This window comes from Cerasicoccus maritimus, from assembly GCA_031296935.1.
In the GTDB taxonomy this organism is placed as follows: Bacteria; Verrucomicrobiota; Verrucomicrobiia; order Opitutales; family Cerasicoccaceae; genus Cerasicoccus; species Cerasicoccus maritimus.
Genome location: JAVDPD010000029.1, coordinates 1 through 57,671 on the forward strand (window position 1 = coordinate 1; position 57,671 = coordinate 57,671).

A 57,671-nucleotide genomic window follows, 5' to 3' on the forward strand; every position below is an offset into this window, starting at 1 on the left:
GTTCGGTACTGCGACGTCCTTTTTTCATATGATTTTTCGATATATATGACCGAAAATATTCTCACTAGCAATGGACCAGTTTAAGGGGGCCCTGCCAGCGCCTACCTCTTGAAAGAGAGCGAGGCGCTAGCGGCGCTGTAAGAGGTTAGGTGAGTCGCCTTGTTCGAATTCTTGCTTTCCTATTTAAAATTTTCCTTAAGCCATGCGACCGCCAGCCTGCAGCTTTCCGCTTTCAAATGGAAGTCATTCTCGTCGCAATCAAAATATTCCTTGTCTAAGGCTTTTAATTCCTGATCCAGTTCCTCGCTATCGGAGTCCGACAAAGATATTTCGTGAACTGAACCACGACTAAACTCAAAGCCATATCGGCGATAGGTCGATAAGATTTTCTCTAACATCTTTAGGTCGTCTACAGAGCCCACCTTCTTTAACGCATCTGCAAAGTTACAAACCTCGTCCGGATCTTCAATAAAACCTGCAGAACTGACATAGCTAGGAAAACTGGTGTAGAACTCATAGATATGGTTAATGAATTCAAGGCCGCCAGTAGTCTCTGTTTCGTTAACCACTCTTTCGAGGATGTAAACAGCCTCTGTCTCACTTGTAAGAATATCCCTGATGGATTCTGATACTTCTTTCATTTACCGAACGCTGAGGTCAGACGACGGCGGCGCTAGCCGACGTTGTCTGAACTGACTTGTTAGCGTAATTTAAATTCTTCTTTTGTCTGAAAGGTTAGTTTGAACTTCCGTGCCTGAATTCTCCATACGGCCCAATCTTTGTTTTTGTGAAATCCTCCGATTTCATAACATCCATTTTTCACATCTTCTGTTTGAATCTCGTCGATTGGGATTGAGTCGTCAGGAAAGGGAAGTGCCTCCTTTGTGTCTTTCCATAATTCTTTTTCGTTTTTGGTGACTCCAATGCATTCGAAAACACAATCTTTAATGATCCATTCTTTTCCTTCGGATTCTAAAAGTGGTGGGCCATACGCTCCAGAATCGATAGTCATGCGAATGTAGTCAGGCTTTTCCTCGATAGATTCGAGAGAGCCATCGTGAAAACTCACGTGATTGAGATCCTGAAGAGTCAGTTCCATCTTTTCTTCGCTAACGTCAGAGGTCAGACACGGAGGGACCCGCGAGGGTCCCGGAGTTGTCTGCACCGACTTGTTCGATTTTACTTCAGCTTCTTCCGATATGCCACGAATGCCAACGAAAAGCCTCCCAATAACAAAGCATAAACGTGTGGCTCAGGGACCGGAGATGCATTAATCTCCAAGGTAGCAATACCTCCACCAGCATCTGTCCAATTCGGAAAAGAAATATCGGTTTTCACAAAGCTCTGATTTCCTATCGACCATCCATCGCCTAAGAAATCTGTCTCCCCTAACGAGTTGACATTCTGCCATTCATAATGTGAAGGATCTGGAGAAGATGATACATCGGCTTGAACAACTATCCAATAGGTTGTGCTCGGATCTAAACTAGATGAAAGGCCTGTAAAAAATGCACTGCCAGGCGATGCAGGATCACCAGAAAATAGCGATAATGTATCAATTGGAGCAAACGAATCGCCAGGTAGACCAGCTACATCTTCAAAAACTTCAATGAACATTGGCCCAGGTGTACCTGTCGCTCCAAACTCGAACTTTAAAGACATGCCTTCGAGTAAATAGCCACCACTATTACTTCCAGTAGTAAAAGAATGACTCCACTCAACGTTCTCTCCGAAGTTCTTTCCGATTACCAAAGAACCACCAGGTGCTGCAAAATGGTGATTGCTAACTGCAATTACCGCGTCAAGGGATGAGCACAAACTCAATCCCGCCAAGAATGATAATATTTTTAGTGAGGTTTTTTTCATAAAATTTTTCATCGAACGATGAAGGTATATGCGAAAAAACGCCACGTTTTTTCGTCATATATCCTGACTGGTTATGCTTTTCTCACAAGACAACCGGGATACCATCTGGGGGTAGATCATTCTTCCACCCGAATAACTTTGTTCCAGCCGCATACCATTCAAAGATTTCGTGAAAGAAGCCCTTTCTCTGAATTCTGATTTCGACTGCAACCCAACAAAGATCTCTAATAACGTCGTCAGTTAAGCTAAGTGCAATCGCATCGCCAACGCCTGTATCATCTGGATATCTTTCAAGGTATCCCTCAAGACCTGCCCATACGCTCTGAGTCGACCCCGCGCTGACCGATTCGAATATTTGTGAGATTTCTTCGTCGGAGATCAGCGACAATGCATATTCTTCTAGCTTCTTTGATTGATCGGCCCAGAAAAACCGACTTTTGGAGTTCCAACCGTCCCAATATCCATCATAAGCCTCTGAGAGGTCTGACGCTACCATAACTCCACTTCTCACTTTTCCGGTCTGTTCGAACCATGGAAGCGCTATGAAACGCTCTACGGCAGAGGCAGCGATTTCTTCTGATTCTTTACTTTGCATAACGTTGAGGGTATGTGGCGAAAATGCGCCAGCATTTTTCGTCACATATCCCGATTTGTTATGATTCCCATGCGTAGTCTGTTACGTGCCCGTCGCGTAGGTGAACTGATGCGAATCTAATTGAATTATTTGGCTTGGTAAGGTCAAAGATCATGCAAATGCTCTCATCCTCTGCCCAGACTTCGCTAATTCGGAGTAGGCTCCTCTCAATCCTTCTTCCATATTCGCTACTTAAAAGTTCTTGCATAGCTACTCTTTGCATTTGCTCGAAATTTCTATCCACCAGTGACATCTGTTCCCGATCACGACTCGAGGGTGATATGCCCAGCCCACTAAAGTAGAAGGATTGGCCTGCGTACGTGAGGAGCTTCTTCCACGAATTCCGATCTTCAAATACAGTGTAATATCCAATTTCAGGATCGTAGGCTTGCCGCTCGATTGATTTTTTCACGAATGGCTCTTCTCCTTCATAACGTCGAAGGTATATGCGAAAATGCGCCAGCATTTTACGTCATATATCCTGACTTGTTCGGTTTTTAAGTCTTTGCTCTAAATCATTATCGGTCAATTCATCAAGAGTGCATAGGTCATAGATGTCCATGCTCCCCTGGTCATAGAGGACAAATAAAGGAGAATACTTCTCTCCGCCAGCTTCATTCCAGCAATCAGAAGCCCATTGGAACAAATACTCTTCAGCATCCTCATGGACACCTTCATCAAGGTCTTCATCGGACCACTCCCATAACTCATCTGTAAATCGACTCAGTGGTGATGGGTAACAAGTATCAATAGACATATCCAAGGTCATCCATGCCATGGCAAAAGGAATAAGACTTCGGCCATCATTAACATAGTAAAGTCCAGCATATTCAGCGTCATCAGGAAGAGGCAGCTGGATGATTTCGAAGCATGCAGACACGAAGTCACTTTTGTGCCTTGATAGATTTAGCTTATATTTTTCGAGTCTGCTCATTTCCTACCGAACAGTATTTTTTAAGCGACGAAAACGTTCATTGAACAAGATCGTGCTGATGGGAAGTGGGCGTGGCGGGGAGTGAAGTGAATGGAGGTAGTAATGATGCGGGATGTGTCATGATTAAATGGGCAAGGTTAGGCTTAGTGGCGGTAAAGTACTTTACACTCGTTTAGGTCAAAGTTGGCAAGGCTATTTCGTTTTCAAGTTATGCACATTGAAGTGTGGATAAGTTTTTAGGTGAATTTATTGACAATTGAACGAGCGGTCAGTTTGTATGTGTTCATGCAAATGGTCGTATTCAAGAACTGGACCAGCGCGTTGCAACGTTCAGGGCTGCCGGTGCGGCGTCAGCAATCTTATACGATTACTATTCGCTGGTATCTGGGCTATCTGGCCTCGCGGAGAGAGGCTGCGAGCGTAACCAGCGCCCGTGAGTTTATGCAAATGGCCGTTGCCTCAAAACAGCCACATGGGTGGCTGGAGGAGTGTTGGAAGGATGCGCTGCGGTGGTTTTTCAGCAACGCGCCGATACGCAAAGAGGCGGGGCAGGCGCGGTCGTTGATGGGGGTCGAGGCGGGCCCGAGCAATGTTAACCACAACGATGCAAGCCCTCAAGGTGAAGGAATTAGAAAGCGGCGGGATGCCGCTTCGCCTCTCAGCTGGGCGCAGGCCGAAGAGCGGATGGTTGCGGCAATGCGGCGTGAGGGAAAATCTTACCGCACGGAGCAAACCTATGGCCATTGGGTGCATCGTTTTCGACGTTTTGTTTCGGCGCGGCGGGCTGCATTGGCGGGAAAGCCTGGCGAGTCGGTGCAGGCTTTTTTAGATGCGCTGGCGACGCAGGATAGGGTTTCCGTGGCCACGCAGCGGCAGGCGCTCAATGCGGTGGTTTACTTTTTTCGGGCAGGCTTGCAGCGTGAGTTGGGTGAGATCGGGGAGTTCCGGCGTGGTCGGGTGGCCAAGCGCGAACGTGAAGTGCTGGCGCAATCCGAGGTGAGTTGCTTGTTCGATCATTTGCCGGAAAAGTGGCAGTTGTTGGCCAAGTTGCAGTATGGCGCGGGCTTGCGCAAGGAAGAGCTGTTAACCCTGCGCGTGAAAGACATCCACTTTGAAGAGCGCCGGATTCTTGTTCGCCAGGGGAAGGGGGATAAGGACCGCTATGTCGCCTTGCCCGAAGTGTTGGTCGCGCCATTGCAGGCGCATTTGAAGCGTGTGCGCAGATTGCATCAACAGGACCGGGATTCGCAGGCGCCAGGCGTTTACTTGCCCAATGCATTGGATCGCAAATACCCGTGCGCGGGGCAGGAGTGGCGCTGGTTCTGGGCGTTCCCGGCAGCGCATGCGTCCACGGATCCACGGTCAGGCGTTGAGCGTCGGCATCACCAGCATGGCGCGTCGTATCAGCGGGCCTTGAAAGAGGCGGCAGAACTGGCGGGCATCACGAAGCGTGTCACCACTCATGTTTTACGGCACAGTTTCGCCACGCATTGCCTAGAGCGGGGAACGGACTTGCGGAGCCTGCAGGATGTTTTGGGGCACGCGAGTTTGGAGACCACGCAGGTCTATCTGCATTTGGTGCGTAAGCCGGGCCGAACCTTGCCCACGCCGCTGGCGGCCTGTGTGTCCAGCGACCTGCTGGAGAGGTAGATTGGCTGGAGGGCAACGCTTCGTCGTTGCCGCAACCTGTTGGCTGCTCTGCCTCCCCGAAAATCTGATTCCACCTAATGCGGCAACGACAAAGCGTTGCCCTCCAGTGGGCGCTGCCTGCCTTGGCAACTGAGAGTTCCTAAGCCAGGATTTGCCAGTTTCTGCTTGGGAATCTGGCTAGATTCTAACCGAGCGGCAGACTGAGGCTAACTGGGACTCTGCACGAGTCTAACCTAGCAACAGGCTGAGTCTAACCGAGCCTTAGCGTGAGTCTAGCCGAGATTCACTCGCTGGTTAGGTTAACTTCGCACTTATGCCCCGTGGTGGGTTGCTTGCTAGGTCAACGATTGCTAGCCGCAAAGCGTGTTGGACCTCAATCTGTCCGGAGGAAGAAGCAGGAGGGGGTCGAAGAAGCAGGAGGGGGCGAACGTAGATTTCAAATATTGACCACTGCCAATGCGTTGGAGAGGAGGTCAAGGGGGGCAGTTTCGAAGTGGATCTCTGCCACGAAAGCATCAACCCGCTTTTTGATGTTCGGTGATGTCACCAAGGGTGTTTTTCAATGCCACACCTGTGTTTTCAAAAAGAACCGCTGCTGTACTGGAGCAACAACAGTGGCTGTACTTGCTCGATAACCGATGCTGTACTCGGGAAAGAACCGAGCGGTTCTTTTCGAGTTTCCTACTAAGGCTTTTCGGAAACAACCGTATAGGCTTTGGCCAGTTTCCTACGTAGGCTTTTCCGAGTTTCCTACGTAGGCTTTTGCGGGGCGTGGCGCGCGGGTGCGGATGACGACCTTGTAGAGGATTATCCAAGATCCTGAGTCGCAGCTCAAAGCCCGGACTACTGCCTTGGAATGCCTCGCGCCGAAGAAGTCGGATACATGAGCTGGGCGAAGCCGGGGAACCGTTCGATCATGACGTTGGGCGCGGAGGAGCTCTTTGTGTTGCCAAGGTTTGAGAATGTCCGTGAGCGGTTGCATGGTCAGAAACTTCGCTTATGCGCGGCTGTTTTCGGCTTTGGTGATTAGCAATCTGGTGCGGGGTATTACGATTTTCGATAACTTGCCTCTGAGCTGCGTGATATTGGACAATCGGCCAGCTCGCAGAGTCGAGGCATGGGGCATGCTGCGAAATCGTCTCAACTAAATTTGCCATGAATACCGACTTTTATGACGAAGACCCGTCCTTTCCCGAGAATGAGAACAACGTAGCGCGCAAGCTGGATTACTTGGGGTATGCGCCGTGTCCGATTCGCGCGGAAATGCAGCGTCGCATGCATGCGTATTACAAGGCGCAGGCGCCCGAGTTTGGCGCGATTGACTGGTTTTCGCCGGCGGGTTGCTTCCATGGCGGCCGCGAAAATGATCCTTACGACACGACTTGGGAAACCGGTGCCGAGGACGACATGCCGGGCGTGATGAGTGATGGCGGCAGCAGCGATTTTTTCACCGAGCTGGGCCACAAGCGTTGGATTGAGTCAGGCGTCTACGGCGCGATCGAGAAGCCGGAAATTGCCATTCGCCCGGAGTTGGCCGAGGCGGACATCATCGATCCGCTGGGGGCGATGCACCTCTACGCGACTTTCCCCACCGTCATGCTGGTGGACCGCGAAAAGCTCGGCGACAAGCCGATGCCGAAGCGCTGGGAAGACCTTAGCAATCCTGTCTACGAGGGCGACATCACGCTCGCCGGGCACAGCGATGGCAAGCTGGCCGACAACACGCTCTTCAACACCTGGAAGCGCTACGGTGACGAGGGGCTCATCGGCCTGGGGCGCAATGTGCGTCAATTCTGGTCGCCCGCGAAAATCGTCAAGGCTGCCGGTGCGCGGCATCCGGAGGGCACATCGATTTACTGCCTGAATTACTTCTTTGCCAGCAGCCGTCGCCGCGCAGAAAAGGTGGAGCTCGTCTGGCCGGAAGAGGGCGCCTACTTCCAGCCGTTGATGGTCCTGGGCAAGCGTGGTCGCCGCCCGGTCAGCCAGTTGGCGATTGATTTTCTCTACGGCGAAAACTGGGCGAAGTATCTCGACTCCGTTGGCTTCCCGTGTGTCCGGACCTACGCGGGGCAAAAGCCGCTGCCGGGCAAGCTGGCGTGGACTGGTTGGGATTTCATTCGCGGCCACAATCTTGAGGAGCTGCGCACGCGGCTCAACGAGGTCTTCACCAATGCCCGTCCCGAAGTATGCAGCTGATCACGGTAGGCGGGCCGCCATCCTGCGGCAAGACGAGCGTCATCCTGAAGACGCTCCAGCACATCCGTGAGGACGGGGTGCGCGCGGGCGTGGTCAAGTTCGACTGCCTGAGCACGCAGGACATGGAAATATTTGAGGCGGCGGGTGTCCCCGTGCTGACTGGCATTTCCGCGAATTTTTGCCCCGACCACTACTTTGTCACCAACATCGAGGACTGCTTCGCCTGGGGGCAGCGCGAGGGGCTGGATTTATTGATCAGCGAAAGCGCAGGACTCTGCAATCGCTGCGCGCCGCACATCAAGGGGTTCCTCTCAGTGTGCGTGCTCGACAACTTGTCGGGTGTCAACACGCCGCGCAAAGTCGGCCCGATGCTGAAGACAGCCGACACCGTGATCGTCACCAAGGGCGACATCGTCAGCCAGGCCGAGCGCGAGGTGTTCGCCTACCGCATCCGCCAAGCCAACCCGAAGGCGCGCATCCATTTCGTCAATGGCATCACCGGCCAAGGCGCGTGGGAAGTCAGCCGGATGTGGAAAACCGCGGCTTCCGCCGAGACGCTTGAAGGCGGCCGCATGCGCTTCCCGGTGCCCACGGCGGTGTGCTCGTATTGCTTCGGCGAAACGCGCATCGGCGAGGAGCATCACCAAGGGACCGTGCGCAAAATCAACATTCCGGAGGCCAGCTAGTCATGCCCAGTTCAACGGAGGTCGATCGCTTTTCTTTTGCAGATTTGGAGTCGTTCAACGAGTTCCTGAAACTACAGCATCTGCCGTTGGCTGATGCATTACCCGCAAATTTGAGCGCCTACTGGGAAACGCTTTCCTGGGAAACTCAACAGGCGAGCGGCTTCACGCTGGAAGCGCTGCAAACGGCGATTTCGCAATTTCTCGAACGCGTGGAAATTGGAGAGGACGCGGCGATCCATTCGCTCGATGTCCTGCGCGGTCGTGACAAAGATGGCGCGCCGGAGCCGCATGATTTGCGTTTTGAGCCGGGAGATGTAGTCTGCCTCGTCGGGCCGACAGGCTCGGGAAAAAGCCGTTTTCTGGCCGACATTGAATGCCTGGCGCAAGGGGACACGCCGACGGGTCGCCGCATCTTGATCAACGGCCAGCCGCCGGCCAACGTCAGCCGTTTCAGTGGGGAAAGCGGGCTCGTGGCGCAGATCACGCAGAACATGAATTTCATCATGGACCTGACGGTTGCCGAGTTCCTGCACATGCACGCTGAAAGCCGGAACCTCGACAACGCCAGTGAGATTGTGGCGCGCGTGTTAGAGGAGGCGGTATCGATGGCGGGCGAGCCATTCGGGCCGGACAGCCAGATTACCCAGCTTAGTGGGGGGCAGTCGCGCTCGCTGATGATTGCCGACGCAGCCTTTCTCAGCCCGAAGCCCATCGTGCTGATCGACGAAATTGAAAATGCTGGCGTCGACCGCAATCGTGCGCTCAAGCTCTTCATCGAAAAGGGCAAGATCGTGCTTTTATCGACTCATGATCCGATCCTCGCGCTGAGCGGGCACAAGCGGATGGTTATTGCCAACGGCGCGGTCACGAAAGTAATTTTGCCCGATGACGCCGAACGCGCGGCCTGCGAGAAACTTCAGGCGATGGACGCCGTCATTGCGCAAGTCCGCGAATCCCTCCGCCGCGGCGAACGGATTGCGCTCTAGTAAAAGAAAAGGCCACGGACTGCTTAGTCCATGGCCTTTGGAGGAAAGTGGGTTGATTGCTGAGGCTTAGCTTTCGACGTTGAGTTTTTCGCTACGGATCAGGGCTTCAGCCATGCGCTTCCAGTAGGTGACGTTTTCCATCTCGGTCACGTTCTCCAGAATCTTCTGCGCGGCGTCGCGGTTGCCGGAGGCAAGTTCAAGCTGGGCGACTTCCAAGGCGGCTTCAGCGCGGATGGCGGCCAGGATTGCGGCGGAGTCCATCAGCGTGGTGAGGGTCGCCTTGCCAGCGTCGGTTTGGCCGGCCTTGATCTGCGACATGCCCACGCCGAGGCGGGCGCGGCCTACGATGACCGTGTCTTTGAGGGCGGGGACGGATTGTTGGTAGAGTCCGATCGCGGTTTCGAATTCGCCGGCGGTGTATTTGTCGTCCGCAGCCTTGAGGGTGGCGATGCCGCCGAGCGCGGTGTCGCTGTTGGCGGCACCGAAAGATTGAAGCTTTTCCGCGTCGCCGATGGCCAGGCTGTAATCTTCCTGGAGGTTGGCGACCTGGTTGGCCTGCATCATCTTCCAGGTGTTCACGCCGACCACGCCAAGGATGGCGATGACAATCGCGGCAATGATGGTGCCCTTGTTGTTCTGCCAATAGAGCCAGGCGCGGTCCTCGAGATCGGCCTCGGCAAAGGCGTCATCGATTTCCACGATGTTACGGTCGTCTCCCTCAGCTTTGGAGGCATGTGGGGCGGCGCGCTCAAGCTCCTCGCGGGAAAACCTGGGGTCTTCGGCGAGGCCATCCTGGCGCTGCTTCTTTTTCTTGGGCGGGCGATTCATGAAACGGAAAAACGGGCAGGTTGTAATTCCCTGCCCGCGTAGTCAAGCGAAAGCAATGGCCCGGGCCTTCTATTTAAGGCCAACGGGCATTCAGCTTTCAGTCATTTTGCCCCAACGGGGCTGCGCATCAATAGCCCAGGGTTGGCATGAGGCCGTAGAGCGGCTGAATGCCTACCCTGGGGATACGAATACGTGAATTGCCTATCCCAACGGGATTGCGTAAAACGACATCTTGCGCAGCCCCGTTGGGGCAGGGGAATCACCGGGCATCCAGTTCCCAGGGTAGCGCTTCCCGCAAGCGGTTCGCTTTAACCCTGGGCTATTGATGCGCAGCCCCGTTGGGGCAGAGTTAGCAGCAATCAAGATACGAAATGTATCCCTAACGACCTCCGGGGGGAGGGCCGCCGCGGAAACCACCACCGCCGAAACCACCAAAACCGCGACCTTCGCGGACTTGGAGCTCGCGAAACTGCTGTTTTTTGTCGTCGGAGTAGTCGGAATCGGCCAGATAGGCCTCAAATGCTTCACTGTCTTGCTCGCGTAACATGGGCAGGATCATGCTTTCCAGGCGCTCGCGACCTTGGTCATTACTGACCGAACTAGCCCAGGTGAGGGCGGCGGCGGGATCGTCCTGCGCAGCCTGCATTGAGAAGAGGCCCACGGCGCGGTCGAGCTCGGATGTCTGGGGCAAGGTGTTGAGCCAATTCGCGGCAGCCTCCATGTCGTAGCGGGTCCAGCTGGCGATGAGGGTGGTTGCAAGTCGCGCTTGATCAGTCGTTTCTGGGTCTTGTGCGCTGAGCCATTCGGCGGCGGCAGCAGGGTCGTCATTGGCCCAGGAGCGGAGCAGGGAGCGCTGTAAATCGCTGTAGCTGGCGTCGTCGGCCATGCTGTCCACGAATTGACGGGCGGCCTCAGGATCAGTGGACGCCCATTCGCCGATGATCTGCTCAAGGGCTTGGTTGCGGCTGGAGCCTTCGCTCATGGCAAGAGACATGGTCAGCGCTTGATCGATCTGGTTTTGCTCCACCATAGCGTTGATGACTTCACGCAGAGCGCCGTTTTTAATGCGGCGGTCGCTGGCAGTGGCGTCGGACATCGCCTGGACGTATTGGAAGGCGGATTCCGGGCTGCTTTGGGCGTAGCCTTTGACGATGTCGCGGAGGTAGTCGCCGTAAATGCGGGCTGAATAGTTGTCGCCATTGGTGTTGAGCCAGTTAATTGCAGAAACGGGGTCTTTGCTCGCCCAACCTTCGAGGACTTGGCCAATGCCGCGGGTGCGCATTTCGACGGAAGTCAGGCTGTTGGCATAGGTGAGGGCATTGGTCGGATCGAGTGCGCCCCATCGCTCCAGCATGGAGAAAACAAGCATGTTGCGCTCGCGACCAGCGGGCATCGCCAAGACTTCGTCCAGAGCGCTTTGTAACTCACTGGGGCTCATCGACATGGCGTCCACGGCGGCTTGCATCCAGGTGGCGCGGGTGAAGTCGCCATTGCGCAGGCCTTCGAAGCCGGCGCGGGTCTTGTCGGAGGCTTCGTCCTGTAACTCGGCCATAAGCTCGGCAGCCGCATCGGCGTCGACGGTAATGGTGGAGCCGTCCTTGGAAGCGGAGAGCTTTGGTGCGCTAGCCGCCGACTGGTTGGCTAGGGCGGGGGAAGTCAGGCCCCTGGAAGCAGACTGACCAACGAAATAAGCAGCTGCCAGGCTGGCTATCCAAAGCGCTGCGAAGATATACCACTTTGAATTCATACCAGTGGTAAAACCTAGGCTAGGGACTAAAGTTTCAGTCGCCGAGTGAAATCTTTACCGCGTGCGGCTATTTTTTCAGCAGATCGCCCGCATCATCGAGCACCTTCTTTTCCTCATCATTGAGGGATTGGAAGCCTTCGCGGTTGATTTTGTCCAGGATGCGGTCGACTTCCTTGCGAAGGTCTTTGCGATTGGTCAGGTTGACCTTGAATTTGCCGGTGGATGCCTGGGTGCGCTTCTTGGTCCACTTTGGGGGCTCGACGGAGACTTTCTTCGCAACGGATTCAAAGAGGGGCGCCGGGCGCTGGAGGACGCGGTAGAAAATATAGCCAGCCAGTGCGCCGCCCAAGTGAGCGGAGAAGGCGATGCCCGCTGCTTGCATAATCGGTTGATAGCCGAGCAGGTAGGCTAGTTCGATGAACAGGAAGCCAATGGCGTCGATGCCGACCACCACCCACAGCAGCGTGCGTGGGTTGAAGGAGACCGGAAGGATGAAAAACAGGAGCAGTGAGATCTGGCCATGAGGCCAGATGAGGCAGGCGGTCACCAGTAGGCCGGCGATGGCGGCGGAGAAGCCAATGACTGGCTGTCCGTAAAGTTGCTGCGGGCCAATCAGCGCGTGAATGCCCAGCCAAGTGACGCCCCCCAGGAAAATCGAGCCGAGGATCAGGTGGAGAAAGCGTTTCGGCTCTAGCTCTTTGGATAGCCAGCGACCGATGACAAAAAACAGTATACCGTTGATGAAGAAATGCTGTAGCCCGCCGTGCATGAGGCTGTAGGTGAAAATCGTCCAGACCTTGCCGTGGCTGACGTTGTCGACCGAGAGCGCCACCCAGTTGTAGAGGAAGGGCGCGGCGCGGAACCACACGCCGAGGATGTTTTGCAGCAGGAATGCGCCAATGAACACCCACAGGACCCACCAGAAGTAGTCCACGTGTCGAACCGGCGCACGATTGCGCATGTATGGTCGGTCATACAGCATCGTATAGCTAAGACTGTCCTTGTAAGGCCTTGTTCAAAATTATCTGTAGATTACGGGTGCGTCTGCGGACAAAACTATTATCGTAAAGTGCTATCTGGCAAGTGGAAGTGCGGTAATTTCAGCAGAGTTTGCACGCTGGCTTGTTCAAGCTTTGCCGCGGAGGCGTTTGAGCGTGATGCGTAGCTTGCGGAACGGCATGCTGAGGTAGAACTTGCGGATCTGCTCAAAGCGCGGGGTAGCGTTCTCTAAAGTGAAGTCGGTGAACCCGGCCGGGGCATACCAGTTGTTTGAGCCCATGCGGTTGATGAAGCGGTAGCCGCGCTTTTTGAGATAGCGGTGCAGGGAGAGATCCTCCATGTGGTCTTCAACCAGGATGAGCTTGGGCTGATATTTCTCCAGGTCGAAGCCCTCCAGAGCCGGGATCTCCATGCCCTCGATGTCGATGGACGCAAAGTCAACATGCTGGACGCCGGCTTCTTCGAGTGCGTCGTTGATCGTGCGCAGGGGGACATCCTCGTAGCGACAACCGTCGCCCTCGACACGCTCCATGACTACTTGGGACATGACGTCGCCGCCTTGTTCAGCGGGTGGGATCTTAATGTAAGCCCCGCCGACATTGTCCGGGCTGACCGCTCCGCAGCGAATGGCGCGACTCCCCGGGCGCTTGGCGACTAGCTCTTCGTAGCGCTGAGTTTGTGGTTCGATCAGCACACCGCTCCAGCCGCGTTTTTCGAGCAGATAAGTCTGGCTGAGGCGAATGGGCGCATTGGCGCCGACTTCCAGGAACACGCCGTCGCTGCGACGTTTAAAGTAGTCCCAAATGATGCGGTCTTCTCCCCATTGGGAGTAGGATTCATTGTCTGGGGGGGGCGCTTGTGTGTCGGTCGGCATAGTTGCAGAAGAGCAGGATCTTCGCAGTTTTATGCATGTCACAGTGTGGGTAAAGGCCAATCCATTCGGAGCCACCAGCTATTGTGGCTCAGCGTAGCTGATTCCGTTTTGGCGATTTGAGCACCTTTCATCTAAGTTGGCCGATCAGGCCGCAGTGAATTTTTTTGTGTTCAGCAAGGCGGCTTGAGCGCGGCAGGCTGGAAACCTGTGAGCGAAAAGCCAACGAAGCTGACGCGGAAAAGCGCTCGGTTAAGCTGTGCAAAGGATGGGGATCCTCTGTGCAGTTTGTTTTTGAAGTGCAATAAGTGATTTCTTAGATCGGCTCGATGGCGCTGAGCAGGCTTTCTAATGTGCCTTCAGCCAGCGCGACCACGGTGTCGGCGGCACCGTAATACATCTTGACCGTGCCATCCTCCTCAAGGAGGAAGCCGCCGGGGAAGATGACTGAGCCGCGAAAGCCTTCTATTTCGTAGGGAGCCTCGGCGCGCAGCAGAGGCTGTTTGCTGATGCCGATTACCCTGCTCGGGTCGTTGAGGTCGAGCAGCATTAGGCCGCTGACGTATTCCTTGCACCATGACTTGGGCTCCCAGCCTTGCAGCGGGTTTTCCTTGTCGATGTGCACGGCGTGGAAGGTGGTTAGCCAGCCCTTGTCGGTCTTCAGGGGAGGAGCGCCGGGGCCGATCTTACCATTGGTGAAGGGCACTTCTTCGGCACCGAGCACTAAGCGCGACTCGCCCCAATATTTGCCGTCCACCGACTCGCTGATCCAGATATCGAACATCTCTTGCCAGCCCTTGGAATAAATAGGGAAGGGGCGATCTAGGCGGTAGAGCTTGCCGTTGATACGCTCCGGGAACATCACCATGTTTCGGTTCTCCGGGAGGGACAGTGAGAGCAGCTCCCACTTGCGCAGGCATTTGCTGGAGCACTTGGCGATGCCGCCACGCACGCCATGGATCGTGTCGAAGGCAAAGCAGAAGTAGGCCTCGCCGTCGATCAGGGTGATGCGTGGATCGTAGATGCGGAAGATTTCCTTTTCGCCAAAGCGCTCGTGGTATTGATCCTTGAGCCACTCGCAGGCAATCTTCTGGTCGAAGACGGGCTCCGGATCGACGTCCCACTTGATGCCGTCCTGACTGCGGGCCAGACCGACGCGGGTCAAGCGGGCGTCCGGCGTGGCTTTGGGACCGGAGTCGGTGCGGAAGAGCATGACATATTCGCCGTCCCACTTGGCGATGCCGGCATTGAATACGGACATGCAATCCCAGGGGATATCTGATTCCTGCAGGATCGGGTTAGCGGCGCAGCGTTGAAGCAATGATGTTGGGGCCATGATATGAATGAGTTGAGGTTCTATTCTGCAGGATGGCCTACCTGTTCGAGGTGTCCACTCAGAGGTGTTGTTCGGGGCTGAGTAATTTAGTAAAAAGGTTGCGTATGCTGGATGCTCCCGAGGCAGAAGGCGCCTGAAGTCAGGGAACTTTATGTGTGACGCGATATTGCGCATTAAAGACAATGATATCTCAGATTGGACAAGTTATCACGCTTTCGCAAAGGCGGAAGGCGTTGATAAATTATCAGCAAACAATGTCTACCCAGCAAGCACTTCAAACTATCTATCCGGGCAGAGTTTGGCCCGATAATCGTGGCCAGCACATCCAAGCGCATGGTGGCGGTATTATTCGTCTCGACGGCGCTTGGTATTGGTTCGGCGAGGACCGATCGCAGGGCAACGACCCGGCAAAGCGCTACGTTTCGTGTTACTCATCGACGGACTTGGTCAACTGGATTTTTCGTAATCAGGTGCTCGCCACGTCCGCACCGGAACCGCTGGGCGAGAAGTGGGTGCTGGAGCGCCCGAAGGTCTTTCACAATGCGAAGACGGGGAAGTTCGTCATGTATTTCCACCTCGATGGAGAGGAGTATCCCGGTGCCCCTGAATACAGCGCTGCTCGCATTGGCATCGCAGTTTGTGACACCGTCGATGGCGACTACAAATACGTTAAGAGTTTCCGGCCATTCGGCATGGAGAGCCGCGACATTGGTCAGTTTATTGACGATGACGGCACGCCGTATTTGATCTTCGAGAGTCGTCCGACGGGCAGTTTTTCAATTGCGACGTTGACCGATGATTACATGGATGTGGCCGAGGAAATCTGCCGCATTGAAGCACCGTTGGAGGGCGGCGCAATCGTACAATACGAAGGCTTATATTATTGCATTGGTTCCCATCTAACGGGTTGGTTTCCGAACCCCAACAAGTATGCGACGGCGCCATCACTCGCCGGTCCGTGGTCTGAGTTTAAAGATTTTGCGCCTGAACAAACACTGACGTGGATGTCGCAGTCCAGCAACTTGATTAAGGTGGTGGGCAGCGAGGCAACGACCGTCATTTACGTGGGTGATCGCTGGCGCCCAGAAGAGCATTGGGATGGACGCTATCTCTGGATGCCGGTTAAGATAGGCGGTGGCAAATTTGAGCTGCCATCACCGACGACCTGGACGCTCGACATCGAAACCGGTCGCGCTAAAATCACTGGACCTAACTACTACTAGCCTCGTTGGTATTTCTCATTAACCTCTAAGCAAACCCAAATCGACCATTATGAAAATCGAACAAGTTGCTCTGATCACTTACACGATTCGTGATTTTATTCAAACGCCGGATGGCTTCCGCGAGAGCATGAAGAAGCTTGCCGACATCGGCTTCCAGGCAGTGCAAATTTCCGGCATGGCGCACGATGTTGTGGCGGAGGAAGAAATTGCTCAAGTCTGTGCGGACAACGGCCTAACCATCTGTGCGACGCACGAGCCTGCGCCGATGATCCTGGCCGAGCCAGAGAAGATCGTTGAGCGACTCAACAAGCTCGGCACGAAATACACCGCATATCCTTTTCCGACTGGCTACGACTTTACCAAGCCCGAGGCCCTGCCGGATCTGATTGCGAAGCTCGACAACGCGGGTCGCGTGCTCCGTGAAGCTGGCCAAGTGCTGACCTACCACAACCACGCGAACGAGTTTCTCAAGGTCAACGGCAAAACAGTCCTTCGCCACATCTACGACGAAACTGATCCTCAAAATGTGCAGGGAGAAATCGATACTTACTGGGTGCAGCTCGGTGGCGGTTGCCCAGCGAAGTGGTGCGAAAGCTTAAGCGGACGCCTGCCGCTGCTTCACATGAAGGACGTCGGCATTCACGAAGTGAACAAGCCTATCATGCACGAAATCGGCTACGGCAACCTCGACTTCAAGTCCATCGTCGCCGCCGCGGAAGCAGCAGGTTGCCAATGGTACATCATCGAGCAAGATGTCTGCCCCGGTGATCCCTTTGACTCGCTGAAGAAAAGCTTCGATTACATCAAGGAAAACTTGGTGGACTAAGAGGAAGCCAATCGATTTTGAAAGCGGAGCTCATTACGGGCTCCGCTTTTCTATTGGCGTTCCAGGAGAGCAACGTAGCCGCGGAATTCCTTGGCTGCCGGTAATTGCAAACTCTGCGATGCAAAGCTTGGGGTAGCCGTCGTCTGGTCGGCCATCGCTTGAGTAAGCTTCCAGTCATCTTGGATCGGCAATTCAACGGACAAGGCTTCTGTATTTATGCGTTCGTATTCGTGGATCACGACTAGTGCTTGCTGCCCGTCTTTGCTCACGCGGCAGATGCCAGACCAGCCGACGGGGTCGCGCCAGCATTGCGGAGCTTCGCCAAGGAAATGCGTTTTGCCTTCCTTGATGATTGGCGAAACTTTGCGATACAAAGCAACGGCCTCACGCACGGTGTCCATCTGTGCGTCGCTCAGTTCGTGCACCGCGCCGGACAAGCACATGCGGCCGTAGAAGGTGGCGGTCAGCGAATAGACGAGCCGCTCGGCGCTGTCGCTGGGGTGGAGCACTGCCCAGATCTGCGATTGGCGCGGCGGTAGTAGGTAGTGGAGCTGCCGGGCGACGATTGGAATGTTCGTCGACTCGTGTGCATCGGAGAACGAGCTCATCGAGGTCAGCGCCATCATCGACGGCTCAAGGCGATGCCCGCCAGAAGCGCAGTTCTCGATGACCAACTCGGGCACGTGCTCCTTGACGCGCTTGAACTGGCGGTAGATGCCTTCCACCTGCTGGCGGCAGCCTTCGCCCAGTGAATCCGGGTGATCGCAGCCCATGCCGATGTTGTCATTGTAATCGACCTTCAGGTAGCCGAAGCCACTGTCGCGCAAGAAGCGGATCAGCTTATGGTCGAGGTAGTCGATGACCCACGGGTCATTCAAATTCCAGAAGCGGCGCGAGCCAACGGTCAACACGCGGCCACGGCGGTGAAGCTGGTGCTCGGTTTGCGCAAAGGCCTGGGAGCCGGGGTTGCAGATTTCGAACTCGAACCACACGCCCGGGATGAAGCCCATCTCACGGATTGCTTCGCAGGTTGCTTGGATGCCGTGCGGGAACTTTTCGTTGTCGAGTATCCAGTCGCCGTTGGACTGCATCGTGGCTTCGGGCGGACGCTTGGCCCAGCCGTCGTCGATGACGATGTATTTCACGCCGGTGCCTTGCAGTCGCTTCGCGAGCGCAATGGTTTTATCGTGACTCGGCGAGCCCCAATTGGTGCACCATTCGTTGAAGATGACGGGTAGGTCTTTCTCGGACTCGGGCGGCTCGGGGAGGAACGCTTCCTGCGCCTCGACCAGTTTCGCGGTTAAGTCATCGATGCTGCCCACCACGCACGCGACGTGCGCCTTCGGGCTTTCAAAGGATTCACCCGGCTGTAGCACTTTCATCCAATGGCCGAACTCGTAGTCGGCCAAGCCGCCGGACAGCGACACGGCATCCGCGCGGCGTGTGACCTCCATTTGCCAAGAGCCCGCCCACGCGAGCTGCGCGCCCCAAAGCACCCCTGCTTCGGTGTCTTCAAGCGCGACGAAGGGGAAATACTTCCGCACCGGTTGCGTGCCGACTTGTCCAAAGCGCTCGTTGGTCAGGATGTTGCCCTGCCAGTTGCGAACGAGGTGCAGGTCTTCGAGCAAGGTGTCTTCGTGCTTCCCTTCGTTACTCCACCAGCTTTGAAAGCGATGCAGGCGCAGGCGTCCGGCAGCGTCGTCAGGGGCGAACGGCGTTAAGCCGGATAGAACGAAACTCGATAGATGCTCTAGTTCAATCGGCGCGTCGCCAACGTTGACGACCTTGCTCCACATGCGCAGCGTGCCTTCGACTGGCGTTGGCTCCATGTAGTGAAATACTCGCAAGCCACTGGCTTTGTTTTCAAGGCAAGTGACAATGACGCCGTCGCCATGTTCGCTGTCCGCAGCAACGTTTTCCACCGGACGCAGGCCGAGCGTGGTCTGGCTGTCCTGCATGGTCAGCCCTTCGAGGAAGCCGAAGTCCATCGGGTCCTGCGCGAGCTTTACCTGCACGATGCTGTCGGGCTTCACGACTTGGGCGTGGCCGGCCAGACACTCGGGGCGTCCGTCGATCTTGGCCCGTCGCGCAATGAGCTCATTCACTTTGCTTTTTGGGCAAAGGCGTAGCTCGATGCCGCCATGGCTGGTCGGCGCGAGGTCGATGTGCAGGCCGTTGATTTCGCGGGCGCTGGATTCGGATACAGTTACTTCGGGCATGCAGAAAAGGGTGTAAGGGGTTGTGGCTAGCGGTCGGTCTTTTCGTCGTCGCTATTTTGAGTGTCGAACGACTCCTTGTCCACCAACGATACGTGGCCATCGACCATGCCGTTATCGAGCGGGTTATCGATGCGCTCGGCCAGGTCGCGGAAGAGGCGGCGGATGTCGATGACGCCACCAACGAGGAACCACACCGTCGACACGATGCCGAGGATCGCCGTCACGACCATGCTTGTGATGAAGTAGTAATTGCTCCACCACTCGACGGGCCAGGGCTGGAAGGCGTTCCAAATCAAGACGCCGATGAAGCACAGGCCGAACTTATAAACGATCGCGTAGCCGAAGACGGACCACGCAATGACACGGTCGCCGCGGGTGTATTCCGGCGTGATGCCGATCAGCTTTTTCATCGCGGTGCGCGGGGTCCACTTGAACGGTTCTTTGTTCTCGTGGGCCACGTCGTAAATGCCGCGATGAAGCAGGCGGTCAAGGTTGTAGGGCTTGCGCTGCGTTAACAGCGAGCCGATGATGTAGGCCGCGATGCCGGAGACCATTGCCATGAAATACAGCTCGTAGGAATTGATGGGGAACTTGACCGCATCCATCTCCCAAACGACATACGGATTGAGCGGGCGCGAGACCCATTCAAGGAAGTTGCCGACCGGCACATCCCAGCCGTGCGATGACAGCCAGGGGAAAACCGTTTCCGCCCAATTGCGCTGCATGAAGAGGCCGACGGCCGACAAGCCGGAACCAAAAATCAGCGAGCCGAAGGCACCCACGGTGTTGCCGAAGCGGCTGTATAAACCGAAGATCATGATCGGCCCGGCTCCCCCAAGCCAGAGGGCCGTCATGATCACGGTAAACATCAGGATGTAGTCGATCTGAATGAAGAAGATCGACACCACGAAAAAGAAAATGCACACCGCGACCGAGGTCATGCGCAGCACGAGCAGGTGTTGTTTGGGCGTGAAGGGTGTTTTGCGGAAGGGGAGAATGATGTCCTGCACGATGGTCGACGAAGCGTTGAACACGCGGGAGTCGTCGGTGGAAATGAGCAGCATGATCATGAGCAAACAGAACAGCCCCATGATGCCGATGGGCAGGATGTTGCGCAGGGCAACGGGCAGCATCATCTGATGGTAAAGCGTGCGGAATTTTTGAAACTCCAGATTGCCCTCCGGTGTGCCACCGAGGACGTCCTGTGCGGTGTTGATGTATGGCGTGTCGATGTTGCTCTCCTGTGAGAGCGGCGCGTCGACGCCGATCTGGTGCACTACCTTCGGAAGAGAGGCGATCTGCGCATTGAGCTCGGCGCGGGTGCTTGGATCGCTAACGGCCTCCGTAGCAACTTTCTGCGTTAAGGCACTGCGGATGTCGTAGGCTTCGTTGGCAAATTTTTGGTGAGTCATCGCGGCCATGATCATCACGACGACGAGCATGATCATGAGCCATGCGTAAAGGCTGCGCCAAGTGGCGAGGATGCCGGCCATCTTTTGCTCGTGGGGCGTGCGTCCGCTGCCGGTGGTGTCGTTGCCGATCCAGCTGGCCTTGTTGAGGATGCTGCCCATGATCGTGACGAACAGCGCGAAGATGTTGAAGTCGCGCAGCTTCTCGATGTCGAACGGATTGATGAAGCTCTCGCCGGAAACGCGGTCCACCATCACGGGCGCAATGGTGTCGTCCCATCCGAAGTGCAGGAACACATAGCCTGCGATGATCACGAAGATCGGGTAGCTCATCAGGCCTTGAAACGCGTCCGAGATGAGCAGCGAAATGCGACCGCCCGGCCAGATGACCACCATGCACAAGCAAAGCGATCCGCCGACGATCAAGGCGAAAGTCGGCAAGGCCATGCCGAAGACTTCGAGCTGATGTGGCAGGCCCAGGAAGTAGATGAAGAAGTTGGCCGCGACCGCCGGGCCGATGGCGTTGGTTACCATTTCGGAAATGGTGCGTAAGCTCGCCGCCACGATACGTAGCGAGCGGCTGTAGCGCATTTCCAGAAACTGGCCGATCGACAGCGAGCGCGTTTCGCGGAAGCGGTAAACGCAGTAACCCGTCAGCCCCATGATAATGCCCACCGGCACCGTTAAATACTCCCAGAAGGAGAGGGCGTAGCCGACCTGATACTTGGACTCGACGAGCGCCACCAGAGTGATGACGCTCAGGCCCGCGGTTAAGTCACCCGCGGATAAGACATAGCGTCCGGCCACACGCCCGGCGGCTAGGAAGTCCACGACGCCGCGCACGTATTTCTTGCTGTATACCGACAGGTATAAAACGAACGAAACGGGCACGAGGACAATAAGCCAATCGATCCAATGCATGGGAAGCGGGGCTGACGATTTGTAGGCGCGGGCGCAGGATTAGCGGACCAAGCGAATCAGCACAACATGTGGCGGCACGGCGAAGTGCGGCAGGAAGAGCTTGCCGTCTTTGTCTTCTGTGAAGGCCTCGTAAACCTTGCCGGTCATCAGGTCGGTCACTTCCACCTTGGTTCCTTCGAAGGGAACATCGATGGTGATATTGGCGGCGCGTGCGGAGCGGTCGCCCACGCGCTCCATCGACCAGACGGCGAGCACGTTGTCACCGTTGGCGTCCTTAAACTGGTAGTTGCAAATTTCGTCGAGCGCTTCGATCGTGGAGCCGTTCCACCAGTTGACCGGGCGGGAGTCAGGGCGCGGTTGGCCTTTGACGATTTCGTAGTCGAGCTCGTCGGAAACGGTGAAGCCATCGGTCAGCTTGGCTACTTTTTGGATCGCGAAATAGACCGGCTTGCGCTCGCCGTCTTTGGTGATAAGTCCGAAGTGGTTTTCGGAATTCGACTCGGCTTTCAGCGGATCATCCTGCGAGTAGTCGTCGTCGAGCAGCGAGTAGTAAACACTCACTTCGACGCCGAGGCCGAGGCCTTCGACAAAGCGGCGCTGAGCATAGACAGCGACGGCGTGGTCGTTGAAGCCCCAGTAGTTGCCGCCCCACTTATTGGGGTCGCCCTCCCAGCGTTCGCGGAAGCTGCTGTAGCCCCATTCGGTCAGCCACATTTCGTCGGGACCGTTATGCTTGGCGGAGAAATCCAACTGCATTTCGATGAACGATGCGAAGGTGCCGTGTTCATCGGTGACGCGGCGGCCGCCGTTTTTCTCGATCGTCTTCTCGTTGTCCTTGTAGGGCATTATCTCCGGCACGACGCGGTAGCTGTAAGGGTGCGCGGTGATGCCATCTACGTTCTCCGAAAGACCGGCTTCGATCTGGCGGTAGTTTATCGCGGGGAATGAGCCGAGGCCAATCACCTTGGCGTCGGGATTGACAGCCTTCACGGCGTCGGCGGCCTTGTTAAGTGTGATGCGGTAGTGGTCGACCCAGCCTTGCACGTCGAGCGTGCCGTTCGTGAGGCCATACCAGTCACCGCCTTTTTTGGTGCCTTCGCCATAGTGTGAGGCGTAGTGGTGGAAGGGCTCGTTTTGCACTTCGAACACATCGACTTTGCCTTTGAGCTCTTCAGCTAGGTAGGCGCAGAGCTTGGCGTAGCCTTCCGGGTCGAAGGAGTCTTCGCCGTAAAAGCTACTGCCGCCGGCAACGGTCAGGATGATCTTGATGTTGTTTTCATGGGCGAGGTTGATCCACTCCATGTCTTGCCAGCGCATCTTGTAAACGCCCTTCTCCACTTCGATCTGGCTCCAGAGAACTTCATCGCGAATCCAGCCAACGCCGAGTTCGGCGAGGGCGGGCATGTAAGTCTTGGGATCCCAATGCTTCATTCCTTTCTTGCGGATGAAGTGCGTGCACACGCCCATGTGTTGATTACGGATATCGGTGCTCGTGGCAATCGATTCCTGGATGGTCTGGTTGGGTTGAGTTTCTGTTTGCGCAGGTGTGGTCGGCGCGGCTACGGCTCGCAATACGGTGGCGAGCAAAACAAGGGTATATACTGGGTTTCGCATGTCTAAATTGAAGTCATGTCGAGAAGCTCATTCAACGAGTAACAGCCTCACAAAACGCATTCCCCTTTGTCCTTTATGGTAGCTCTCGATGGTCTGGTTCGAGGTAGATGTTACCATTGTTTTCATGCTGAAAGCTATTCGCTGACTTGTTTGCGATACTCCCCGGGCGTCATTCCGGTAATCTGTTTAAAGCGGCGCGAAAAATAAAATAGACTGCCAAAGCCGAGCTCGTAGCCGATCTCTTTAATTGGCTTATGACTCTCCATTAATTCGTGGCACGCTGCTTCGATTTGCTGGCGCGAGCGGAAGGCAAACGGACTTACTCCGCATAGCTTTTTAAATTTCTTGCGGTAGGCTTGCTCGCCCAAGCCAAACTCTCGTGCGAGAGCGATGAAGTTTGGCTTTTCACCCAGGGGCAAATCGAGCAATTGCTTGCGTGCGTGGTTTGCCCACTCTACGTCTCCATGATTGACGTGTGTCTGCCAGGTGGCGCACATTGAGGCAATGAGGTTGATAAGGCGTCCCGAGTCTGCAAGGTCTGGTTCGGCAACCCGCCGCTCTGCAAGCGGGATTACTACATCGTAGAAACGGTCTCTCCAACGGGAGATTTCCACCTCGCTGCCAGATGATACTAAATGCCGTACTGGTTCATTGGGATCGAGCAAACCAACGCCCACCCACGCGTCAAATACAGGTCCGGTAAACTCCACATTTATCTCGTTCCAGGACTTCCCTTTGGGTGGTTCATAGGCATGCGGGCGGCCTGGGAACAAGCAGAGCAAATCTCCTTGGTGGATCGGCAAGGTTTGTTTACCGGCGTCGTCGCTGTAGGTTCCTTCTCCCTCAGTGATGAAGACCAAGGAGTAGTTCCTTAAATTACGCGTCATCCCGGCTTCTAAATGCCATCGCATAGCCCAACTGTTATGGATCTCTGCGGCGCGGCTGATGTAGCCTGATGGAATGGCGTCAAAGGTCTCGAAAATCAACCAATAGTCGCGGGGGTGCATACCCCACATACCAGATTGTGTGGTGTATTTACCACCATGTTTAAGGCTGAGTTCTTTCAGTGAGGACACAATTCGGCAAGACTGAGTTATACAAAGAGGTATCGCGGCATAGTGATGCTCTTCAGCAGGCATTGCAAATGAAAAGCCCCGCTAAGATTATGAACAATTCTTCTCAGAACGCCCTTAACCCAACCTCAGTGGCGCAAGATTTTCCAGCTCCTCCCGGTGTCGTGATTAATCACGTCTATGTCGATCAAGGCAAGTATATCGGCTCTCCGAGCATCGCGAAATTAGCCGATGGTTCTTATGTGGCGAGCCATGATTTTTTTGGTCCTGAAACCAAAGAGCACGAAGCAGCCGTTTCGCTGATTTTCCGCAGTGAAGATGACGGTCAAACCTGGAAGCAAATTGCGAAGGTATGCCCGGCCTTTTGGTCGAGTCTGCTTTTGCACGAAGGTGTGCTTTATCTGTTTGGTCTCACGCATCATCATGGGCACATCGTGATCCGTCGCAGTGAAGACGGTGGCTTTACTTGGACAGCGCCCGATGATACCGAAACGGGGTTGCTCACGCCGTATGGGCAATATCACACCGCGCCGACTGCGTTTGTTATTTCGAACGGACGCATCTGGCGTGCGATTGAAGATGCTGCTGGCAGTACACGTTGGGGTGAGCGCTATAATCCGATGCTGATGTCTGCGCCAGTGGGCTCCAATTTACTGCGTCGCGATAGCTGGAACTTTACGCCCATTCTGCGTCATTCACGCGAATGGCTGGAGGGCAAGTTCGGTGGTTGGCTGGAGGGCAACGCGGTGCAACTGCCCAATGGTCGTATCGGCAATGTGCTGCGTGTAGACTACAATCAAGCGGGGAAAGGCGCGATTGTCCGCCTGGACGATGACGGCCAAGCTCTGAAGTTTAACCCAGCGGACGACCTTATCGATCTACCCGGTGGTGCAACGAAGTTTACCATCCGGCACGATTCTGATACTGGGCTTTATTGGGCATTGTCGAATGCCGTGCCGCCGATTCACAGTGATTGTGAAAAGCAAACCACGCAGCGTAATACTCTAGCTTTGATTTGCTCCCGCGATTTGCGTGAGTGGGAAATCCGCTACGTGGTGCTTTACCATCCAGATCCGAAGCAGCACGGCTTTCAATATGCCGATTGGCTCTTCGAAGGAGATGACATGATCGTGGTCAGTCGAACGGCGTGGGATGATGACCAAGGTGGTGCAAAAAATCAACACGACGCAAACTACCTTACCTTTCACCGTGTTAAGAATTTTCGGAGCCTGACGCTCAGGGATTCCAATATAAACCCTTTCGTTTAGTTAGTACAGGCACAAACCGCCATTGGCGGACAGGGAACGCTCGTTGTAATCCAATGGGCGTTCTTCTTTTGGGGCATATTGTTTGGTGCGTACAAAAGTAAGGCATGCGACGTAAACCCCATCGCATGCCTTCGCCACTATGCTGCCACTGTATTAACAATGGCAGCAGGCGGATAGTATATCCCCCAATATACTAAATCAAAATCCAGTCTTTCGCTTAGCGTTTGCGGCGACGGAGGAACATGGCCAAGCCGAGAGCGCCAACACCAGCAAGTGCTGCGTAAGTGGAAGGCTCGGGGATGGTCATCTGGGCTTCAGCGAAAGTTGTCGCAATTACCAAGTTGTCGAAGACGAATGAGTTGCCATTGGTATCGCTGCCGCGCGCGCCAAAAATCGTGTCGAGCGAGCTGATTCCAGTGTCATAAACGACTGTGCTAATGACACTGGTGTAGCCATCTAGCAGTGAGTAGATCTTAACGGTGTCGTAGTTAGTGCCAAGGCCGCCCGAGGCAGAAACCTCTACCACTACACGGGTCGGGTCGCCGTAGGTGTTGATTGAGCCTACGCTGCTTCCGCCAGAGCCATCAAAGTTGCGCGCGCGCACGCCGCTCGATAGGTAATTGGCTCCGGCTGAGTTGTCACGGCTAGCCGAGTCGCTCAGGTTGAAGAAGTAGGTGTTTGCAGCTCCAGGGCGGAAGTCCACATCGGCACCCATGTAGATTGTTGTTCCGTCTGACTGCGCAGCAAAAGTATTGGAAATTGCTGCATCGGCCACGTTGTTACCGGAGTGAACGGCTTGTGTGCCATTATAGGAAAACGTGGTGATGGTGTAGGAGGCGTTTGCGGTCCAGCCGCCTTGGCCGTTAATTTCGGAGCCGAGTTCGTAGGACTCGAAGTCATCGTAAAAAAGCACGGTGGCTTGGGCAGAGGTCGCGAGTACTGTCAGTGCTGCAATCGGGAGTATAGTTTGGACTTTCATTGTATTCTTTTTTTGGGTGTATGGTTTTGAGGGATAGGCGAGGCACAGTAGGCGTTACTATTTAGCGTTTAGCGCCTCGTCAAAGTTGGTTGCGATGATTAGGTTATCCATGGTCATGGCGGAGTGACTGACGGAGCCCCGTCGTGCAAAAAATGTATTCAACTCGCTGACGCCTAATGCACTGGTTACGGTTTGTATCGGGGTGTCCGAAGTGCTGGTCGGATTGATCCAAATGGTTGATGAGTATTTTTCGCCATAGGACGATATCTCGATCACCAAGCGGGCAGGGACATCGTAAGGTGCCGGGCGTCCAGTTTTGGTCTTTTTGCTATCTTTACGAATTCGCGCTGCGATTAGCGGCTTGCCGTCGCGAGCATTGAAGATTGCGCCAGCGGTATTGTCTGGTCCCTTGCCGTTTGCGGCTGCGATCCAGTAGAAATTTGATGCGCTCAGAGAAAAATCGACATCGACGCCAATGTAAAAAGTCCGTTCTTGGGTTTCGATGGCATGAGTGATGGCTGCGTCCGCTACGGTGCGTCCTGAAAATACGCCTTTACCGTCTGCTGTTTTAACAATTTTGTAGGATTCATCCGCGACCCAGCCGCCTTTGCCGTCGATCGACTGGCCAACACTATAGGATTCAAAATTGTCTTCGAAGATAATTCTGGCCTGTGCGCTCAGCGCAACAGCTGAGGTTAGGATGATTGGAAGCAATGCTTTCATATTAAAGGGGAGTTGATTGGGGGGGGATTGTTTGACGGAATGCGTATAAAGCGCGCTCAGCGTCATTGTTTAATATACGGTGGTTATAATAGGGTTTCGTCTAATGTTGAACAACGGTATATGATTGTCGTTTGCCGTCTATTATTGTCGAAAATGGTATCGTGCGCGTGCGCCCGTGACCAAAGACCATATTGCTGCTTTTAATTTACTGAGGTCTTTGCGAGCATGTCCTCCATAGTTGACCGAATGGCCCGTGCCCAGATTTCGTAGCCTTTGGCTAAGGGATGCAGGGCATCGGGGGACATCTCTTTGGTGTAGATGCCGTTTTCGTCGAGTAGCTGATCGCCAATGTCGATGAAGACAATTCGTGGATTGCTGTCCATTTTGCTTAGTATTTCGTTGACTGCTTTTACTTTAGAGCGCTCTGGAGCATTTGGCTTGTAGCCGCGAGGGAAGACGCCCATCAGGATTATTTGGCAGTTTGGACAACTGGTCAGCACTTCATCCACAATTGCCTCCACGCCTTCGGCAATTTCCTCAGCGTTGTCTCGGTGGATGTTGTTGATGCCGGCCAGGATTACGGCGACTTTTGGATCTGTCTCGTCAAGGCTTCCGTTCTGGAGGCGCCAAAGTATATTCTCAGTTTTATCGCCACTGATACCCATATTCACGGCGTCCATGCGCGCATAGTAGCGATCCCAGACGGGCTTGCCGCGGCTGTTTGATGCCCAATTGTTGGTAATCGAATCGCCGATAAAAATTACGTCGGATGGACCTCGTTGTAAGCGCTCATCAATACGGTTGGCTTGGTCGAGCCAAGGATTGCGCACTGTGGGTTCGACAGCTGGGTTCGCATATAAGTTGGCACCGCCCAAGATGGACAGTGCGCATAGGCTGAATAATACTGGCTTTAACATTGGTTCTTGAAAATTACAGGTGGTGGTGACCGAACATGTCGTTTTTGTTCGCGGCAAGGTCTTCGTAGTCGATCAGCTCGACATGCCCATCGAGGAAGCACATATTGGCGGCACCGTCATGAATCGGGTTTGCTTCAGTCGTTTTGCCCCATGAGCGGCATTCCGGGCATTGCATGCTGATCCAGGTTTTTTCACGGCTGGCATACCAGCCATCGCCGATCATTACTATTTCGGCGGGGCGGGCTACCTGGCTTAGATAGACCATGTTGCTGACGTCAGCTGAGGGCAGGATGACGTGGCTGCGATTGGTGGAGTAGCCACCACCCCATGATAGGGTTTCTTCGTCGATTGAGGGGCACTGCCAAACACCGCCTCTGGCATTGCCTTGGGCTTCTGCCGCCCATTCTAGCGGTGGCACGTAGGTTGCGAGGACATTCGGGTAATACCACTCCTTGCCATCCAGCTTTTGCGCTTCCGTTGAGTGTTCCAATGGCAGCACACCATTGTTGTCTGTGGCGTACATTTGGAATGCTGCGCCGATCTGCCGCAGATTGCTGGCGCAGGTTGCGGCTTCGCCTTTTTTGCGAACATGTCCTACGGCGGGAATTAGAATAGCGCCCAAGGTAGCAATGATGGCAATGCAAGCCAGCAATTCCACTAAGGTAAACCCGTATTTATAATTAGCATAAAAATTGGTAACGTACGGACGAGATATTTTAAGATTTGAAGGGGTATCCATGTTTCCTATGATCTTGTGCTGACAAGGATTTCAGCAAGTGAGAAGAACCGCAGTTTTCCTACAATGATTGTAATATTTGGTATTGGATTCTTGGCTGTGAGGAATGTTTTTAGGTACGGTCAGTTTGGCCGTCGTCATATGTCGGCGCGTCTTTTTATATCGGCCAAATGCTCAAACCTTTAAGAGGGAATGGCTTCTGTCATCGGTTCGAGCTAAGTGGGCCATGTCGCGCAGGTTTTCCGCAGATTCGACTCCGTAAACCAAGTTGGTAAATGTTTGATGGCTGTTTTTGCCAGTGTTGCGACCTACAGATTTAACTTGGATTCAGTATCCCTATTGAATGCGTTACGAAGCATTCACTTGGCGATCAGAAGCTGCACGAGTGGTTCCTCCGTCAACCCAACTGCCGCCAATTAGGGTTGCTCTGGGATACTCTGGCACGCCGTACTCGCCGGAGTGAATCATGCTGATGACCATGTCGACTGCGGCTTCGCCCGCGCGGTCATTGTGTTGGTTCATGCCAGACCAGTTGGGGCGGTCCTGTCGCCACTCAAGCTGGATTAAACCAATATCCTCTGGCACACGGATGCCTAGGTCGTTGATCCAAAGGCGGACGATGTTGTAGAGGGTGAAAATCACGTCTGGTTTTTCACGTTTGATCCATTTTGCAAACAATGAAGGATCTGATCTTGCTTCGGTGATTTTATAGAATGGCTTTAAACGTTTACGTAGTGGCAAGTAGCTTTGTCCAATTTGATAGCCGGCGGTGAAGCGCCCTTCCACGAGTGCATCGATCGTTTTGTCCAATGCCAAACCCGGTCGCTGGTAGCCGAGTTCGAGTGCTTTTTCAAATGCGCGCAGGGCCACAATGTGGTGGTCGGTGCAGGCGAAGGGAAGCGCTGGCGCTCGGGTGCGCACGCCGGTAACAACGCAGGGGTAGGTATCCCAGGTGGTTGCAAACTTTCCGGGAAGTTGGTTCGTGTTCATCAGCCCGACAACGATAATCCCACGAATTCCTCTCGCTTTGAGTATTCTATTGAGCCGTTCTCCGTTTAGTTCCGGATCATGGAGCCAGAAATGGTCCAGGTTATAGCCTAGGTGATTCGCACGGTGTTTACAGCCGGCGACATAAGTTGGGATTGTTGGGTGGTTTTGAAACGCATGTTTGTTTTCGTTGGCATTGACAAGGGCCAAGGTTGCTTTGGGGCTGCCGGACTGGTTGTCGCGCAGTTGTGTCATCAGGTGCGCGACAATCGGATTACGCTGATAGCCCAAGTGATCGGCAATTTGCTGAATCCGCTCCCGGGTGGTTGCCGGGATCTGTGGATCATTGCGCAGGCAGAGCGAAACCGTGTTCTTAGAGACGCCCGCTGCCCGGGCGATATCTGTCATCGTGATTCGCTTCATCGGGGCATTTTGACGGCTTGTGGCATTACTGTCAAGTGGCAGTGAGGTTTACTGTGAAGCGCTGCCCCATAAAATGGCTTCTATTCGTAAGTCTCTCGGTGAAACAGAAAAATCCTGAGCGGCTTTAATTTTATGTTATGCGGTTTTCCCTATGCAGAACTACTCGGAAGAAATACAAAACGGCCAATGCACTCTAGGAATAGAACTTGGGTCGACGCGCATTAAGGCGGTCTTAATCGGATCGGAAAATCTTCCTGTGGCTGTTGGTGGGGTTAGATGGGAAAATAAATTTCAAGACGGTGTTTGGACTTACTGCATGGAAGACGTTTGGAGTGGCATTCAATCGTGCATTGCGGATCTTCAAAATTCAGTTAAGACTAAGTTTGGTGTCGAGTTGCTTGAGCTGAAAAGCATCGGCGTCAGTGCCATGATGCATGGCTATTTGGTGTTTGATGCGCAAGATGGTCAATTGGCGCCTTTTAGAACTTGGCGTAATAACATAACTGGCCCTGCTGCTGAAAAGCTGTCTTTGCTCTTTGGTTATCCGATTCCGCAACGCTGGAGCATTGCCCATCTCTACCAGGCCATTTTGAACGGCGAAGCACACGTAGCGGACATCGCATATGCCACCACCTTGGCCGGGTATGTCCACTGGAAATTGACCGGACAAAAAACGATGGGTATTGGCGAAGCTTCTGGCATGTTTCCGATCAATATTGACGCGCAGGATTTTAATGAAGCCATGCTCATTCAGTTCGACGCGTTGATTGCTGAAAAAGGCTTCGGTTGGAAGCTAAAAGACATCTTACCTCAGGTGCAGGTTGCTGGAGAGCGAGCAGGTGAGCTGACAAGGGAGGGAGCCATTTTATTAGATCCCACCGGTCATCTCAAACCGGGTATTCCAGTTTGCCCGCCGGAGGGGGATGCTGGCACAGGCATGGTGGCAACAAACAGTGTCGAAGTCCGCACGGGCAATGTATCGGCGGGCACTTCAGTTTTTGCGATGTTGGTTTTGGATAAAGAGCTTTCGCAGACGCATCATGAAATTGATTTGATCACTACGCCCGATGGCAAGCTCGTAGGAATGGCTCACACGAATAACTGCTCCTCGGATATTGACGCCTGGTTGGGCATTCTTGGCGAAGCAGCTCAAACGATGGGCGCAGACTTCTCAACCGACGAGCTTTATGATCGGCTTTTAAAACTCGCGCTCGAAGGGGACGCTGATTGCGGCGGCCTCTTGTCTTACGGCTATGTATCCGGTGAACACGTGACGGGGTTTACTGAAGGACGCCCGCTCTTTGCTCGGTCACAGGATAGCTGCTTTACGTTGGCAAATTTTATCCGTACGCATTTGTTTTCCGCGCTCTGCGCGCTTCGTACTGGGCTCAATATTCTCTATAACGAAGAAGGTGTTGAGGTGGATGAAATACGCGGGCATGGCGGATTTTTTAAAACCGGAAACGTTGGCCAGCGCATCATGGCGGCGGCCTGTGGCGTGCCGGTTTCGACGCTCAATACTGCTGGAGAAGGCGGTGCCTGGGGGATTGCGCTACTCGCGTCTTACATGATGCGGGACGATCGTCGCCAGACACTGCCCGAATTCCTTCACCCCATTTTTGTCGATAACATGGGAGTCGTTATCGAACCGGAGCCTGCTGACGTTACGGGCTTTCTCCGTTTCTTTGAGCGCTACCACCGGGGACTGTCCGTGGAGCGCGCAGCAGTCGATGCTCTAGATTAATCATTCATCGTAAAAATATATATAATCTAACCTATGAAACAAGTATGGTTTATTACCGGCAGCCAGCACCTTTATGGTCCTGAAACGCTTAGGCAGGTTGCGGCCAATGCTGAGGTCATTGCTCTGGCGCTGAATGCTGACTCGTCGATTCCTGTTGATATCGTCTTCAAGCCAATCGTTACCACTACAGATGAAATTCGTACGATGCTGATGGCGGCAAGCAGTGATCGCGGCTGTATTGGCGTCATTACCTGGATGCATACATTTTCTCCAGCCAAGATGTGGATCGGAGGGCTCAATGCGTTGACCAAGCCGATCTGCCATCTGCATACGCAGTTCAATCGAGACATCCCCTGGGACAGCATCGACATGGATTTCATGAATTTGAATCAGTCGGCGCATGGCGGGCGGGAATACGGTCACATGCTGACTCGTATGAGGATTCCACGCAAGGTAGTCGTGGGGCATTGGGAGGCTGCAGATGTGCGCATGCAACTCGCAAAGTGGGCAGGTGTTGCCTTGGGTTGGGATGAAATGCGGAACCTGAAGATCGTGCGCTTTGGTGATAACATGCGCTACGTATCCGTGACCTGTGGTGACAAGGTGGAGGCCGAGCGCGTGTTTGGTTTCGAAGTCAACACGCATGGCGTTGGTGACTTGGTCGCCGTCATCAACGAAGGAGCGGATGCAGAGATTGACACAGTGTGCCAAGAGTATGCCGATCTTTATGAACTGTCGCCAGAGCTGGTTAAAGGCGGCGTAAGTCATGGGTCCTTGCGCGAAGCTGCTCGCATTGAAATCGGTCTGCGTCGCTTTCTGGTTGATGGCGGATATGGGGCATTTTCCGACACTTTCGAAGACCTGCATGGTATGCTGCAATTGCCTGGCTTGCCAGTGCAGCGTCTGATGTCGGATGGCTATGGTTTTGCCGGAGAGGGAGACTGGAAACACGCTGTGCTCGTGCGCGTGCTCAAGGCAATGACTCCAGGCATGATGGGAGGAACTTCTTTCATGGAAGACTACACCTACCATTTTGATCCGGCCAACGCCCGTTGTCTCGGTTCCCATATGTTAGAAATTTGCCCGTCTATCGCTGCCCATAAGCCGCGGGTGGAAATGCATCCATTGGGTATCGGTGGTAAAGCAGACCCAGTGCGCCTGGTCTTCAATGGTGCAACGGGCTCCGCGATTAATGTCTCACTGGTCGATCTCGGCAATCGTTTTCGTTTCTTGGTGAACGAAGTTGAGAGCGTGGAGATTTCACAGGATATGCCAAAGCTGCCCGTGGCACGCGTTCTCTGGGACGCCAAGCCAAACTTGGCCACAGCTGCCGAAGCCTGGATTCAAGCCGGCGGAGCGCACCATACGGCCTTCAGTTTTGACGTCACCGCCGATCAAATCGAAATGCTAGCCGAAATCGCGGGAACGGAATGCGTCTTTATTGATGAATCGACGGAGATGCGTCGCTTTAAGCAAGACCTGCGGATAGGAGAAATTTACTACGGAATCCGGGGAATTTAGACATGGAACATCGAGCGATACGCGAGGAGTGTTTCGAGGCCAATCTTGCCTTGCCGAAAACGGGGCTGGTCGATTTGACCTTTGGTAACGTAAGTGTTCTCGATGAGAACGTTGGTGTGTTCGCAATCAAGCCAAGCGGCGTCGACTATGCGGCCTTGAGGGCGGAGGACATGGTCGTGGTGGACCTCAATGGAAATGTGGTTGCAGGTAAGCTACGCTATTCGTCGGATACACCGACGCACCGCCGTTTGTTTTTGGCGTTTGCGGAGTATGGCGTGCGTTCAGTGGTTCACACTCATTCGCGCTGCGCCGTGGCGTTTGCCCAGGCCGGGCGTGAGATTCCTTGTCTGGGCACGACTCACGCCGACCATTTTTACGGATCAGTACCGGTTACTCGCAAAATGACAGATGCCGAAATCAACGGCCAATACGAATGGGAAACCGGCAATGTCATTGTTGAGCGTTTTGGTGGAATGAACCCACTGGATGTTCCAGCAGTATTGGTCAACGATCACGGCCCTTTTGTCTGGAACGTTTCAGGGGGTAAGGCTGTGGAGTATGCGCTCGCGCTTGAAGTGGCCGCCGACATGGCGCTGAAGACTCTCGCGCTCTCGCCGGGGCAGGCTGCCGTTGATGAGACATTGCTGGACAAGCATTTCCTGCGAAAGCACGGCAAAAATGCGTATTACGGGCAGACTTAATCACGCGATCAGAAACTTTTTTTCCTTAGGGCTCTAACCTCCCATAAACCAGACGAGAGCGCCTTTTGATTTTGGGCAAGGCGACTCCGGGGACAGGAGGGCGCCCTTTAGTGCAGAAGAATATAGTAGTCAGACGATTCCTACGAGATACTGCCTTTCAGGCCCGTTTGATGGCACAATAGGCTGAATTTGTTTCTGTATGGCATCACGATCAACAAAGAGCATTGAATCTTATTCTGGGCTTTACCTGGCCAAAATCGGCAGCTAGTAGTAGCTGTTTACAATATCAAGAAGGTTTGTTGGTTGCTATTGCGGATTTTGGAATTACTGGTTTCAGAGCCGCACGCATCTCCTTAAGTCTCTGATGATTAAATGCTCCCGTAGTTCAATGGATAGAACAACGGTTTCCGGTACCGTCGATCTGGGTTCGACTCCCGGCGGGAGTACCATCAATTTTATCATCAATGGTTTATGTGATTTATCAATTTATCGGAGGCAGAAAATTGGGTGCAAGTAGCTGAAATGTGTGAGCTCTGGACTAGCAGTTTGTCAACGCTGAGCGGCAAATTTAGCGTTGAATCGACAAAAAGCACTTTTGTGGTATGTTTTTTGTGATTGTGAGTATCAAATATTGCTCATTCACCCGAGCGGCAGTGTCGACTTTAATTAGGGCAGATGGATTCTCGGTTAGGAAGACTCAAAGTATCCATTAGGAGCTTGGCCATGAACTAAGTGTTGTGACAGAAGGCAACGCTGTGGCTTTCCAACCATAGCCAATTGGTCGAAAAAGAACCACCAAACGCACGAAATTCTCATCTTGGTCCGCCTGATAGTTGACTGCTAGCATGCGGGTATTGTTGTTCTGATTTTCTTCATTTGTGGTTGGTTGCGTGGACTCAATTTCAAAGGACGCCCCATTGGGCGAAAGAATACGGGCTTCCATCTGTTTACCATCTTTCGTCAACATCGCTTTAGCGTTTCCATCAATATTGATAGAAGCTGAGGTTACCATGCCCCAGTGAATCTCATCGCCAGCAACTCCATCCAGCTCGTCTTGAATGATTATTCTCGCTGTGTTTTGAGACTCGTCTCGATCAATCATGGCGACTCCTCGCAAAGCTTGAGCGGCATCTGGGTATAATTCCGATAGATCGACGATAACATGTGTCCAGCTGTCTGTGCTGATATATCCAACGATGTCTCCAGCGCCATCAATGGTCTGCAATTTACCGTTAATCGTAAGCGTGTTATGGCTGAAATTATTCGTACGATAGTAGTCCCAGCGGCCATCAACGTAGTCAAAGTATCCCGGTAGATCATAGCTGTCGGCTCCGAGGTCTTCGGCCCAACGAACGCCATCGGACTCCATTACAAAGGAACCTTTGTCTAGATGGGAATGATGGAAACCATTTTTGCCAGCTATCAGACCAAGCCACAAGGCGGATTGACCGCTTTCTCGGTCCCTGAAAAATGCAAGCTCCGACAATCCATCAGACAAGCAAATGTCCTGTGGTAAGCTGGTTGAAGTGTTTTTCGGTTCCCGGGCAAGCCATATTAGATTTAGCACATCGGTTCGGTTCTGTACGCCAGCTATGGAATTGAGCTCATTGAAGGAAGCGGCTCGCTCGGCATCTGCGTAATTGCCCATCCATTGGTTTGCAGTTAGTTTCTCTGCATCGTTTCCATGACGCGCGGCCCACCATAAAAAAGCTCCTGATGCTCCAAGTATATTGGATTTGCCTAAGCCACAATCAGCGAAGTTGAAAACACTTCCACTTGGTCCAAAAGCATGAGCGAAGAAAGCGGGAGTAAATTCCAAGCCTCGTGCCAGACCGAGGTTGCTATCTGAGCCCAGAGAGCTCTCCAATGCATTCAAAATAAATGCCGTGTATGTACCACCGTAACTAAAATATACGGCCCCCTCTGGCCAGACGCCGCTTTGGTCGTAATGCTGTAAGTAGAGTTCGAGAGACGATGGCAGCGCATCAATCGTAGCTTTTGCAAGATCTGGATAGAAATCCTTTAATGCCAGGCTTGCCGCCAGCATTCCACCATTACAAACAGGATTCCAGTTGTTGTCCCACGAGTAAGCATGCCATACGACGTTGACCGGTTGAGGAGAATATACGGATGGCGCGTGCATGAGTACGTTTTGGTATAACGCGTTTCGGATGATCTCTTCACTAGCGCCTAGTTCTTCATACAGCCAGTTGTAACCGATGGCCACGCCCATGCTCATTTCAGCTACGCTGAGAAACTGAGATGGGGCCCAGTTCGGGAAGGCGGAGACTGTTGTCATGATGTCAATGGCGGCATCGAGATATTCAGGATTATCGGTGTAGAGATAAGCAAATGCCAGAACATGAATTCTGCCCATTGCGGCGCGGGATTGCTCAAGGCTTTCAGCCGGAGAGGAGTTATTGAAGGTTACTGGCGCTAGGTCAGGGGAAAGATATGCGTCGGCTGCTGATAGGATACGGTTCACCAAATGAACAATCACCGTTTCCCCACGATCATAGCGTAAGCGTATATCTTGCAGTTTGGCTCCATTCAGGAGGAATCGGCTACGCCCAATTGCGCATTTTACATTGTCGATGCGAAAACTAACGTCTTCCGAACTACCAATTGCGATGAGATTGAAGTCTGTGTACGCGCTATTTGCGTCGGTGGCGACACTCTCAAAGATTAGGTTCCCAGTAAGTCCGGGGCCGTCAAATAGGCGGATGCCAATCTCAACGCTTTGTACGCCGATGCGCGTGATCATTAATTCTGCGCTGTGGACATGGTTGCCCTCGATACGTTCATTGGCGTAAACCGTACTGGCTAAGATGATGCTATCACTGCCGGTCAGTATTTCGCTTTGTGTTCCAGTTTCCTTAACGATGCTTGGGTTAGCCGTTCCCGTGCCGAAGGGCAAATAAACGCGATAGCCAAAGTCATCGCTGGTCGCCGCATTATCGTCTGCCTGCGGTTCGGTGTTATTAGTGTTGTATAGGCCAAAGCGAAGGCCGCCATTGTAGGAAGGAAATCCGGGGGCGTTGGTGGTTGCTGTTGACCCCGCATCGAACAAACGAATATCCAGGCTTACGCGGAGCGTTTGTTGCGGAGTGTTTGCTTCGCCAAGACTCAAGTTTTTAAAAAGTCGGCATACACTCCAGCGAAAGGTTCCATCCTGATCAACAAACAAACCAGGACCTTCAATGCTCGTGGGGCTATGGTCGTTTATGCTAAGAGTTGAGCCATTCACAGCATACCAGTCTTCTCGACTAAGTGAGTCGTAGCCATCCCATTGGCCACACTGAGCGTTTATTTGGAGGCATAGGATACAGGGTAACAGTATAGCTCCTAAATAGCTAATCAGGTTTTTCATGATTTGATTAATTTGGGGTTGAAGCGTCCTGAAAAAACTTGGGGCAATTCATTTTTTCACGTGACTAGTTGGGGGAATTCGTGGACTGCCAATCGTATTTGGGCAGATATCTTTTTCAACTTTCACTCCATTATCACAGGTTACAGGCCTTCTGGAATGGTGCTTGTAACCTGTGTTACCTTTATAATGTTTGAGCAGGATTTTCTGTATCGAGAGACTAGGTGCTGAGGAACATTCTATGTATTCTGCTTCAAACTCTCAACCGGCAGCTAACCCTAATAAACGGCCAAGCATTCCTTCGAATTCGCGAGTTCTGTTTTCTCTGACTCAGAATGAGAAAACACTTTTTTTTCCCAATATGGAAATAAGCTCATCCATTAATGCCGAGTGGGAGTGGATGTCGGGTGAAAACTTATCTCAGGAACAATGGGCTGGAGCATTGGGCGAGATTAAGCCCGATGTGATTGTGTCATGCTGGTCAACACCACGATTGCCAGAATCGATCAATGGCGAACTTCCGGTGAAATATGTGTCCCACCTGTCCGGAACGGTTCGGCATTTTCTGCCGAGAACGTTTCTTGAGAGAGGTGGCCGCGTCACGAATTGGGGAGGTATCGTCGGGCCCACAGTTTCTGAGCACGCCTTACTCTTGGCGCTGGCTTCCTTGCGAAACATCGAGGGTTGGAAATCAGTGATTAATACTCATTCCACCACGGCAATGCATCCTACGTTCAGAGTTGAGACGGCATCGTTATATCGCCGCACGGTTGGCATACACGGCTTTGGGCATGTTGCACGAAAATTGATTCAGTTGCTTAAGCCCTTTGATGTCACAATCAAATGCTATTCCTCCGGAGTACCTCGCGGCGTAATTGAAGAGGCGGGTGTTATTCCATGTGAGTCCCTAGATGCGATATTTACCGGAAGCGATGTGTTATTTGAATGTGAGGCATTGACGGTGGCAACCCGTATGAGTGTGACTGCAGAACTGCTCGCGCTGCTTCCTGATGGCGCCTTGTTTGTGAATGTCGGACGCGGCGAATTGATCGATGAGGATGCTTTGTTTGCGGAAGCTTCCAATGAACGTCTTCGTTTGGCGCTCGATGTCGTTCATGGCGAAATGCTGCCAGATTCGCGTTTTATTGGGATGCCAGGCGTGCTGCTCTCACCTCACATTGCCGGGCCTACATTGGATCACTTTGCGCAGTGTGGCGAGAATGCCCTCGATAATGTACAACGTTACCTCAGAGGGGCTACGTTGCATGCTGAAGTGACTTTGGCGATCTATGATCGCATGACTTAGCGATCACTTTTGCACTGAAGGCAGTTCGGTTTGCCAAGGCTACAGGCGCTCTTTCTCATTCGCCAGCGCGCCAATACGAATGCGGTCATAGTTTACGTCTGAGAACCAAGTCCTTAGGCCAAAGCGGCCACCAGGCAAAGCCTCTTCCTGAAAGTGGTGCTTGAGTTCTCCATCGATGTAAAAACTAAGATCTCCACGATCACACACGATCGTCAATTCATAGGATGAGCCCGGTTCTGCGTATACGCTCTCGTCTTCACTGATCAGCTTAAATCCCGGATTGATTCGAGCTCGGGTCCAGCCACTCATGAAACCGCCAGTGAATGTAAACAGGTAATTGGTGATTTCGTGGTAGCTTTTATACGCGCCCGTCCTTTTATACTCCAATGGCTTGTTGCCAAGTTCCTTGGCGTGGACAAAGAAATTAAGGTTACAAGCATGATCACCGGGCTCAGTCGATGCATCGACGATGATGATCACATTCTGCGGCAAGTCTTGGTTAAACCATACCGTTACCCCGGCTTGGTCTTTAGGAGAGTCTTCACGCCTGATGCTGAGTTCACCTTGTTCAACAAAGACGCTGGGCCCTTGGCTTTCGACGGTCCAACGCGTCGACCAATCATTAGAGTCAAAGGCTTCGTCAAACAACCAGTCGACAGCAAATTCCTGGCTGCCCACTTGATGGATTTCATGCTCGGCTTGCTGAGATACAGGCGCGTCGTCGGCGTTCGCCGACGGTATAGCGAGGATGAAACTGGCTAGGTAGGCCGAATGTCTGGCTAGTCGATAGATAGCAACTTCCATTGAATTGAGGTGAAGATTTGTGTCAGTCTATTGGTCTAGGGGGATGATCTCAAAATCGTCGAGGTACAAAGATCCCGAAGCCCTCCAAAAAAAGATGCTGGCCCGTATCCCGTCCGCATTTTCTGGCGTCGTGATTCTGGCTTGAACCTGGGTCCACTCAGAGGAAATAAGGGCAGCAGACTTTGGCGGTGACGCTGTCGCTGCGCCCTCCCAATCAATGAAGCGCTTGCCGACGGTATTGTCGCCCTGGAGGTAATCTATGCGGATGATGAAGCCCGGAGTTCCATCTTTGATCATGAAGTCGTTACCTGCTTTGATCCATACTGAAAACTCAATGACTTGACCAGGCTCGACAGCAATGCGTCCGCCTTTGGGGGAGATCGCAAAGCGGGCATCTTCAGTAGCGGCCATTACCGCGCACACTTCGCCGGAATGCGGCTGCTGATTTGAAAAATAAAATGCGGCGCCGCTATTTTCGCTGTCTTGGGGGATAAATGGTTTCGCCCACCACTCCCCTTTTGCTTCAAACCCGGGATCGACATTCACCGGGGTTGAAGCAGAAAGTTGAAGTGAGTGAGTCGCCAGCCCAAATGCTAACAAGAAAATCGTTTTCATCATGCTGATTTACCAGAGGTAATTATTGACGACGACGCTTGATGATCGCCATGCCCAAGGCCAGCCCACTGAGAATCATGGCATAAGTGGTAGGCTCAGGAATGCTGGACACGGTGAATTGCAGCAGATTTCCATCGCCGCTGTAGGCGAAATTGCCGGACCAGCCTTCTCCCAGGCTTTCCGCTGAAAGACCAAAGCTGGACAATGCGATACTCTGAGTTGTGCCGCCAAAATCAATCAGGTCAAAAGTTTGGCCCTCGGTGACATCTCCGCTATCGGTAAAGGTGAAGAGAATGCTGTCATCTCCACCCGCTGCGGAACCAGTCATGGATGAGTTGCTTAGCACGATCGAATCCTGACTTGAACCCAGAGTGAACAGTATATTCGCGTCGCCTTCAAAAACCAAGCCAAGGCTACTGCCATCTCCGCCGGTCAAAGTCATCGTCCCAACTTGATTTACTTGGCCGGGGTCAAGGATGCCTCCATTCGCTACCGTGATTGCGCCGCTAACGCCAGAGCCAAAGGTGATCGTTCCGTCGACTCCCAGCGTCGCATTGTTAGCAACGCTATAGGTGCCTTGGCCAGAAACATTGCTATAGGTCGTGTCCGAAGAGCCGACCAGATAGAGGCTGCCTTCGTTGACTGAGGTCGCCCCTGCATAACCGCCCCAAGCGCCACTCGATCCACTGTTGCTGGAAATAATCAATCGACCGGCGCCCGCTTTGGTGAAGGCCATTTGATTGTCCGCCCGACTGGGATTGTCGCCGAAGGTGCCGGTGAACGTCGTGTTTGTCGATTGATCTACGAGCAGCGTTCGGACTCCTGACGTGGAGCTAAAGGCGCTGCGAATTTTAACCGTTCCCGTTCCTGAAAGGCTACCGATAGTTGCCGTGTTGCCGACGACTCCGGCACCAAGCATTAATTGGCCGCCATTCAGTACGAAATGCGTGTTTGACCCACTCCCGGCAGTCCCGCCGCCACTCGCATCCGCCAGAATGACGCCGCTGTCGCTCGTGGAGAATTCGTTGATGGTGATCGTGCCATCCCATGCCGAAGAGCCGTTCAGCAGGATGCGCAAGGTTCCATTGCTATCGATGTTATCCGTGAGGCTAAAGTTGCCGCTACCGCTTCCTGAAACCGTCAATCGATGGCCGCTGGAGCCTGTTGTGGTAAAGTTGGCTCCGTTCTCAATAGTAACATCTCCGACGTTAGCAGTCCATATCGCGATGTCAGTCGGGCCATTGTCGGTGATCACCGCGTCATTGCCATTGGTCCAGAACTCAGTGGCGGCACCTCCATCGGTAGTCGCCCAGGGGGTCACGCTGGTCGTCGTCGTCCAGGATTGGTCGCCTACATAATTGCCATTCCAGAAGAGCGTTGCCGCTCCAAGATTGCTGCTAATGGATATGCAGCCTAGCGTAATACCAACGGCGAGTCTAGCGGGCAGTGATTTGGACACAGTGCGGGAGGGGAGGTTTGGGATATGTTTCTTCATGTTGTTATGTTGTTTAAGTTCCAGGCATGAACGCTTTAGGGCGTGAATCTTTCTGGCCATCAGGGGGGGGGGATCAAAGTTGATTTGCGCGTTGTATAGGTTTCAGACGACACGATACATCATCGTCAGGAAAAGAATAATGAAGGGGCATTAATGAGCAAACTTATGATGCGTAGACGTTTATGCGGCCAATATAGACAATGATCCTATAGGCTCAAGGGGTTTGCATATAACACAGTTTATATCGTTTTATAAACTGTGTTATATAAATGCGCTTTGAACTCTGCTGCTGAAGTCATATCGTCAAAATTATATCAGTTCAGCCCCCCCCCATGATGAGTCCATTTATCCCTCTTAATCGTTCGACAGCCGTTAAGTCGCAACACGTAGTTCCCCAACTGGGGTTCACTTTAACCGAGCTTCTCGTAGTTATCGCCATCATTGCGATCCTCGGAGTCATACTGATACCAGTCACATCCGTGATCCGAGAAAAAGCGAATGCGACCAAGTGCGCGAGTAACATGCGCCATGTTGGACAGGCGATTGTAATTTATCAAACAGACAACAATGGCCTGCTGCCGCCGAATAATGCCAACTCCGGCTCGACTGCTAAAGACACCTGGACGATGGTTCTTCGGCCATACATTGAAGTGAATGACGGTAAGACTCATGGCACAGGAACGGACTTGATGAATGATCACCTTACCTGCCCCTCTCTCGAATCCACGCTGCAGCCAGATTCGTGGTGGGAGTCTAACTATGCAGTAGGGATGGCTTTTGGCATCGATGGCGTGCCGCGGAACTCGTTTAATGTAGATACAGCGCGCACGGTGATGCTTGTTGAGAACGATAAGCCCAGTGTGCGTTCCTTAAGGACTACTGGTGGACCATGGTCGTATGTTGGGCTTAACCATAATGGCTACGCCAATGTTCTGTTTCATGATGGACACCTTGAGCAATGGTCTGAGTCCACAATTCCCAAGGATTACAGTGATCCGGCTTGGGCTGCCCAATAAGGAGTCCACGGTGCTCCAAATTTAACCACTTCAATGCGATCCATTTAAGGATTCGCTGGGTACCCTGTTTTAATATGCAAGTGTCTTCACGCCTCCCCCTCGGTTTACAATCAATTTCTAATGCATTATTCCTATGCTGCTCTATAGCGTTATGTTGCCTGTTGATCATTGGCTGCGATCGGCACGGAGAGTCCGCCCCGCTTGCGTTAGAAAAATCTGTCAATGAGACTCCAACGATAAAGCCGGAATCTCCAATCTCGGCTGAGGTGAACGATCGTGCGCATCCTAGTTTATTGCTGACCGATAGTCGAGTCGCCGAGATCAGGGCGCGCGGGGAAATAGATCCTCTAATGGCCAAACTACTCAACAAATTACGTGAGGATGCGGAGGTCTACTACCATGCTGATCTGCTGGAATATCAAGACTCTAACTCCAAACAGTTGATGGTTAGCCGTGCGGCGATTGGGCGTATTTTGACCTTGGGCTTGATCTATCAGGTCGATGGTGAAGAACGCTATGCGAGAAGGGCGAAAGAAGAGCTCATGAATGTCGCATCGTTTCCTGACTGGAAGCCCTCACAGTTCCTTAGTGTTGCAGAAATGAGCGTTGCGGTAGCATTTGGATACGACTGGTTGTACAACGAGCTAAGCGCCCAAGAGCGCGCCGAATTGCGCCAAGCCTTGTTGGATAAAGCGCTTGTCTATGGTCCTGCAGCCTATGGCGACATCAGTCAGCGGAAGGTTGCAAACTGGTCGGCTGTTGCGGATAGAGACACGGCAATTAATAATTGGAATCCCGTGTGTAATGGTGGGCTGCTTGCCGCCGCGCTCGTTTTGCAAGAACAGACGCCCGAGCTCTCCGCGGTCGTATATAAGGGCGTCACTGAAACACTCCCACGTACGCTGGAATATTATGGGCCTGATGGCGTTTGGCCAGAAAGTCCGACTTATTGGGGATATGGAACAAGTTATGTGGTGCTCTGCCTTGCGCTAATGCAGGATCAACTTGGCTCTGATAATGGTTTATCCGCGTTGCCTGGCATCGCTGAAACGGCGGACTACACGCGTTATATTTTTGGGCCTACCGGTGTTGCTTTTACCTATGGAGATGGCGGTCCTGCTCGTGATGTGATTTTGGGAAGTTCGCCATCTGTCGCCTGGCTGATCCAGCATTTTGACCAGTCATCAAGCGTTCCTTTATTTAGGAAGCGTTTGAGTCGTTTTCTGGACACAAAACTATCCGGATATTTTGCGAGTTTAACGCCGGGTGCTGCTCATCGCTTTACACCGTTGGCGACCCTATGGCTTCCAGAAGCGTCCGAAGCATATTCAGATGACAGTTCCCCATTGAACATTCATCATGACGGATTCTCCGAACTTGTTTTCTTGCGAAGCCGTTGGAATGACCCAAATGGGCTATGGTTGGCAATGAAAGCTGGCCAAAATGGGTTTGCACATAGCCATCTTGACTTGGGCTCGTTTGTGCTGGAAGCCGACGGTGTGCGGTGGGGGGAAGATTTGGGCTCAGACAGCTATGGTCTCAAGGGATACTGGGATAGTAAGCCGGATGGCATGCGATGGAGTTATTACCGAATGAATAATCTCAGCCACAATACGATCGGTCCCGGGCAGACGTTGCAGTCCGTCACGGCTACTGCTCCTGTCATTGATTTTAAATCCGCTCCGGAGATGGCTTACGCAGTGGTTGACATGACGGAGGTTTATCCAGACGCCGCCGAACGAATGCGACGTGGCGTCGCCATGTTGGACAATGCTTACATCTTGATTCAGGACGAGTGGACCGCACCATCAGGCCATCAGCCAACAGTATGGCGCATGATGACCCGAGCGGCTGTTGCTCTTTCCGCTGATGGTCGAAGCGCGACTCTTACTCTGCAAGGTAAGGAATTGATGGCCAGAATACTAAAGCCCGAGACCGCACAATTTTCCATCGAGTCAGCGACGCCTTCCAACCCCAAAGAGAAACAAAACAACGGGCTGAGGGTTTTGACCGCAACGGTTCCACCCACGACCGAAGATGTCCAACTCGCTATTGTATTAATACCCGGCAGCTCAAAATCAGAATCAACGCAAGTCACTGCTTTGGACTTATGGGCTGATGCTTTCGGGGGGATGGATAATGCAAACTAGTGACTACGTCACGATTGGCGTTTACCTCGTTTTTCTGGTCGTCATTGGTTGGTTCTTTGGTCGACTCAGTCGGACAGCCAGTGACTATGTTCGAGGTGGAGGAAAGGCGACCTGGTGGCTCGTTGGCAGCAGTTCATTGCTTGCAGGCATCTCCGCCTTCACCTTCACCGGAAATGCCGCGGCGGCATTTGAAGCGGGTCCAACTCTACTGGTTATCTATGCGGCAAACATCATTGCTTACTTAATTCAGGGTTTCTGTTTGGCGGCTTGGTTTCGGCAGACACGTGCTTACACGGTTGCCGATGTATTGCGCGATCGTTTTGGCCCTTCCGTTGAGCAGTTCAAGGCTTACTACGGGTTGATTTTTGGACTGCTTTCCGGCGCTGTCCCGCTCTGGGCACTTGCGGTATTTTGTTCCAGTGCCTTTGGTTTTTCTGCAACTTCCACGATCCTGATCTTAGGCATCGTGGTTACCGTTTACTCGATCCGCGGAGGGAAGTGGGCGGTGATGGGCAATGACTTTGTCCAATCGCTCATTCTATTCCCGATAACGATTCTTGTGGCGTGGTATTGCCTGCGCGAGGTGGGTGGAATATCAGGATTCATTGATTTATTCAGTCGTCCGGATTTGGCCGATGACTTCGCCTTTGTGAAGCCGGAAGGCGCGTTCGAGGATAACAAGTTTTCCTTGAAGTGGATTGTCGCGGTATTTTTCATTCAATTAACTGGGCAACTGAACTTGCTTGCGGCCAGTCGTTACCTAGCTGCGCATGATGGCCGAGAAGCTTCACGAGCCGCGTTCTTCTGTGCTGGCGGGATGTTATTTGGAGCGATCGTTTGGTTTATTCCACCAATGGTGGCGCGCGGTTTGTGGGAGGCGGAGGTTCTTGCGATGCCCGTGGGACAGGCTGGCGGCGGATCATATGCAGTGGCCGCCATGAAAGTTCTACCGAATGGCTTAATGGGGGTAATGATTGTAGCGATGTTTGCGGCGACCTTGAGTACAATGGATACCGCAATTAACGCAAATGCTGGCATCATTATTCGCAATATCGTCCCGCCTTTTCGCCGACTTCTCAGTATGAAGGAGCTTGATGATCAATCTTCCATCTGGATTGGCCGCGTTTCGACCGTGGTCTTAGGCGCCGCGAATACTGGCCTGGCAATTTGGTATTCTCTGCTAGAGGGATTTGGCCTCTTTGACTCTTTGCTCATCCTTGGTTCTGTTTTTGGTCTGCCGATCAGCATACCATTATTGTCGGGATTGTTTCTGAAAAGACTTCCGCGTTGGTCTTTCTTTTTCATCGCAAGTGTGGCAATCGCGCCAGCGCTTTGGTCTTTGGTCGATCAGGCGTGGTATGGAAACACCTGGACCTATGTAGATCGAAGCCTTTGGGTTATCGTGTTTGGACTGGCGGCAACCGTCTTTTGCATACCGTTTTATAGCCGCCAGCCCGTGGAGTTTCGCAACCAGGTAGATGCGTTTTTTCAGAAAATGAACACCCCTCTATCGGAGGAGGAGCGTGGCGAAGGCAATGATCATATCCAAGCCCGTATGTTAGGTCTAACGACGATCGTTATGGGATGCTTTTTACTACTGCTAATGTGTTTGCCCAATCCACTGGCTGGCCGCCTGGCGATCCTTGCTGTCGGCGGGAGCGTCATTCTTGTTGGCGCGTTGCTGCTTTTAGTTGCGCGTTTTGGTGCCCGGCGCCAAGCTCAGGAAAGAGTGAGCCATTAGAAGTCTTAAAGGTCCTATGTTGACGCACTGTTCATATGCCGTTTCAATAAACTCGTGAGTTCCGAGAGTAAACGTCGCCCAACACACAGGGACATTGCGGAGATCGCTAAGGTCCATCGTACTACCGTTTCGTTGGCGTTGAAGGGGCATCCCAATATTTCGCGAGAGACCTGTGCCCGCATTAAAAGAATTGCGGAAGAAATTGGCTACATGCCAGACCCAATGCTATCAGCGCTAGCGGCTTATCGCAGCCAGAACAGGCCGACGGCTTTCCAGGGAAACCTGGCCTGGCTGGTCAAAAATATCCCACCGTTTAAATGGGATGATATGATCTATCACGATTATTATGTTGCGGCCAAGGATCAGGCGAAAACGCATGGCTATGGTCTGGAAGTTTTTGATCTGCAAGAAGCTGGTTTGTCCAGTAACCGACTTGGGCAGATACTTAGGTCACGCAATATCCAAGGTATCTTTGTTTGCCCGCTGCCTGAGGATAAGATGGAGATTGTTTTCCCCTGGGAGCATTTCTCCGTCATTACTTTTGGTTTCAGTTTGGTTAATCCGCGATTGCATACCGTTGCCGCCGCTCACTTCGATTCTACACGACTTATCATCAATAAGCTTAGGGCGAAGGGACACACGCACATCGGCATGATGTCAGTTCACGATTCGCGCCTAAACAACGATCTGCTAGCAGGGTATTTTTCCGAGAGTTTCGTGCATGATAAGGAGATCAAAATTCCGCCGTTGCATTTGAGTGAGACCTCAAATGAGCACATTCAGGCATGGTACGATAAATACAAGCCAAGCGCGATCATTGGGCCGCCCGATTTAGATGAACGCCTCGCCGAAACTTCGCTGCCAATCGAAGACGTTCTGCTGATTTGCGCTTACTTGCCAAGAACTGATTGGCCGCTTGGTGGAGTGCATGAAGATACGGAGCAAATAGGCCGTGTGGCGGCGGATCTACTTGTCTCGATGATTCAGCATGGTGAGCGTGGCGTTCCGTCATCGCCGCGTCGCACCCTGATTGAAGGAAAGTGGGTCCCGGAAAGTCGCAGGTCTTAGAGGGCGTCTAAAAACTCAATTGGTCTTCGCCGGAGAGCGTCTTCGGGGTCAAAATATCATTTCTTCATCTCGACGAAACTGGTTTCGCCTCGATTCAGAAGCCGAAATTTTGCCTCCCAAATACATCTCGCCGACTCGATCAGACTTTTTAGACGCCCTCTTAGGCGAAGTGCCCTAAAGAATGTTAGCCGTGTTGGTTCCGGCATGCAGAATTTCAAACAGTTCTTAGGACGACGCCGATTGTGGAGCACTGCTTCGAGGAGGTACAACTCTACAGGCCTGTGATAGAATGAGAAGCTAGCGATACTGAAAATATGTGGAATCCGGCTTGGATATAGGTCTGAGCGCTGGTAGTGAAGGGCGAAATAGACTACCGAAATTAGTATTGCTTCGTTGCTGGAAGGTGGCCGGTTAAATCACGCTTCGGGCTTAATGTTTGGCGAGTGCTGCCGATACTATAAAATGTAATCGTAGGGGCATTGGCCAGGCTTTCCTACATATTTGTAAAATATTTACTAATTGACTGCCTGTATAGGTGTTGGGGCCATATGGCCTTGACTTCGGGGGTCCAAATTCGTTTGTTGTTAGGTTAGTCCACACGATTAAACCTACTATTAATCCGTAATTTAAGAGCCGTGAGTGAAAAAACATCATTGAATGAGCTGCGTGAGCGCATGATCGAGCAGTCGTTGAAGGATATGTGGTGGCTGGCGCGCAATGGCGTGACCTACCGCAGCCCGATGAGTTTGCAGGCGATCGAATTGACCGTTAAAAAGAATCCGCAGGGGGATTATCAGGTATGCCATGTGCGTGATGATGGCGAGGACGAAAACAGTTGGTGCGAGCTGGGCCAAGTGGTGACGCCGGTTCGCAAAGTGGAAAGCCGAGGCAATACGACTATTTTCCGAGCTGCGGCTCCAGGCGCGAAGAAATCCGTTACATTTAAAAAGCCTGAGTCTAGTGCCGCCGCGCCTGCCGCAACTGGAGCAGCAAGTTCGCCTTCTCCATTTCCTGCGATGTCTTCGGGCGTTCGCGAACCGCAGAAAAGCATTACCGAGCGCTTGGATGAGCTGACCGAGATTGTGTTGCGACTTGAGCGTAAAGTGGACGGGATGGGTGCCACACAGCTATCGGACACTCAGCTCGAACAACGTGAGCGCTACCTTCGAGAGGCCGAGGAAATGGTTGCCCAGAAGGCAAGTGCTCTGGAAAACGAGCGTGCGGAGTTGGAACAACTACGCGATGAGCTTGAGCAGCGCCGATTTCGATTAGGGCTAGCTTAGCACAAAACAATTATTTGCATTATTTACACCTCAGGTATTCTTGTGTTTGGATGGCCCGGTTATGAAACGGGCCATTCTTATTTTTTGTGCAATTATCGGCGTTGTCTTCTTGGCGACGAAAAACCGAAGCTCCGGCGACTACACTGCGCCTGAAAACAGCAAGGTCGCGCAGGGCGACTTTGAGGCGGCTGTTGCTGCCAAGCAAACGGTGCTCGTTGATTTCTGGGCACCTTGGTGTGGTCCTTGCCGCAAAATGGAGCCAGTGGTGGAGCAGATCGCCGAGCAGCAGGAGGGCAAGGTGGCGGTTTATAAAGTGAATGTGGATGACCAAGCGGGCCTCGCCCAGAAATACGGCGTGCGCAGCATCCCGACTTTTCTCGTGTTCAAGAATGGTAGCCTGGTCGCACAAGAAGTGGGCGTCGTTCCCGCAACGACGTTGACGCGGCATTTCTAGAAGGCGCGTTTCGCTGCTTAACGGGCTTCCAGCTTTGCTTCGATCAGTTTGAGCATGGCTTCGGCGCGAGCCTTGCCCTTAATGCTCATCGGAAAGCGGACTTTGTCGCCACCGTTCTGGTGCACGACGATGTCGTAGAAATGGACGTCGCCCGAGCTCATGTTGGACTTCGTTTCGATGCTGCTAATGTTGATCGCTTGCATGCTGGCGAATTTCGGCACGCCGAAAAACCGGCGCTCGGACTCCAAGCGATCGGGAAAGACCTTCAGCCGCAGTGAGGTCAGCAACGAGCCCACGCAGCCTATCGTCGCCAAGAGACCACCGAGCACCAGGAACACCGGGAAGATCTTCGGCATGTTGCTGTTCCATGCGAAGTAGGAGCCCACGAGCATGCCGATGCCGATCAGCGATGGCACAAACAGAAACAGGAAATTGCGGCCCATGCGGGTCTCGATCAAGGTCGCGCCAGAAATATCGTCGCGGACGGTAATGCCGCTCTTGCGCCAATCAACCACCGGAGCCGGGCTGGCGGGTTCGCTGGCGCGGACGGCCTTGGCGTCGAAGTTCGGGTCGCTGTCCTTGGTGAGAAACACGGGCACCGTAAAGCGCGACTCGTAGTCCACGCCGGGCAGCTCGGCCTTCACTTTGAGCTCCCATTTGTATTCGGTGCGGTTGTCGATGCGCTCGGTTTGATGGGCGGTGTAGGGAATGCTGAAAAAAACGGGTAGCGCGCTCTGCGTCGGGTCGTCGGGCATGGCCTCTTCCTGAATCCACTGCTCGCTTTCCCAGACGACGGTGGTGTGGGTGGAGCGGTTCTTTCCGCTGCCCGTCGTCACTTGCTTTTCGTTGCGGAGCTGGAGCAGGAAACCTTTCTCCGGCTTCACGTTGACCTTCGTCAAAATCACGCCGCCGAGGCTACCGCCGATGACGCCCGGCACTTCGGCCATTTCAAAGGTGGACGAGCCAAACTTCCGCCAGCGCAGAAACAGGTAAAACGCGCCCCAGGCCAGGCCCGCGCCCACGAGCGGAAACAGCGGCACGATCCACTTGGCAGCGGGATCGGCATCTGATCCTTCACTGAATACGCCAATCGTTGCTGTCCACGAAATGGCGTTCCAGAAAATCGCGATCGCCAGCATGAAGAAAAATGCGCCCTTATTGCTGTCGACGATGCGTCCTTCGGCCCAGTCTTTCTTGAGTAGCCAGGGGGCATCTGGATGCTGAGCCGCGAGCGCGGCCTCCTGCTTGCCTTTTTTCAGGCTCCAGATGCCGGCTCCGATGATGCCAAGACCGACGCAGGCAAAGATGCCGCCCACGACAAACCCAACGATGGGCGACTGGTTTTGATCACCCTCGCCCTTGGCGGTCATGACGATCGCCATGATGCCCATGAACGCAAAGAACCCGCCAAAAAGCGCGAGGAAAATCGCGCCACCGATGCTGCTTTTCTTGGTCGGTGCGCTCATGGAAGGTGGCGGGTTACTCCTTGCCCGGCACGAAACTCAGTGAGCCGTCGGCCTCGATCTTGCGATAGTAGCAACCACTGCGGGCCGTGCCCGAGCTGTCCTTGGTGTGGCAGGAGCCCGCGCCCTGGGGCTCGACCAGATAGAGGATGCTGTTCTGCTCGCAGTTCACGCGGATTTCGACCAGCTTGAGCGTGTCGCCCGAGGTCTTGCCTTTGATCCAAAGCTCGTTGCGGGAGGTCGACCAAAACGTCGCCAAGCCTTCGGCGATGGCGGTGTCGAGCGCCAGTTGGTTGGCGTAGCCCACGATGAGCAGTTCGCCGGTCTGGGCGTCTTGCGCCACGGCGGGCAGCACGTCGGCACCACAGTTGGCGACCTTCTTGAGTTTGGTAAAGTCGAGCTTCAGCTCGGTTCCTTCTTCGATTTCTCGGCTCATTTTAAAAAGCGTATCGTCATTGGGTATTGGTAGAACTCGCCTTGGTTGGCCTTGACGGCGGCCATGATAATGAGGACTAGGTTCACGATGACCAGTATCAGCGCCAAAAGCACGCCGATGCCTACGATTGCCAGCACGGCGCAGACTGCGAAGTAGATCGTCATCGAAATCTGAAAGTTGAGCGCTTCCTTGCCGTGTGCGTCCACCGCTGGCATTTCGTCCTTCTTGATCAGCCACACGATCAGTGGCCCGAGAATGTTCCCCATCGGCACTACGGTGTAGCCAGCCAGTGCGGCGAGGTGGCAAAGCATGGGCCAAGTGTTGTCGTTTCCAGAGGCGGGGGGAGGTGTGGCAGGTTCGGACATAGTGGGCGGGTTTGGCGGTTTAGCGCGGCAGCCAGCGGTTAATCACCGTTTGCAGGCGGCCGTCGTTTTCAAATTGGAAGAGCGCTTGGGCGACTTGGTTTTGCAACTTCATGTCGTCAGCGCGCATGGCCCAGGCGAGGTATTCGATGGTGAGGTTGATATTCACCGGCACGACGTCTTCCATCTCACGTTTGCTGGCCAGCCACTGGATCACGGGTGAGTCGTAAACAAAAATGTCGGTCTTGCCGGTTACGACGGCGTCGACAGCGGCGTCGGGCGTGTCGAACTCCATGATGTCGGCGTTCTTAAAGTTCTCCTTCACGAAGGCGGCACCGGTGGTTCCCGGGATCACGGCCACCTTGCTGGTGGTGTCCAGCAGGCTGCGGACCGAGGTGTAGCGCGCGCGTTCGCCTTTGCGGACGAGCGACATTTGACCAAAATTCAGGTAGGGCGGGGCGAAGCCGACCTGGGTTTCGCGCTCACGCGTTACGGTCATGCCGCTCATGATGATGTCGGTCTTACCGGCGTCGAGCTCCTTGATCTGGTCTTCCCACGGTACTTCCACAAAGACCACCGGGCGGCCGAGTTCCTTGCCAAGCAGGTTGGCGAGGTCGATCTCCACGCCTTGGTATTCGCCGCCGCTCTTAAAGACGAGGGGTGGGCTGTCCGCAGTGATGCCCACCTTGAGCGGCTCCACCTTGAAGGGGCTCGGCGGCATGGGCTTATCGGCCTGGGCGGACGCTTGGCCAAGTTGCAGGAAAACGGTCAGGCCCAGCAGGGCGATCAATTTAAGTAGACGCATAGTTGGGGATAGTTTGAAAAATATCCCGCTCGCGGCAATAGGAGAATGCAAACTTCTGCTTTCGATTTGCATGCCGCGAAAATGCCCCTCAACATCGCCGCATGGTAGAGATCACCGCGACTTACAAAGGCAACCTCCGCACCGTGGCCAAGCACACCGAATCCGGCGTCGAGCTCATCACCGATGCGCCGGTGGACAACCACGGCAAAGGCGAGTCCTTCTCCCCCACGGATTTATGCGCCACGGCGCTGATCAGCTGCATGGCCACGATCATGGGTATCAAGGCTGACAAGCTCGGCATCGACCTCACGGGCATGACGATGCGCGTGGAGAAGCACATGTCGTCCAGTCCGCCCCGCCGCATAGTCGCCCTCCCGGTCGAGGTCCACGCCCCCGCGAGCGTCCCGCTGGAAAAGCGCGCCTCGCTCGAGCAATGCTGCCGCGCCTGTCCAGTCTTCCAAAGCCTCCACCCGGCAATCGATAAGACCATCCGCTTCCACTGGGACGTGTAGTCTGGCGGTCCTCGCAACGAAATGAAAGCCAACTGGATCATCGGCCAAATTACTTGGGCATGGCGATCTCTAGATTCTCTATCGAGTCGGGATTTGCCCTTTGTTGGACACTACAAAATATCGTTCTGGCTTTGGTTTTCAATTCTGATCCCACTCATGCCGGTCGGCGTTTGCCTGTGTCTCTTCACATCCGAGACGATTACCATAATGGATCATGAGTACGGGGGTGTCGCTGGTGCCCTACGCGTTCCTTTCGGAATTTTGCTAACTCTGATCTTTGTGCCTCCTTTCGCAGCGGCGGTTGCCTATGCACCTTCCATCCCCTCCCGGGTATTTCGCTCGAGCGAATCTCGTCGATCTGATCGCGGGAGTTAAATAGTCAATCTTGCCTCACTCTGCGGGTGCTGCTTGGATGAATTGCTACAAGAGAACGTAGAAGCGGCATCCTGCTGCTTTTCCTAATCGAACTGAAATCAAAGCGGCTGGAAGCCGCTTCTACTCCATGCCACGCCTGCTCTTCTACCGCGACCCCGACACTGCCTGGCGGCAGGTGCTGTTGCCGTGGTTTCGGTTTTGGCCGCGGGAGGCGTGGAAGCAAGAGCGGCCGGTTATCTTCCTCGCGCCGGATAGCTCGACCATCGCTTGGGTGAAGCACCGCCTCGTGCACGCGGGCGTCCCAGCGCTGGGCTTGGAGTTCCTGACGCCGGGTGGACTGCGCTCGCTGCTGCGCACCCACCTTGACGCCAAGCCCCTCGCTTTGCGCGAAGACCTGCGTTTGCTCATGGAGCTCGCGGCGGGCGACTTGCCGGACAACCCGGTTGCCCAAGCCACGGCCCAAGAGCCGAGTGATTTCCTACGCCACTGCGACCGCCTGGAATCTGCCGGTTGGGGCTCGGATGCGTTCCACCTGCCCGAGGCGCGCGAGCTGGCCAAACGCTTTTACGAACTGCTGGCCGAGTCCGGCTTGCAAACCTCGGCCAGTGGCGACCGTGCGCTCGTCGCCGGTGTCCGCGAGCCCGTCATCGCGCAGGTCATGGCTTACGGCTTTGGGTCGGGCGAGGGCGGCAGCCTCACCTTGCTGCGCGCCTTGCCTCAGCTGGCGGAGTCCGCCGCGTATTGCCTGCCCGTCTCCGGCGATAAAGAGGATGAGCTGGTCTGGCGCTCGACTTTGGAACAACTCGGCGACGCCGATGAAATACCCGCCGACGCACCCCGCCCATTGGCCGACCTCGCCAACGCTGCAGAGTTCCACCAACGCATCGCGGACGATGCGTCGCCGCTCAAGGTCGCGCTGGCTCCGGACATTTCCCTTGAAGCCTGCGCCATCGAAAACGAGATCCACCGCTGGCGCGCGCAGCTCGCGCCAGGTGAGCGCATTGGCGTGGTCTTTGCCCGCGATGGCCTACCGCTGGCGCGCGAGGTGGCCCGCCGCCTGACGGACGCCAGGCTCGCGCACCAGGACGAGATTGGCCACCTGCCGGGCCGCCGCGCCGCGCAGCAACTCGTCGAGGCGTGGCGGGTTTTTCAGGACGAGGCCGACGCCGATTCTGCGCGCAATTTTGCCCGTGCCCTCCGCCGTGCGGGGCAGCTCTCCGCCGAGGCCGAGCGCGCGCTCTGGCAGGCGCTGGAATATGCGTTCAACGAGGCGATGACGACCGACATCGCTGTGCTGCGTCCCTTGCTCGCGAAGCAGCGTCACGGCGCGGAGGCCGAGGCGGCGTTGGCCAACTGGCCGCTCTTGCCGGCCGAGGCGACCTTTGCCGAATACACGCAGCTCTGCCTGCCCGTTCTCCAAAAACTCCGCTGGCCGGAGCGCCTCGACGCCTGGGAGCAGCGCGCGAAGACGCTGGTGGAAAACCTCGACCGCCGCCTGCGCCGCACGCAATACCTGCGCTGGCTGGCGGAGGTGATCCGCATTCCCGGCCGCACGCGCCCCGCGCTGGGTCGCGAAGCCTTTGCGCCGATCGTGCTGACCACCGTGGAGCGCGCCGCCGCGCAAACGTGGCAATACCTCGTCTTTGCCGGGCTCAACCGTGGTGACTGGCCCGCCGAGCAATCAGACAGCCTGCTGCTCGACGCGCAGCTGAGCTCCCGGCTGAACTACCGTGCGTGCATGGATAGCCCCGTGGGCGAGGGGCAGCAGTGCCTGCGCCCGGGCAAGAGCTGGCTGGCGAACAGCCTCGATGACCGCCGCCGGTTTAAGGACGCCTGCACGAGCCTGCTCCGCAACGTGCAGGCCGACGCCTTTTTCACCGCGCACCGCGAGAACCCAGCCGACCCCGGCCGCGAGCAGGATTTGGCGGACTGGCTCCACGGGCTGTTTCATGCCGCGGTCGGCGCAATGCCGGGCGAGCATGATTTGCGGGTGGCGAGTCAGGCGCTGGCCGCGCAGTTTGCCGCGCCGCCGGTTGAGGAAGCCGCGTTTCCGGCGATTGCCGATGCGTGGCAACGCCGCCGTGACCCGGCAACGCCCTTTGACGAATTTTCCTTTGGCTTTGCGGAGGCGCCCGCGAGCCCGCTGGCCTTGGCGAGCCGTGGCTGGGAAACCGCGCTCAATCGCCCCGCGAACGCCTGGCTGCAAAACGTGCTGCACGTCCGCCCGCTGCGCGAGTTGGCGGAGCAGGACCCGCGCGCGAAGACGACGGGCATTTGGGCGCACACCTGGGCGCAGCCGACCGGCTCGGGCCGAGCGTTTATCGAACGCCTCGAGGCAGAGGACTGGGCGCTGGATGTCGACCGGCAGGCACAGGTGGTCCGTCGCACGTTGACCGCCGCCTTTGCCGAGGCTGGCCGCAGCTTGCCCGACTGGTGGCGGATCGACTGGGCCATCGCGCGCAACAAGGCGCATCAGTTTGTGCGCTCGCTGCTGGAGATCGATTGGCGGAGCATCCGCACTGAGCGCGATTTGCCCGGTGAGCCGCTCAAGCTGCCAGGGCATCCGCTCGACGGCCTCACCCTCACGGGGCGCATCGACGCGCTGATCAGCGATGCTGAGGCCGACATTTTAAACGACTTTCCCGCCGACGCCTGGCCAACGCTCGCCGTGGCGTGGATCATCGATTTCAAGACGGGTGGCGATTCCCAGCTCGACGCGCGCAAGCTGGAAAAGGGTGCCGGCATCCAGCTCGCGCTTTACGCGCTGACGCTCCACGCGATGGGCAGCGAGCACGTGCGCACTTCGCTGCTCAAACCCGGCGATGCGGTTGAGGCCAAGGTGTCGCTGGAGACGATTTTCTCGCTCGAAACACCCTGGGCGACCATTGGCCAAATGGCGCGTAGCGGGGTCCTCGGGCTGCGCGGCCCGCAGCGCGACGAATACAGCTTTGTCGGCGATTACCCGCTGGCGCACCTCGATGTCGATCCGGGCGTGCTGGAATCGAAGTGGGAGAAGACTTTCGGTGCGGCGGAGTAGCGGGTCTGGGCAGTTCGTTGAGCTGGCAAAAAGCTTTGTTGGCGCTTCACTAGAGGTAGGGACGGTTGCCCTCAACCGTCCGGCTTCATCGGGTTGGCATTCATGCGTGGCGGACGGTTGAGGCAACCGTCCCTACCTTGCACTGATTCTCATATTGCCCGTTCGGTCAGGCAAAGGCAGCGCGGGTGTCGCCTCGCCGCTAGGCGTTTCTTGAGTCGCCGCTAGGCGTGTGTTGGTTGCGCAAACGGGCGGTTCTTAGTGGTTACGTCCATGGACGTAGGCACCTTACGTCCGCCAACGTAGCTAAGTTACGTCCCGGGACGTAACCCCTCTACGTCCATGGGCGTAACCTCCAAAAACCGAGGCTATGTCCAGGCAACACAGGCCTGGGGTTTCCGCCACAACCGCTTGGGTTTTAGCCAAACGATGCAGCATTGTCGTTGCGGCGTCCGCTAAGGTGGAGTCTGCCCCACCAGCGGTTGGCGACGGCTACTCAAAGTGGCATTCGGTGATGCGCTGAACGTAAGGCAGTGCGCTGAGCTCGGCCAGCACTTGGCGAAAGTTCGGCTGATGCGTGTGGCCGATGCAGAGGTATTGGTCGTGGGCGGCGTTGATGCGCCCTGGTGAGCTGGGGTGGAATTCAACGGTGGGATCGATGGCGCGGACTTCGTTTTTGCACGCCTCGGAGTTGGGGATCGCGAACTCATACGACACGGCGACTTTGCCGTCCGCCGGTCCGCGCAGGCCATCGGCGTCCAGCGCGCTGAGGTCGAACTCGATCTTTGACGACTGGATTGGAGCGGCGGGTTGCGGCTGGGTGGCGCAGCCGGCGATGAGAATGGATAGGGAGAATATGATGATGCGAACCATGCGCGAAGCTACAGAAACTGCGGGTCCAGCACGTAGGCGGTGGAGAGGTGTTCTTTCAAATAGTCTGCTGTGATCCAGCCGTAGCCGCCGCTGCCCCAGAGTGGGCCCCAGGAGTTCTTGAATACAAAGCGGAGGTTCTCGCCGTCGTCATTCGAGCGGTAGCCGACGAGCGTGACCGCGTGCATGCTGACGGGGTTTTGGCCGGAAATCATGGGCGCGGAGCGCAGGGTGTTTTCGTGGGGCCAGGCGACGCCAATGATCACGGGGAGTCCACGGTTGAGCGCGTGGACGATGTGGTTGATCGAAGTGTTGGGGTTGCCGCTGTCCATGCGCAGGGCATTGAGCTGCATGCTGCGCTTGGCTTGCTTGAGCAGCGCGGGCTCGGGGGGCTCGATGCGCTCCATGCCGGAGCCAAAGGTGTTGGGCATCTCGTCGTAGGGGACGAGGCCGTATTGGGCGAGGGCGTTGATGACGTCGATCAGCGCAAAGCCGGCG

General features: G+C 54.4%; 48 protein-coding genes and 1 tRNA gene (1 of these 49 running past the window's edge). 20 read left to right on the forward strand and 29 right to left on the reverse strand.

What is annotated here, in order from left to right; genetic code table 11:
- Nucleotides 1-179: 179 nt before the first annotated feature.
- The 5 genes from RBB62_RS16210 to RBB62_RS16230 form a co-directional block, all read right to left on the reverse strand.
- A complete protein-coding gene (locus RBB62_RS16210) occupies nt 180-641 on the reverse strand; it encodes a DMP19 family protein (RefSeq protein ID WP_309400109.1) in 462 nt (153 codons plus the stop codon).
- Nucleotides 642-700: 59 nt separating this feature from the next.
- Complete coding sequence (locus tag RBB62_RS16215; protein ID WP_309400110.1) at nt 701-1,099, reverse strand: hypothetical protein; 399 nt, start codon at nt 1,097-1,099, stop codon at nt 701-703.
- 80 nt (nt 1,100-1,179) lie between these two features.
- A complete protein-coding gene (locus RBB62_RS16220; protein ID WP_309400111.1) occupies nt 1,180-1,878 on the reverse strand; it encodes a choice-of-anchor R domain-containing protein in 699 nt (232 codons plus the stop codon).
- A gap of 70 nt (nt 1,879-1,948) precedes the next feature.
- Complete coding sequence (locus tag RBB62_RS16225) at nt 1,949-2,461, reverse strand: hypothetical protein (protein WP_309400112.1); 513 nt, start codon at nt 2,459-2,461, stop codon at nt 1,949-1,951.
- A 511-nt stretch (nt 2,462-2,972) separates the two neighbouring features.
- The gene (locus RBB62_RS16230; RefSeq protein ID WP_309400114.1) at nt 2,973-3,434 is read right to left on the reverse strand and encodes a hypothetical protein; all 462 of its coding nucleotides are present in this window, start codon (nt 3,432-3,434) and stop codon (nt 2,973-2,975) included.
- 240 nt (nt 3,435-3,674) lie between these two features.
- Here RBB62_RS16230 and RBB62_RS16235 point away from each other — a divergent pair, with 240 nt between their 5' ends.
- From RBB62_RS16235 to RBB62_RS16250, 4 genes are all read left to right on the forward strand, one after another.
- Nucleotides 3,675-5,084: an integron integrase gene (locus tag RBB62_RS16235; RefSeq protein ID WP_343219100.1), complete on the forward strand. Its 1,410-nt coding sequence runs from the start codon at nt 3,675-3,677 to the stop codon at nt 5,082-5,084.
- A gap of 1,155 nt (nt 5,085-6,239) precedes the next feature.
- A complete protein-coding gene (locus tag RBB62_RS16240; protein ID WP_309400116.1) occupies nt 6,240-7,280 on the forward strand; it encodes an ABC transporter substrate-binding protein in 1,041 nt (346 codons plus the stop codon).
- On the forward strand, nt 7,271-7,966 hold the full coding sequence (locus tag RBB62_RS16245) for a GTP-binding protein (protein WP_309400117.1): 696 nt from the start codon (nt 7,271-7,273) through the stop codon (nt 7,964-7,966). Before RBB62_RS16240 ends, RBB62_RS16245 begins: the two co-directional genes overlap by 10 nt.
- Before the next feature lie 2 nt (nt 7,967-7,968).
- Nucleotides 7,969-8,952, forward strand: a complete 984-nt coding sequence (locus RBB62_RS16250) for an ATP-binding cassette domain-containing protein (protein ID WP_309400118.1) — start codon at nt 7,969-7,971, stop codon at nt 8,950-8,952.
- A 66-nt stretch (nt 8,953-9,018) separates the two neighbouring features.
- Here the strand turns inward: RBB62_RS16250 and RBB62_RS16255 are convergent, their stop codons facing one another.
- From RBB62_RS16255 to RBB62_RS16275, 5 genes are all read right to left on the reverse strand, one after another.
- Nucleotides 9,019-9,780: a tetratricopeptide repeat protein gene (locus tag RBB62_RS16255; RefSeq protein WP_309400119.1), complete on the reverse strand. Its 762-nt coding sequence runs from the start codon at nt 9,778-9,780 to the stop codon at nt 9,019-9,021.
- A gap of 379 nt (nt 9,781-10,159) precedes the next feature.
- Entirely contained in the window at nt 10,160-11,527 is a 1,368-nt protein-coding gene (locus tag RBB62_RS16260) for a hypothetical protein (RefSeq protein WP_309400120.1), read from the reverse strand.
- Nucleotides 11,528-11,594: 67 nt separating this feature from the next.
- Nucleotides 11,595-12,488, reverse strand: a complete 894-nt coding sequence (locus tag RBB62_RS16265; RefSeq protein WP_309400121.1) for a rhomboid family intramembrane serine protease — start codon at nt 12,486-12,488, stop codon at nt 11,595-11,597.
- Between the two features lie 165 nt (nt 12,489-12,653).
- Nucleotides 12,654-13,400, reverse strand: a complete 747-nt coding sequence (locus RBB62_RS16270) for an FkbM family methyltransferase (protein WP_309400122.1) — start codon at nt 13,398-13,400, stop codon at nt 12,654-12,656.
- A gap of 313 nt (nt 13,401-13,713) precedes the next feature.
- Complete coding sequence (locus RBB62_RS16275) at nt 13,714-14,733, reverse strand: glycoside hydrolase family 130 protein (protein WP_309400123.1); 1,020 nt, start codon at nt 14,731-14,733, stop codon at nt 13,714-13,716.
- A 254-nt stretch (nt 14,734-14,987) separates the two neighbouring features.
- Here RBB62_RS16275 and RBB62_RS16280 point away from each other — a divergent pair, with 254 nt between their 5' ends.
- Together RBB62_RS16280 and RBB62_RS16285 are read left to right on the forward strand one after the other, a co-directional pair.
- A complete protein-coding gene (locus tag RBB62_RS16280; protein WP_309400124.1) occupies nt 14,988-15,956 on the forward strand; it encodes a family 43 glycosylhydrolase in 969 nt (322 codons plus the stop codon).
- 49 nt (nt 15,957-16,005) lie between these two features.
- Entirely contained in the window at nt 16,006-16,782 is a 777-nt protein-coding gene (locus tag RBB62_RS16285; RefSeq protein ID WP_309400125.1) for a sugar phosphate isomerase/epimerase family protein, read from the forward strand.
- Nucleotides 16,783-16,832: 50 nt separating this feature from the next.
- Here the strand turns inward: RBB62_RS16285 and RBB62_RS16290 are convergent, their stop codons facing one another.
- The 4 genes from RBB62_RS16290 to RBB62_RS16305 form a co-directional block, all read right to left on the reverse strand.
- Nucleotides 16,833-19,001 (reverse strand): glycoside hydrolase family 36 protein, encoded by a 2,169-nt coding sequence (locus tag RBB62_RS16290; RefSeq protein ID WP_309400126.1) that lies wholly within the window; start codon nt 18,999-19,001, stop codon nt 16,833-16,835.
- A 26-nt stretch (nt 19,002-19,027) separates the two neighbouring features.
- The gene (locus RBB62_RS16295; RefSeq protein WP_309400127.1) at nt 19,028-21,331 is read right to left on the reverse strand and encodes a sodium:solute symporter family protein; all 2,304 of its coding nucleotides are present in this window, start codon (nt 21,329-21,331) and stop codon (nt 19,028-19,030) included.
- Nucleotides 21,332-21,370: 39 nt separating this feature from the next.
- Entirely contained in the window at nt 21,371-22,945 is a 1,575-nt protein-coding gene (locus tag RBB62_RS16300; RefSeq protein ID WP_309400128.1) for a hypothetical protein, read from the reverse strand.
- Between the two features lie 134 nt (nt 22,946-23,079).
- Nucleotides 23,080-24,021, reverse strand: coding sequence for an AraC family transcriptional regulator (locus tag RBB62_RS16305; protein WP_309400129.1), 942 nt, complete (start codon nt 24,019-24,021; stop codon nt 23,080-23,082).
- Here RBB62_RS16305 and RBB62_RS16310 point away from each other — a divergent pair.
- Nucleotides 24,012-25,286 carry a sialidase family protein gene (locus tag RBB62_RS16310; RefSeq protein ID WP_309400130.1) on the forward strand — a complete coding sequence of 425 codons (1,275 nt, stop codon included), beginning with the start codon at nt 24,012-24,014 and terminating at the stop codon, nt 25,284-25,286. The genes RBB62_RS16305 and RBB62_RS16310 overlap by 10 nt on opposite strands.
- A gap of 217 nt (nt 25,287-25,503) precedes the next feature.
- Here the strand turns inward: RBB62_RS16310 and RBB62_RS16315 are convergent, their stop codons facing one another.
- The 5 genes from RBB62_RS16315 to RBB62_RS16335 all read right to left on the reverse strand — a co-directional run bounded on the left by RBB62_RS16315 (nt 25,504) and on the right by RBB62_RS16335 (nt 30,051).
- On the reverse strand, nt 25,504-26,265 hold the full coding sequence (locus RBB62_RS16315; RefSeq protein ID WP_309400132.1) for a PEP-CTERM sorting domain-containing protein: 762 nt from the start codon (nt 26,263-26,265) through the stop codon (nt 25,504-25,506).
- A gap of 57 nt (nt 26,266-26,322) precedes the next feature.
- Nucleotides 26,323-26,988: a hypothetical protein gene (locus RBB62_RS16320; protein ID WP_309400135.1), complete on the reverse strand. Its 666-nt coding sequence runs from the start codon at nt 26,986-26,988 to the stop codon at nt 26,323-26,325.
- A gap of 200 nt (nt 26,989-27,188) precedes the next feature.
- Complete coding sequence (locus RBB62_RS16325; protein WP_309400136.1) at nt 27,189-27,905, reverse strand: GDSL-type esterase/lipase family protein; 717 nt, start codon at nt 27,903-27,905, stop codon at nt 27,189-27,191.
- A gap of 13 nt (nt 27,906-27,918) precedes the next feature.
- Nucleotides 27,919-28,644 carry a prepilin-type N-terminal cleavage/methylation domain-containing protein gene (locus RBB62_RS16330; protein WP_343219101.1) on the reverse strand — a complete coding sequence of 242 codons (726 nt, stop codon included), beginning with the start codon at nt 28,642-28,644 and terminating at the stop codon, nt 27,919-27,921.
- Nucleotides 28,645-28,989: 345 nt separating this feature from the next.
- The gene (locus RBB62_RS16335) at nt 28,990-30,051 is read right to left on the reverse strand and encodes a LacI family DNA-binding transcriptional regulator (RefSeq protein ID WP_309400138.1); all 1,062 of its coding nucleotides are present in this window, start codon (nt 30,049-30,051) and stop codon (nt 28,990-28,992) included.
- A gap of 151 nt (nt 30,052-30,202) precedes the next feature.
- Between RBB62_RS16335 and RBB62_RS16340 the strand changes: the two genes are divergently transcribed.
- From RBB62_RS16340 to RBB62_RS16355, 4 genes are all read left to right on the forward strand, one after another.
- Nucleotides 30,203-31,795, forward strand: coding sequence for a xylulokinase (locus RBB62_RS16340; RefSeq protein ID WP_309400139.1), 1,593 nt, complete (start codon nt 30,203-30,205; stop codon nt 31,793-31,795).
- 33 nt (nt 31,796-31,828) lie between these two features.
- Nucleotides 31,829-33,316, forward strand: a complete 1,488-nt coding sequence (gene araA, locus RBB62_RS16345; protein ID WP_309400140.1) for an L-arabinose isomerase — start codon at nt 31,829-31,831, stop codon at nt 33,314-33,316.
- A gap of 2 nt (nt 33,317-33,318) precedes the next feature.
- On the forward strand, nt 33,319-34,017 hold the full coding sequence (gene araD / locus RBB62_RS16350; RefSeq protein ID WP_309400142.1) for an L-ribulose-5-phosphate 4-epimerase AraD: 699 nt from the start codon (nt 33,319-33,321) through the stop codon (nt 34,015-34,017).
- Nucleotides 34,018-34,391: 374 nt separating this feature from the next.
- Nucleotides 34,392-34,466: transfer RNA gene (locus tag RBB62_RS16355), tRNA-Arg, on the forward strand.
- A gap of 260 nt (nt 34,467-34,726) precedes the next feature.
- On the opposite strand, the gene RBB62_RS16360 is transcribed toward RBB62_RS16355, so the two are convergent.
- Nucleotides 34,727-37,147 carry a heparinase II/III domain-containing protein gene (locus RBB62_RS16360; RefSeq protein WP_309400143.1) on the reverse strand — a complete coding sequence of 807 codons (2,421 nt, stop codon included), beginning with the start codon at nt 37,145-37,147 and terminating at the stop codon, nt 34,727-34,729.
- 478 nt (nt 37,148-37,625) lie between these two features.
- Between RBB62_RS16360 and RBB62_RS16365 the strand changes: the two genes are divergently transcribed.
- A complete protein-coding gene (locus RBB62_RS16365) occupies nt 37,626-38,690 on the forward strand; it encodes a hydroxyacid dehydrogenase (protein WP_309400144.1) in 1,065 nt (354 codons plus the stop codon).
- A gap of 39 nt (nt 38,691-38,729) precedes the next feature.
- On the opposite strand, the gene RBB62_RS16370 is transcribed toward RBB62_RS16365, so the two are convergent.
- From RBB62_RS16370 to RBB62_RS16380, 3 genes are read right to left on the reverse strand one after another with little or no spacing between them, the layout of a single operon-like run.
- A complete protein-coding gene (locus RBB62_RS16370) occupies nt 38,730-39,494 on the reverse strand; it encodes a DUF6250 domain-containing protein (protein WP_309400145.1) in 765 nt (254 codons plus the stop codon).
- A gap of 27 nt (nt 39,495-39,521) precedes the next feature.
- Entirely contained in the window at nt 39,522-40,112 is a 591-nt protein-coding gene (locus RBB62_RS16375; protein WP_309400146.1) for a hypothetical protein, read from the reverse strand.
- Nucleotides 40,113-40,131: 19 nt separating this feature from the next.
- Nucleotides 40,132-41,604 carry a PEP-CTERM sorting domain-containing protein gene (locus RBB62_RS16380; protein WP_309400147.1) on the reverse strand — a complete coding sequence of 491 codons (1,473 nt, stop codon included), beginning with the start codon at nt 41,602-41,604 and terminating at the stop codon, nt 40,132-40,134.
- Nucleotides 41,605-41,936: 332 nt separating this feature from the next.
- On the opposite strand from RBB62_RS16380, the gene RBB62_RS16385 reads away from it, so the two are divergent.
- The 6 genes from RBB62_RS16385 (at nt 41,937) to trxA (ending at nt 49,316) form a co-directional block, all read left to right on the forward strand.
- Entirely contained in the window at nt 41,937-42,620 is a 684-nt protein-coding gene (locus tag RBB62_RS16385; protein WP_309400148.1) for a type II secretion system protein, read from the forward strand.
- Nucleotides 42,621-42,970: 350 nt separating this feature from the next.
- On the forward strand, nt 42,971-44,770 hold the full coding sequence (locus RBB62_RS16390) for a heparinase II/III domain-containing protein (RefSeq protein WP_309400149.1): 1,800 nt from the start codon (nt 42,971-42,973) through the stop codon (nt 44,768-44,770).
- A complete protein-coding gene (locus tag RBB62_RS16395; RefSeq protein ID WP_309400150.1) occupies nt 44,760-46,511 on the forward strand; it encodes a sodium:solute symporter family transporter in 1,752 nt (583 codons plus the stop codon). Before RBB62_RS16390 ends, RBB62_RS16395 begins: the two co-directional genes overlap by 11 nt.
- A gap of 54 nt (nt 46,512-46,565) precedes the next feature.
- Complete coding sequence (locus RBB62_RS16400; protein ID WP_309400151.1) at nt 46,566-47,579, forward strand: LacI family DNA-binding transcriptional regulator; 1,014 nt, start codon at nt 46,566-46,568, stop codon at nt 47,577-47,579.
- 635 nt (nt 47,580-48,214) lie between these two features.
- A complete protein-coding gene (locus RBB62_RS16405) occupies nt 48,215-48,862 on the forward strand; it encodes a hypothetical protein (RefSeq protein WP_309400152.1) in 648 nt (215 codons plus the stop codon).
- A 61-nt stretch (nt 48,863-48,923) separates the two neighbouring features.
- A complete protein-coding gene (gene trxA, locus RBB62_RS16410; protein ID WP_309400153.1) occupies nt 48,924-49,316 on the forward strand; it encodes a thioredoxin in 393 nt (130 codons plus the stop codon).
- A gap of 17 nt (nt 49,317-49,333) precedes the next feature.
- On the opposite strand, the gene RBB62_RS16415 is transcribed toward trxA, so the two are convergent.
- From RBB62_RS16415 to RBB62_RS16430, 4 genes are read right to left on the reverse strand one after another with little or no spacing between them, the layout of a single operon-like run.
- Nucleotides 49,334-50,782: a hypothetical protein gene (locus tag RBB62_RS16415; protein ID WP_309400154.1), complete on the reverse strand. Its 1,449-nt coding sequence runs from the start codon at nt 50,780-50,782 to the stop codon at nt 49,334-49,336.
- 13 nt (nt 50,783-50,795) lie between these two features.
- Complete coding sequence (locus tag RBB62_RS16420; RefSeq protein WP_309400155.1) at nt 50,796-51,215, reverse strand: phosphoribosyl-AMP cyclohydrolase; 420 nt, start codon at nt 51,213-51,215, stop codon at nt 50,796-50,798.
- Entirely contained in the window at nt 51,212-51,580 is a 369-nt protein-coding gene (locus RBB62_RS16425; RefSeq protein ID WP_309400156.1) for a DUF4870 domain-containing protein, read from the reverse strand. Before RBB62_RS16425 ends, RBB62_RS16420 begins: the two co-directional genes overlap by 4 nt.
- Nucleotides 51,581-51,599: 19 nt before the next feature.
- On the reverse strand, nt 51,600-52,382 hold the full coding sequence (locus RBB62_RS16430; protein WP_309400159.1) for a substrate-binding periplasmic protein: 783 nt from the start codon (nt 52,380-52,382) through the stop codon (nt 51,600-51,602).
- A 101-nt stretch (nt 52,383-52,483) separates the two neighbouring features.
- Here RBB62_RS16430 and RBB62_RS16435 point away from each other — a divergent pair, with 101 nt between their 5' ends.
- Together RBB62_RS16435 and RBB62_RS16440 are read left to right on the forward strand one after the other, a co-directional pair.
- Nucleotides 52,484-52,894, forward strand: a complete 411-nt coding sequence (locus RBB62_RS16435; RefSeq protein ID WP_309400160.1) for an OsmC family protein — start codon at nt 52,484-52,486, stop codon at nt 52,892-52,894.
- A gap of 502 nt (nt 52,895-53,396) precedes the next feature.
- Nucleotides 53,397-56,306: a PD-(D/E)XK nuclease family protein gene (locus tag RBB62_RS16440; RefSeq protein WP_309400161.1), complete on the forward strand. Its 2,910-nt coding sequence runs from the start codon at nt 53,397-53,399 to the stop codon at nt 56,304-56,306.
- Nucleotides 56,307-56,795: 489 nt separating this feature from the next.
- On the opposite strand, the gene RBB62_RS16445 is transcribed toward RBB62_RS16440, so the two are convergent.
- Together RBB62_RS16445 and RBB62_RS16450 are read right to left on the reverse strand one after the other, a co-directional pair.
- On the reverse strand, nt 56,796-57,176 hold the full coding sequence (locus RBB62_RS16445) for a hypothetical protein (RefSeq protein WP_309400162.1): 381 nt from the start codon (nt 57,174-57,176) through the stop codon (nt 56,796-56,798).
- Between the two features lie 8 nt (nt 57,177-57,184).
- Nucleotides 57,185-57,671 carry the end of a C1 family peptidase gene (locus RBB62_RS16450; RefSeq protein ID WP_309400165.1) on the reverse strand. The gene runs 602 nt beyond the window's last position, so 487 of the gene's 1,089 nt are visible here — the last part of the coding sequence; the start codon falls outside the window, past its right edge; it ends in the stop codon at nt 57,185-57,187.

Excerpts from the sequence above, each read along its gene's own strand:
- RBB62_RS16210 (WP_309400109.1), bottom strand. The coding sequence starts at position 641 with ATGAAAGAAGTATCAGAATCCATCAGGGATATTCTTACAAGTGAGACA.
- RBB62_RS16215 (WP_309400110.1), bottom strand. The coding sequence starts at position 1,099 with ATGGAACTGACTCTTCAGGATCTCAATCACGTGAGTTTTCACGATGGC.
- RBB62_RS16220 (WP_309400111.1), bottom strand. The coding sequence starts at position 1,878 with ATGAAAAATTTTATGAAAAAAACCTCACTAAAAATATTATCATTCTTG.
- RBB62_RS16225 (WP_309400112.1), bottom strand. The coding sequence starts at position 2,461 with ATGCAAAGTAAAGAATCAGAAGAAATCGCTGCCTCTGCCGTAGAGCGT.
- RBB62_RS16230 (WP_309400114.1), bottom strand. The coding sequence starts at position 3,434 with ATGAGCAGACTCGAAAAATATAAGCTAAATCTATCAAGGCACAAAAGT.
- RBB62_RS16240 (WP_309400116.1), top strand. The coding sequence starts at position 6,240 with ATGAATACCGACTTTTATGACGAAGACCCGTCCTTTCCCGAGAATGAG.
- RBB62_RS16245 (WP_309400117.1), top strand. The coding sequence starts at position 7,271 with ATGCAGCTGATCACGGTAGGCGGGCCGCCATCCTGCGGCAAGACGAGC.
- RBB62_RS16250 (WP_309400118.1), top strand. The coding sequence starts at position 7,969 with ATGCCCAGTTCAACGGAGGTCGATCGCTTTTCTTTTGCAGATTTGGAG.
- RBB62_RS16255 (WP_309400119.1), bottom strand. The coding sequence starts at position 9,780 with ATGAATCGCCCGCCCAAGAAAAAGAAGCAGCGCCAGGATGGCCTCGCC.
- RBB62_RS16260 (WP_309400120.1), bottom strand. The coding sequence starts at position 11,527 with ATGAATTCAAAGTGGTATATCTTCGCAGCGCTTTGGATAGCCAGCCTG.
- RBB62_RS16265 (WP_309400121.1), bottom strand. The coding sequence starts at position 12,488 with ATGCGCAATCGTGCGCCGGTTCGACACGTGGACTACTTCTGGTGGGTC.
- RBB62_RS16270 (WP_309400122.1), bottom strand. The coding sequence starts at position 13,400 with ATGCCGACCGACACACAAGCGCCCCCCCCAGACAATGAATCCTACTCC.
- RBB62_RS16275 (WP_309400123.1), bottom strand. The coding sequence starts at position 14,733 with ATGGCCCCAACATCATTGCTTCAACGCTGCGCCGCTAACCCGATCCTG.
- RBB62_RS16280 (WP_309400124.1), top strand. The coding sequence starts at position 14,988 with ATGTCTACCCAGCAAGCACTTCAAACTATCTATCCGGGCAGAGTTTGG.
- RBB62_RS16285 (WP_309400125.1), top strand. The coding sequence starts at position 16,006 with ATGAAAATCGAACAAGTTGCTCTGATCACTTACACGATTCGTGATTTT.
- RBB62_RS16290 (WP_309400126.1), bottom strand. The coding sequence starts at position 19,001 with ATGCCCGAAGTAACTGTATCCGAATCCAGCGCCCGCGAAATCAACGGC.
- RBB62_RS16295 (WP_309400127.1), bottom strand. The coding sequence starts at position 21,331 with ATGCATTGGATCGATTGGCTTATTGTCCTCGTGCCCGTTTCGTTCGTT.
- RBB62_RS16300 (WP_309400128.1), bottom strand. The coding sequence starts at position 22,945 with ATGCGAAACCCAGTATATACCCTTGTTTTGCTCGCCACCGTATTGCGA.
- RBB62_RS16315 (WP_309400132.1), bottom strand. The coding sequence starts at position 26,265 with ATGAAAGTCCAAACTATACTCCCGATTGCAGCACTGACAGTACTCGCG.
- RBB62_RS16320 (WP_309400135.1), bottom strand. The coding sequence starts at position 26,988 with ATGAAAGCATTGCTTCCAATCATCCTAACCTCAGCTGTTGCGCTGAGC.
- RBB62_RS16325 (WP_309400136.1), bottom strand. The coding sequence starts at position 27,905 with ATGTTAAAGCCAGTATTATTCAGCCTATGCGCACTGTCCATCTTGGGC.
- RBB62_RS16330 (WP_343219101.1), bottom strand. The coding sequence starts at position 28,644 with ATGGATACCCCTTCAAATCTTAAAATATCTCGTCCGTACGTTACCAAT.
- RBB62_RS16335 (WP_309400138.1), bottom strand. The coding sequence starts at position 30,051 with ATGAAGCGAATCACGATGACAGATATCGCCCGGGCAGCGGGCGTCTCT.
- RBB62_RS16340 (WP_309400139.1), top strand. The coding sequence starts at position 30,203 with ATGCAGAACTACTCGGAAGAAATACAAAACGGCCAATGCACTCTAGGA.
- araA (WP_309400140.1), top strand. The coding sequence starts at position 31,829 with ATGAAACAAGTATGGTTTATTACCGGCAGCCAGCACCTTTATGGTCCT.
- araD (WP_309400142.1), top strand. The coding sequence starts at position 33,319 with ATGGAACATCGAGCGATACGCGAGGAGTGTTTCGAGGCCAATCTTGCC.
- RBB62_RS16365 (WP_309400144.1), top strand. The coding sequence starts at position 37,626 with ATGTATTCTGCTTCAAACTCTCAACCGGCAGCTAACCCTAATAAACGG.
- RBB62_RS16370 (WP_309400145.1), bottom strand. The coding sequence starts at position 39,494 with ATGGAAGTTGCTATCTATCGACTAGCCAGACATTCGGCCTACCTAGCC.
- RBB62_RS16375 (WP_309400146.1), bottom strand. The coding sequence starts at position 40,112 with ATGATGAAAACGATTTTCTTGTTAGCATTTGGGCTGGCGACTCACTCA.
- RBB62_RS16380 (WP_309400147.1), bottom strand. The coding sequence starts at position 41,604 with ATGAAGAAACATATCCCAAACCTCCCCTCCCGCACTGTGTCCAAATCA.
- RBB62_RS16385 (WP_309400148.1), top strand. The coding sequence starts at position 41,937 with ATGATGAGTCCATTTATCCCTCTTAATCGTTCGACAGCCGTTAAGTCG.
- RBB62_RS16390 (WP_309400149.1), top strand. The coding sequence starts at position 42,971 with ATGGCCAAACTACTCAACAAATTACGTGAGGATGCGGAGGTCTACTAC.
- RBB62_RS16395 (WP_309400150.1), top strand. The coding sequence starts at position 44,760 with ATGCAAACTAGTGACTACGTCACGATTGGCGTTTACCTCGTTTTTCTG.
- trxA (WP_309400153.1), top strand. The coding sequence starts at position 48,924 with ATGAAACGGGCCATTCTTATTTTTTGTGCAATTATCGGCGTTGTCTTC.
- RBB62_RS16415 (WP_309400154.1), bottom strand. The coding sequence starts at position 50,782 with ATGAGCGCACCGACCAAGAAAAGCAGCATCGGTGGCGCGATTTTCCTC.
- RBB62_RS16420 (WP_309400155.1), bottom strand. The coding sequence starts at position 51,215 with ATGAGCCGAGAAATCGAAGAAGGAACCGAGCTGAAGCTCGACTTTACC.
- RBB62_RS16425 (WP_309400156.1), bottom strand. The coding sequence starts at position 51,580 with ATGTCCGAACCTGCCACACCTCCCCCCGCCTCTGGAAACGACAACACT.
- RBB62_RS16430 (WP_309400159.1), bottom strand. The coding sequence starts at position 52,382 with ATGCGTCTACTTAAATTGATCGCCCTGCTGGGCCTGACCGTTTTCCTG.
- RBB62_RS16435 (WP_309400160.1), top strand. The coding sequence starts at position 52,484 with ATGGTAGAGATCACCGCGACTTACAAAGGCAACCTCCGCACCGTGGCC.
- RBB62_RS16440 (WP_309400161.1), top strand. The coding sequence starts at position 53,397 with ATGCCACGCCTGCTCTTCTACCGCGACCCCGACACTGCCTGGCGGCAG.
- RBB62_RS16445 (WP_309400162.1), bottom strand. The coding sequence starts at position 57,176 with ATGGTTCGCATCATCATATTCTCCCTATCCATTCTCATCGCCGGCTGC.